This is a genomic window from Roseateles sp. YR242 (assembly GCF_900109745.1).
Lineage (GTDB): Bacteria > Pseudomonadota > Gammaproteobacteria > Burkholderiales > Burkholderiaceae_C > Roseateles.
In genome coordinates, this window is sequence record NZ_FOAV01000009.1 from 171,995 (window position 1) to 225,889 (window position 53,895).

At 66.4% G+C, this 53,895-nt stretch carries 41 protein-coding genes, 1 tRNA gene and 1 rRNA gene (1 of these 43 running past the window's edge); 26 read left to right on the top strand and 17 right to left on the bottom strand.

Features of this window, described 5'->3' with window-relative positions:
• Together BMY53_RS17325 and BMY53_RS17330 are read left to right on the top strand one after the other, a co-directional pair.
• Positions 1-287, top strand: the 3' portion of a protein-coding gene (locus BMY53_RS17325) for a flagellar protein FliT (RefSeq protein WP_092947796.1). It extends 13 nt beyond the left edge of the window; the window shows 287 of its 300 coding nt (coding positions 14-300); its start codon lies beyond the left edge, outside the window; its stop codon occupies positions 285-287.
• 98 nt (positions 288-385) lie between these two features.
• The gene (locus tag BMY53_RS17330) at positions 386-1,150 is read left to right on the top strand and encodes a flagellar brake protein (RefSeq protein WP_092947740.1); all 765 of its coding nucleotides are present in this window, start codon (positions 386-388) and stop codon (positions 1,148-1,150) included.
• A 174-nt stretch (positions 1,151-1,324) separates the two neighbouring features.
• Here BMY53_RS17330 and fliE read toward each other — a convergent pair whose 3' ends face one another.
• Complete coding sequence (fliE, locus tag BMY53_RS26475) at positions 1,325-1,642, bottom strand: flagellar hook-basal body complex protein FliE (protein WP_404947886.1); 318 nt, start codon at positions 1,640-1,642, stop codon at positions 1,325-1,327.
• Positions 1,643-1,808: 166 nt separating this feature from the next.
• On the opposite strand from fliE, the gene fliF reads away from it, so the two are divergent.
• The 13 genes from fliF to fliR all read left to right on the top strand — a co-directional run bounded on the left by fliF (position 1,809) and on the right by fliR (position 13,927).
• Complete coding sequence (gene fliF, locus BMY53_RS17340) at positions 1,809-3,554, top strand: flagellar basal-body MS-ring/collar protein FliF (RefSeq protein ID WP_092947742.1); 1,746 nt, start codon at positions 1,809-1,811, stop codon at positions 3,552-3,554.
• 72 nt (positions 3,555-3,626) lie between these two features.
• Positions 3,627-4,622 carry a flagellar motor switch protein FliG gene (gene fliG / locus BMY53_RS17345; protein WP_092947743.1) on the top strand — a complete coding sequence of 332 codons (996 nt, stop codon included), beginning with the start codon at positions 3,627-3,629 and terminating at the stop codon, positions 4,620-4,622.
• A 36-nt stretch (positions 4,623-4,658) separates the two neighbouring features.
• Positions 4,659-5,615, top strand: coding sequence for a FliH/SctL family protein (locus BMY53_RS17350; protein ID WP_092947744.1), 957 nt, complete (start codon positions 4,659-4,661; stop codon positions 5,613-5,615).
• A gap of 21 nt (positions 5,616-5,636) precedes the next feature.
• The gene (gene fliI, locus BMY53_RS17355) at positions 5,637-7,061 is read left to right on the top strand and encodes a flagellar protein export ATPase FliI (RefSeq protein ID WP_092947745.1); all 1,425 of its coding nucleotides are present in this window, start codon (positions 5,637-5,639) and stop codon (positions 7,059-7,061) included.
• A gap of 32 nt (positions 7,062-7,093) precedes the next feature.
• Positions 7,094-7,564, top strand: a complete 471-nt coding sequence (gene fliJ, locus BMY53_RS17360) for a flagellar export protein FliJ (protein WP_092947746.1) — start codon at positions 7,094-7,096, stop codon at positions 7,562-7,564.
• 11 nt (positions 7,565-7,575) lie between these two features.
• Positions 7,576-9,009, top strand: coding sequence for a flagellar hook-length control protein FliK (locus BMY53_RS17365; protein ID WP_092947747.1), 1,434 nt, complete (start codon positions 7,576-7,578; stop codon positions 9,007-9,009).
• A gap of 206 nt (positions 9,010-9,215) precedes the next feature.
• On the top strand, positions 9,216-9,797 hold the full coding sequence (gene fliL / locus BMY53_RS17370) for a flagellar basal body-associated FliL family protein (protein WP_092947748.1): 582 nt from the start codon (positions 9,216-9,218) through the stop codon (positions 9,795-9,797).
• 27 nt (positions 9,798-9,824) lie between these two features.
• Positions 9,825-10,826 (top strand): flagellar motor switch protein FliM, encoded by a 1,002-nt coding sequence (fliM, locus tag BMY53_RS17375; protein WP_092947749.1) that lies wholly within the window; start codon positions 9,825-9,827, stop codon positions 10,824-10,826.
• Entirely contained in the window at positions 10,819-11,271 is a 453-nt protein-coding gene (gene fliN / locus BMY53_RS17380) for a flagellar motor switch protein FliN (RefSeq protein ID WP_092947750.1), read from the top strand. The genes fliM and fliN overlap by 8 nt, the downstream gene beginning before the upstream one ends.
• A 317-nt stretch (positions 11,272-11,588) precedes the next feature.
• Entirely contained in the window at positions 11,589-11,942 is a 354-nt protein-coding gene (locus BMY53_RS17385) for a FliO/MopB family protein (RefSeq protein ID WP_092947751.1), read from the top strand.
• 166 nt (positions 11,943-12,108) lie between these two features.
• Positions 12,109-12,816: a flagellar type III secretion system pore protein FliP gene (gene fliP, locus BMY53_RS17390; protein WP_092947752.1), complete on the top strand. Its 708-nt coding sequence runs from the start codon at positions 12,109-12,111 to the stop codon at positions 12,814-12,816.
• A gap of 61 nt (positions 12,817-12,877) precedes the next feature.
• Positions 12,878-13,147 (top strand): flagellar biosynthesis protein FliQ, encoded by a 270-nt coding sequence (gene fliQ, locus BMY53_RS17395; RefSeq protein ID WP_092947753.1) that lies wholly within the window; start codon positions 12,878-12,880, stop codon positions 13,145-13,147.
• Positions 13,148-13,162: 15 nt separating this feature from the next.
• On the top strand, positions 13,163-13,927 hold the full coding sequence (gene fliR / locus BMY53_RS17400) for a flagellar biosynthetic protein FliR (RefSeq protein ID WP_092947754.1): 765 nt from the start codon (positions 13,163-13,165) through the stop codon (positions 13,925-13,927).
• Between the two features lie 321 nt (positions 13,928-14,248).
• Here the strand turns inward: fliR and BMY53_RS26735 are convergent, their stop codons facing one another.
• From BMY53_RS26735 to BMY53_RS17430, 6 genes are all read right to left on the bottom strand, one after another.
• Complete coding sequence (locus BMY53_RS26735) at positions 14,249-15,568, bottom strand: ABC transporter permease (protein WP_092947797.1); 1,320 nt, start codon at positions 15,566-15,568, stop codon at positions 14,249-14,251.
• A gap of 10 nt (positions 15,569-15,578) precedes the next feature.
• Positions 15,579-16,739 carry an ABC transporter permease gene (locus tag BMY53_RS17410; protein ID WP_092947755.1) on the bottom strand — a complete coding sequence of 387 codons (1,161 nt, stop codon included), beginning with the start codon at positions 16,737-16,739 and terminating at the stop codon, positions 15,579-15,581.
• Positions 16,740-16,749: 10 nt separating this feature from the next.
• Positions 16,750-17,436 (bottom strand): ABC transporter ATP-binding protein, encoded by a 687-nt coding sequence (locus BMY53_RS17415; RefSeq protein ID WP_092947756.1) that lies wholly within the window; start codon positions 17,434-17,436, stop codon positions 16,750-16,752.
• A gap of 63 nt (positions 17,437-17,499) precedes the next feature.
• On the bottom strand, positions 17,500-18,723 hold the full coding sequence (locus tag BMY53_RS17420) for an efflux RND transporter periplasmic adaptor subunit (RefSeq protein ID WP_218151254.1): 1,224 nt from the start codon (positions 18,721-18,723) through the stop codon (positions 17,500-17,502).
• 374 nt (positions 18,724-19,097) lie between these two features.
• Entirely contained in the window at positions 19,098-19,745 is a 648-nt protein-coding gene (locus tag BMY53_RS17425; protein ID WP_092947758.1) for a response regulator, read from the bottom strand.
• The gene (locus BMY53_RS17430) at positions 19,742-20,920 is read right to left on the bottom strand and encodes a hybrid sensor histidine kinase/response regulator (protein ID WP_092947759.1); all 1,179 of its coding nucleotides are present in this window, start codon (positions 20,918-20,920) and stop codon (positions 19,742-19,744) included. The genes BMY53_RS17425 and BMY53_RS17430 overlap by 4 nt, the downstream gene beginning before the upstream one ends.
• Positions 20,921-21,206: 286 nt before the next feature.
• Here BMY53_RS17430 and BMY53_RS17435 point away from each other — a divergent pair, with 286 nt between their 5' ends.
• The 5 genes from BMY53_RS17435 to BMY53_RS17455 all read left to right on the top strand — a co-directional run bounded on the left by BMY53_RS17435 (position 21,207) and on the right by BMY53_RS17455 (position 26,833).
• Entirely contained in the window at positions 21,207-21,662 is a 456-nt protein-coding gene (locus BMY53_RS17435) for a hypothetical protein (protein ID WP_092947760.1), read from the top strand.
• A 106-nt stretch (positions 21,663-21,768) separates the two neighbouring features.
• Complete coding sequence (locus tag BMY53_RS17440; RefSeq protein WP_058934514.1) at positions 21,769-22,131, top strand: response regulator; 363 nt, start codon at positions 21,769-21,771, stop codon at positions 22,129-22,131.
• 18 nt (positions 22,132-22,149) lie between these two features.
• Entirely contained in the window at positions 22,150-24,303 is a 2,154-nt protein-coding gene (locus BMY53_RS17445; RefSeq protein ID WP_092947761.1) for a chemotaxis protein CheA, read from the top strand.
• Positions 24,304-24,340: 37 nt separating this feature from the next.
• The gene (locus BMY53_RS17450) at positions 24,341-26,266 is read left to right on the top strand and encodes a methyl-accepting chemotaxis protein (RefSeq protein ID WP_092947762.1); all 1,926 of its coding nucleotides are present in this window, start codon (positions 24,341-24,343) and stop codon (positions 26,264-26,266) included.
• A gap of 21 nt (positions 26,267-26,287) precedes the next feature.
• Positions 26,288-26,833 carry a chemotaxis protein CheW gene (locus tag BMY53_RS17455; protein ID WP_092947763.1) on the top strand — a complete coding sequence of 182 codons (546 nt, stop codon included), beginning with the start codon at positions 26,288-26,290 and terminating at the stop codon, positions 26,831-26,833.
• 291 nt (positions 26,834-27,124) lie between these two features.
• Here BMY53_RS17455 and BMY53_RS17460 read toward each other — a convergent pair whose 3' ends face one another.
• A complete protein-coding gene (locus BMY53_RS17460) occupies positions 27,125-29,767 on the bottom strand; it encodes an ABC transporter permease (RefSeq protein WP_092947798.1) in 2,643 nt (880 codons plus the stop codon).
• A gap of 114 nt (positions 29,768-29,881) precedes the next feature.
• Between BMY53_RS17460 and BMY53_RS17465 the strand changes: the two genes are divergently transcribed.
• On the top strand, positions 29,882-30,733 hold the full coding sequence (locus BMY53_RS17465; protein ID WP_092947764.1) for a dioxygenase family protein: 852 nt from the start codon (positions 29,882-29,884) through the stop codon (positions 30,731-30,733).
• A gap of 66 nt (positions 30,734-30,799) precedes the next feature.
• Here the strand turns inward: BMY53_RS17465 and BMY53_RS17470 are convergent, their stop codons facing one another.
• Positions 30,800-31,729 carry an aspartyl/asparaginyl beta-hydroxylase domain-containing protein gene (locus BMY53_RS17470; RefSeq protein ID WP_255370259.1) on the bottom strand — a complete coding sequence of 310 codons (930 nt, stop codon included), beginning with the start codon at positions 31,727-31,729 and terminating at the stop codon, positions 30,800-30,802.
• 415 nt (positions 31,730-32,144) lie between these two features.
• A complete protein-coding gene (locus tag BMY53_RS17475) occupies positions 32,145-33,362 on the bottom strand; it encodes an MFS transporter (RefSeq protein ID WP_092947765.1) in 1,218 nt (405 codons plus the stop codon).
• 197 nt (positions 33,363-33,559) lie between these two features.
• On the opposite strand from BMY53_RS17475, the gene BMY53_RS17480 reads away from it, so the two are divergent.
• The 3 genes from BMY53_RS17480 to BMY53_RS25485 all read left to right on the top strand — a co-directional run bounded on the left by BMY53_RS17480 (position 33,560) and on the right by BMY53_RS25485 (position 35,551).
• A tRNA-Gly gene (locus BMY53_RS17480) sits at positions 33,560-33,633 on the top strand.
• 116 nt (positions 33,634-33,749) lie between these two features.
• The gene (locus BMY53_RS17485; RefSeq protein ID WP_143074118.1) at positions 33,750-35,012 is read left to right on the top strand and encodes a hypothetical protein; all 1,263 of its coding nucleotides are present in this window, start codon (positions 33,750-33,752) and stop codon (positions 35,010-35,012) included.
• A gap of 113 nt (positions 35,013-35,125) precedes the next feature.
• Positions 35,126-35,551: a hypothetical protein gene (locus tag BMY53_RS25485; RefSeq protein ID WP_143074119.1), complete on the top strand. Its 426-nt coding sequence runs from the start codon at positions 35,126-35,128 to the stop codon at positions 35,549-35,551.
• A 19-nt stretch (positions 35,552-35,570) separates the two neighbouring features.
• Here BMY53_RS25485 and BMY53_RS17495 read toward each other — a convergent pair whose 3' ends face one another.
• Positions 35,571-37,052 (bottom strand): NAD-dependent succinate-semialdehyde dehydrogenase, encoded by a 1,482-nt coding sequence (locus tag BMY53_RS17495; RefSeq protein ID WP_092947768.1) that lies wholly within the window; start codon positions 37,050-37,052, stop codon positions 35,571-35,573.
• A 381-nt stretch (positions 37,053-37,433) separates the two neighbouring features.
• Between BMY53_RS17495 and alaS the strand changes: the two genes are divergently transcribed.
• Together alaS and BMY53_RS17505 are read left to right on the top strand one after the other, a co-directional pair.
• Positions 37,434-40,067 carry an alanine--tRNA ligase gene (gene alaS, locus BMY53_RS17500; protein ID WP_092947769.1) on the top strand — a complete coding sequence of 878 codons (2,634 nt, stop codon included), beginning with the start codon at positions 37,434-37,436 and terminating at the stop codon, positions 40,065-40,067.
• 91 nt (positions 40,068-40,158) lie between these two features.
• Entirely contained in the window at positions 40,159-40,920 is a 762-nt protein-coding gene (locus BMY53_RS17505) for a UPF0149 family protein (protein WP_177200931.1), read from the top strand.
• 76 nt (positions 40,921-40,996) lie between these two features.
• On the opposite strand, the gene BMY53_RS17510 is transcribed toward BMY53_RS17505, so the two are convergent.
• From BMY53_RS17510 to rrf, 6 genes are all read right to left on the bottom strand, one after another.
• The gene (locus BMY53_RS17510) at positions 40,997-41,497 is read right to left on the bottom strand and encodes an SET domain-containing protein (RefSeq protein ID WP_092947771.1); all 501 of its coding nucleotides are present in this window, start codon (positions 41,495-41,497) and stop codon (positions 40,997-40,999) included.
• Positions 41,498-41,554: 57 nt separating this feature from the next.
• Positions 41,555-44,152 carry a chemotaxis protein CheW gene (locus tag BMY53_RS17515; protein WP_092947772.1) on the bottom strand — a complete coding sequence of 866 codons (2,598 nt, stop codon included), beginning with the start codon at positions 44,150-44,152 and terminating at the stop codon, positions 41,555-41,557.
• Between the two features lie 236 nt (positions 44,153-44,388).
• Entirely contained in the window at positions 44,389-44,703 is a 315-nt protein-coding gene (locus BMY53_RS17520; protein ID WP_092947773.1) for a hypothetical protein, read from the bottom strand.
• A gap of 86 nt (positions 44,704-44,789) precedes the next feature.
• Positions 44,790-47,000: a penicillin-binding protein 1C gene (pbpC, locus tag BMY53_RS17525; RefSeq protein WP_404947888.1), complete on the bottom strand. Its 2,211-nt coding sequence runs from the start codon at positions 46,998-47,000 to the stop codon at positions 44,790-44,792.
• A gap of 83 nt (positions 47,001-47,083) precedes the next feature.
• Positions 47,084-52,795, bottom strand: coding sequence for an alpha-2-macroglobulin family protein (locus tag BMY53_RS17530; RefSeq protein WP_218151255.1), 5,712 nt, complete (start codon positions 52,793-52,795; stop codon positions 47,084-47,086).
• 748 nt (positions 52,796-53,543) lie between these two features.
• Positions 53,544-53,656, bottom strand: a 5S ribosomal RNA gene (gene rrf, locus BMY53_RS17535).
• Positions 53,657-53,895: the final 239 nt, after the last annotated feature.

Consider the following 53,895-nt stretch of genomic DNA (forward strand, 5'->3'; position numbering starts at 1 on the left):
TCCTGAGCTACTACGAAGCCATCGAACAAGCCAGTGCTGACATGCTGAATGCCGCTCGCACCGGCAATTGGGATGAAGTGGTCAAGCTCGAAGGGGCCTGCGTGCTGCTGATCTCGCAACTCAAGCATGCCGCCACGCAGCAAAACCTGGGTGCGGAAGAAACGCAGCTCAAGAGCCGGATCATGCAACGCATCCTGCTGAACGACGCCGAGATCCGCCATCTGGCCGAACCCTGGCTGGAAGACCTGGACCACCTGATGCAGGGCAAGTCCAAGACGGTTCACTGATCCAAAGCGGTGGTGGCCCTGACGCTGGCCGGTGGCGTTTTGCCCTGGTGTGGAGATGCAAGGGCCGATCTCTCCGATGACGTCTTGAGCGCCCTTCCTTGAACGACCGATCTTCAGTCCCCACTGCAACGCCGGACGCCGCCGATGCCGATTTCCGGCTCGACGCGCCCGGCGAAATCATGAGTTGGCTGCGCGAATTGCTGCAGTCGCAATCCCGGGTGCAGCTCAGCACGCCGGACGGTGAGGCGGTGCACACGGTGCTGCGCGCCCTGGACACACCGCACGGCATGTTGACCTTTGAGGCCCCGCAGGACCGCACGGCGGCGGAGCCGGTGCTGGCCAGCACCGAGGTCATGGCCACGGCCTACCTGGACCGTATCAAGCTTCAGTTTGACCTCCCGGGCCTGGTGGGGGTGCGTGGCACCGGCACGGAAGTGCTGCGCGCGCCGCTTCCACAGCGGATCTATCGCTTCCAGCGCCGGCAGGCCTACCGGGTCCAATCCCAGGGCCAACTGTTTCCAGCGTTGCGCCTCTCCTCGGTCGAGGGTGTGCGTATTCGCGTTGTGAACGTGAGTGGGGGTGGCCTGGCGCTGCAATGGCCGGCCAGGGGCACCCCGGGCGTTGTGGCGACCTTGCCGCCACCGCCGGCGCAGGGTGAAGAGGTGATGGGCACCTTGGAGCTGGAACGGGAAGTGAATTTCTCGGTGCTGCTGCGTGTGCAGCATGTCACGCCTGGCGAGGGTGAGGCGCCCCACCATCTGGGATGCGCCTTTGTCTCCCTCTCCCCTTCGGCCGCCCGAGCGCTCCAGCTCTTCATCGACCAGGCCCAAAAGCGCGAACGCCTCATGAAACGCCCGGCCTGAGCAACGCCCGCCTATTGCTCCCATAGGCACCTAGTCGCGCCGAACGCGCGAAGCGCCGTTCAAGCGGGGCTCTGGTATGCGAAGAGGGTCACCGCCGGGCCGCCCCAAGGTGGCCCGCAGCCCCCTCGGGGGGCGGATGGGCGGGCCCCTAGGCCCGAACAGCCGGGGGCTCCCTCACACCTGCATGTTCATGATTTCTGAATAGGCGGAGACGAGGCGATTTCGGACTTGCAGGGTGGCCTGGAAGCCGATCTGGGCCTTCTGCATCGCCACCATGGTCTCTTCCAGGCTCACGGTGGGATTGTCCAGCTGGACTTCGCGCTGGAGGCGGGATGCCTCGTTCTGCTGCGTACTGACGGACTTCAACGCCGAACTCATCGCATCGGCGAAGTTCGCACCTGACGCGGGCTTGGCCACCGGCTGACCCTGGGGGGTCAATCCGGCACGGGCCACCGCGTTGGCGAAATTGAAGGGTTGAAGTTTCAGGTCCACGGAACGGACTGTAAGGAATTGCCGACCCGCACAAGGTTGAAACAAGGGGGCCTTCTTCGGCCTGTTTCCGGCATTCTTGAGCCTGGTCTTGAGAATAATTCGTCTGCGGCCTGGTATGACCCCGGCCGAGCGACCCCAGACCAACCAACGCCGACCACGCCGCCCCATGGACAACGCCCTGAGCAGCCCCGCCGCCGGACTCCCCGAGGTGAAGAACACCACCCCGACGAGCTTCCCGGCCCGACTGGCCGCGATGCCTGCCAAGAGCAAGATGATGCTCGGCGGTGGCGTCGCCGCCTTGTTGGCGGTGATCGTGGCCATGAGCCTGATGACCAGCAAGGGGGACTTCCGCCCGCTGTTCTCCGGCCTGTCCGACAAGGACGGCGGCGCCGTGATCGCGCAACTGGCCCAGATGAATGTGCCCTACCGCAACGAAGCGGGCGGCACCATCATGGTTCCGGCCAACCAGGTCTATGACCTGCGCATGAAGCTGGCCTCGCAAGGCCTGCCCAAGGGCGGCATCGTCGGCTTCGAGCTGATGGACAAGCAGTCCATCGGCCAGACCCAGTTCAACGAGCGCCTGAACTTCCAGCGCGGCCTGGAAGGCGAACTCGTGCGCACCATCACCGCCATGTCCGATGTGGCCGACGCCCGCGTGCACCTGGCCATGCCGCAACAAAACGGTTTCTTCCGCGAACAGCAAAAACCCAGCGCCTCGGTCATGCTGACCCTGCGCGGCGGCCGCACCCTGGACCGCAACCAGATCGCCGGCATCGTGCACCTGGTTTCCTCCTCGGTGCCGGAACTGAACCCCAAGGCCGTGAGCGTGCTCGACAGCACCGGCGCCCTGCTCTCCAACAACACCGACAACAACAACGGCACCGGCCTGGACAGCCAGCAGTTGCTGTACAAGCAGCAGGTCGAGAACAACCTGAACAAGCGCATTGCCGAGCTGCTGGAGCCGGTGGTGGGCCGCGAAAACCTGCGCTCCACCGTCACGGCCGACGTGGACTTCAGCCAGGTGGAATCCACCGCCGAAGAGTTCAAGCCCAACCAGGGCCCCAACACCCAAAGCTCGGTGCGCCGCATGAACTCGGAAGAGCAGACCGGCAGCTCGCCCGGCACGCCCACCGGTGTGCCCGGCGCCACCACCAACCAGGTGCCGCCCCAGTCCACCGCCCCGATCAACGGCCAGGCCCAGCAACTGCAGCCGGCCGGATCAACGGGTGGCTCGCAGAACGTCCGCCGTGTCAACGGCACCGAATTTGAAGTTGACCGCACCGTGCGGGTCACCCGCAATGCCATCGGCCAGGTCCGCCGCCTGAACGCCGCCGTGGTGGTCAACCAGAAGACCGTGACCGACCCCAAGGGCAAGACCACCAGCCAACCGCTGTCCGAAGAGGAACTGCAGAAGCTGGACGGCCTGGTCAAGGAAGCTCTGGGCTTCTCGCAGGACCGCGGGGATTCGGTGAAGGTGATCAGCGCACCGTTCGTGACCGAGAAGCTGGAACCGAACGACGTGCCGCTGTGGCGTCAACCGTGGCTGCGTGACATCGCCCGTGATGCCGCCATCCCTGCCGCCCTGGTGCTGGTGGCCTTGATCGCGGTGTTCGGCATGGTTCGCCCGGCCCTCAAGGCGGCCTTCCCGCCGCCGCCGGAAAAAGAGGCTGCTCCCAGCATCACCGAACTCAGCGAGATCGAAAACGAGCAGTTGGCGCTGGCCGGCGGCCGCGCAGGTGGCGCTGGCGGTGCGGGCGCAGGTGCGGCTGGCGGACTTCCTGCCCTGGAAGCCCCCATCTCCAACGACAAACTGATGCGCGCACGCCAATTGGCGAAGGAGAATCCGGTGGCAGTGGCCAACATCATGCGTGCCTGGGTGAACGGCGAAGAGCTGGAAACCGCCAAGCGCTGAATGCCATCGCCCTGAACCCTGCCCCGCCCCGACTCCCCCAGCAACCACCCCAGGACCCAAGCGAGACCCGACATGGACGACAAAGGCGTAGAAGACGCAGCCATCCTGCTCATGTCCCTGGGCGAGGAAGAGGCGTCCGAGGTCTTCAAGCACCTCGCGCCCAAAGAGGTGCAGAAGCTCGGTGAAACCATCGCCAAGATGAAGGTGGTGCCGCGCGAGCGCGTCGAAAAGGTGCTGGACAAATTCGATCTGGTGGCGGAGTCCCAGAGCACGCTGGTCTCCGACACCGACGAATATGTGCGCTCGGTGCTGCGCAAGGCGCTGGGCGAGGACAAGGCCAACCTGCTGCTGGACCGCATCCTGCAGGGTTCGGATGTCTCGTCCATCGAGAGCCTGAAGTGGATGGATCCGGGCTCGGTGGCCGAGCTGCTGCGCAATGAACACCCGCAGATCGTGGCGGCCATCCTCTCGCACCTGGACTTCGACCAGAGCAGCTCGGTGCTGCGGGTCTTCACCGAGCGCCAGCGCAACGAGGTGCTGATCCGCATCGCCACATTGGACGGTATCCAGCCAATGGCCCTGAAAGACCTCAACGAGGTGATGGGCCAGATCCTGGCGGGCGGCGAACGCATGAAGAAGTCCAACCTGGGCGGCGTCAAGACAGCGGCGGAAATCATCAACATGATGGGCTCCAGCGTCGAAGCCTCGGTGCTGGATTACATCCGCGAGGCCGATTCCGACCTGGCCCAGAAGATCATGGACAACATGTTCACCTTCGACGATCTCGAGAAGATCGACGACCGTGGCATCCAGGCCGTGCTCAAGGAAGTGCAGTCCGAATCCCTCATCGTGGCCCTCAAGGGCGCCGGGCCGGAACTGCGCGAGAAGGTCTTCCGCAACATGTCCAGCCGCGCGGCCGAGACCCTGCGCGAGGACCTGGAGTCCCGTGGGCCGGTGCGCCTGTCCGAGGTGGAAGCCGAGCAGAAGGAAATCCTCAAGGTGGTGCGCCGCCTGGTGGACGAGGGACAAATCGTCCTGGCGGGCGGCGGCGACGACCAATTCCTGTAATAGTCCCACCTATTGCAGTCAGGACACGCCCCACCGATGGTCACCCGCCCGCCCCGCCAAGTGCCACCGCCGACCCGCCCGGAGGGCGACCAGCCGCGCGGCAACACCTACAGCCGCATCATTCCGCGGGAAGAGCTGTCAGGCTTTGCGGCCTGGAACCCCGGCTCGCTGGACAACGGGCAGGCGCCACGCCGCCAGCCGGTCAGCGCGCCGCCGCCCGTGGAGCCACCGCCCCCGCCGCCCCCGCCTCAGCCCAGCATGGACGAGCTGCTGCATGCAGCCCGCCAGTCCGGCTACCAGGACGGCTACCGGGACGGCATGGCTGCGCTGGACGCCTTCAAGCAGAGTTTTGCCAAGCAGATCAGCACGCAAGTGGGTGCACTGGTGACCAGCTTCGATGCGGACCTGCAGAGCCTGGAAGGCGACATGGCCGAGTCCCTGGCCCGTACGGCCGTGGAACTGGCCCGGCAGGTAGTGCGCTCCGAACTCGCCACACGCCCCGAACTGATTGCCAAGGTGGCCCACGACGCGGTGGAAGCCCTGCTCATCAACGCCCGCCACGTGCGCATGCGCGTGCATCCGGATGACCTGCCGCTGGTGCTGGAAGGCGCCGGCGATGAACTGCGTGCCCGTGAGACGCAGGTGATTCCGGACCCCACCGTCGCCCGTGGGGGCTGCAAGGTGGATGCCGACATCTGCAGCGTGGACGCCACCCTGGCCGCCCGCTGGCAGGCCGCCGTCAGCACGCTGGGCCAGTCCTCCGTGTGGGAGGATCGACGCGGCGGCATGGAACCGGCGCCCAGCCGTTCGGGCTTCGACCCCCGAGAGGAACCTCGCGTTGAACGTCGGGCCGTGCCGCGGGATGGCCCCTCGGCGCCCCCGGCAGCGCCAGGGCCCGCCCCCTACGCGGCGTCCGGCGAGGCGCCACAGGAACCCCGCTGGGAACCCAGCCGCTTCGACCCCAGCCGCTTCGGCGACGACACCCCTGCCTGACCGCCCGACGGACACCGCGCCATGAGCACCCGTACCGACCGTTGGCAGCAGTACTTCCGTGACCTGCAGAACTTCTCCGGAAACGCCCCTTCGCTGGAGCCTCAGGGCAAGCTGGTGCGTGTGGCCGGGCTGGTGCTGGAAGCCACCGGCGTGAAGGTTCCCGTGGGGTCGGTCTGTGAAATCCACATGCCCTCCTCCGCGGCACAGCCCCGGCGCGGCCAGCGGCCGGTGCAGGCGGAGGTGGTCGGTTTCTCGGGCGACCGCGCCTACCTGATGCCCACGGACGAGATTCACGGCCTGGCCAGCGGCGCCATGGTGCTGCCCCGCCCGGCTGCCCTGCATGGCCCCGTGCTGGGCGAAGAACGCCACCCCTGGCGGCGGGACGAAGACCGGGGCCTGCACCTGCCCATGGGCGACGGGCTGCTGGGCCGGGTGGTGGACCCGCAGGGGCACCCGCTGGACCGTGGCGGCCCGCTGCTGAACGTGCGCGACGAGCCGATGGTGCGCCGCTCCATCAACGCCATGGACCGCGACCCGGTTCGCCGCCCGCTGGACACCGGCGTGCGCGCGATCAATTCCCTGCTCACGGTGGGGCGCGGCCAGCGCCTGGGCCTGTTTGCCGGCACCGGCGTGGGCAAGTCGGTGTTGCTGGGCATGATGGCCCGCTACACGCAGGCGGATGTCATCGTGGTGGGCCTGATCGGTGAACGCGGCCGGGAAGTGAAGGAATTCATCGAGGACATCCTGGGCGAGGAAGGCCTGCGCCGTTCGGTGGTGGTGGCCGCGCCTGCGGATGCGCCGCCGCTGTTGCGCATGCAGGGAGCCAGCTACTCCACCGCCATCGCCGAGCATTTTCGGGATCGGGGGCAACATGTGTTGCTGCTGATGGACTCGCTGACCCGTTACGCGATGGCTCAGCGCGAGATTGCCTTGGCGATTGGCGAACCACCCGCCACGAAGGGCTACCCGCCTTCGTGTTTTGCCAAGCTTCCGCAGTTGGTGGAGCGCAGCGGCAACGGTCTGGCGGGGGAAGGGTCGATCACGGCCTTCTACACCGTCCTCTCTGAAGGGGACGACCAGCAGGACCCGATTGCCGATGCGGCGCGAGGCATTCTCGACGGGCACATCGTGCTCAGCCGCGAACTGGCCGAAGGTGGCCATTACCCCGCCATCGATGTGGAGAAATCCATCTCCCGCGTCATGACGGCCGTAGCGGACCGCCGACATGTTGAACTCGCGCGGCGATTTCGGCAATTGCTCGCGAAATACAACAAGGCGCGTGATCTTATTCAACTCGGCGCCTACCAACCGGGGCACGATCCGGAGCTGGACGCCGCCGTTCGCCTGCATGCCGACATGGTCCGATTGCTTCAACAAGACATGCATTCACCCGCTTCATTAGCGGATTGCCTCTCTCAATTGGCGGCCACACTTAATTTCGCGTGAAAGACGTGGAAATCCGTGGATGAGGTATCCCAATGAGTAGTTCCAACCTGCAAGCGCTCACCGTGCTGCTGGAGCGTGCCGAAGCTGAACGTGATGAAGCCCTGCGCTTCCTGCAAGACGCCGAACGGCGTGCGCAGGCGGCGCGGATGCAGCACGACCAGCTCTCGCAATACCGCAACGACTACCAATCGCGGTGGAAGCAGGAATTCGCCCAACGTACGACGATCCAGATCCTGGGTTGCTATCAGAACTTTGGCGGACGCCTGGACCAGGCCATCGGACAGCAGTCGGGCATTGCCGACTTTGCGGATCAACGTCTGGACGCGGCGCGCAAGGTGCTGCAGGAGCGAGAGCTCCGTGTGGCTTCCGTGCGCAAGCTGATTGAACGCCGCCGTGCCGAGGCCCTGCGCACCCAGATGCGCCAGGATCAACGCACCACCGATGAGCAGGCGGCCCGAGCCGCCGCACGCGGCGGCAACCCGTTGAACCGCCTGGTCGCCTGAGGTCCCCGTCCATGTCCCATATTCCCCTTCATCAGAACACCACGAGCACCCACAGCGCCCTGAGTGCGTTGGGTGGCACGTCGGCCAATACCCGCAAGGACAGCGGCCGAGCCCAGGCTGCACAGTCCTCGCCGAGTGCCCAGCAGTCGTTTTCCCAGATGCTGAACCAGAGCAGCCAGCACCTGCAGGCCCAGGCACCGCAGCCTCAGGCTTTCACCCAGGCCGCCACCCAGACGGCATCGCAGCAAGCTTCCAAGACACCGGCCAAGGCGCCCGCGCCCCCGGCCAGCAACACGGCCAACGGTTCGGCCAACGGCATCAGCGGATCGGCGCAGGAAGAAAACAAGCTCAACGCCCGCAACGCGGCCAACCGCAGTGCGGCCAACCGCAGCGCCAACAAGCAGGCGGAAGCGCCCAAGGCACCAGCGACCCCGGCCCATGCGCAAACCGAGGCAGCTGACAAGGCCCACGGCAACAAGGCACAGGGCAAATCCGCCGACGGTGCGGACCCGGCAGCTGCTGGCGAGGGGACGGACAAGACCGCTGGCCAGGATGACGGCGCCACGGCAGCCCGGACGGACGGCACGGACCCCGCTGCCGCGGCCCAGCAGATGATGGCGATGCTGCGTGGCGAAGTGCCGCAGGATCCCAAGCTGGCCTTGAAGGACGGTGGCGTGGCTGATGGTGCCGCAGACGGCCATGGCGCTGTGGGTGGCCATGGCAAGGGCGGCCACCATGCCGGTGCCGCCGCGGACCATGACCCGTTGCAGCAGGATCTGCAGCAGGCGATGCGCGCGGCCCTGGACGGCAAGACCGAGGCCGGTGAAGGCGCCGAAGGCTTGCAGGCCCTGGCGGGCGGCTCCCAGGAGATGACGCTGGGCGCAAGCCATGAGGCGGGTGGCACGCACCAGAGTTTTGAAGCCATGCTGGCAGCCGCGCAGCAGGCCGATGCCGCCGGTGGCACCACCGGCACGGACCAGGCCGGCGCAGCCGATGCGCCTTCCGTCCCGCTGTCGCAGCCCCTGGACAGCCCTGAATTCGCACCCGAGCTGTCGGCCAGCGTCAGCCTCCTGATCCAGGACGGCGTGCACGAGGCACAGCTCCAGTTGAACCCGACGGACATGGGGCCGGTCTCCATCCAGATCCAGATGGACGGCCAACAGGCGCAGGTGAATTTCCACGCCGAACAGGCGGCCACCCGTGATGCGCTGATGCGCAGCATGCCCGACCTGGCGGCTGCGCTGCAAAGCCAGGGCCTGACCCTGAGCGGCGGCGGCGTGTTCGCCCAGGCGCAATCCGGCAGCGGCCAGAATGGCCGGGGCTCGGACAGTGACGAGGGTTCGCGCCGCGGTGGCCGAGGTGGACAGGGCGACGACGGCCTCACGGCGGTGGCCCGCCCCGAGCGCCGTTCCCAGCCGCGGGGCCTGGTTGATTTGTACGCCTGACGATCCTTTCAGGACCGTTGCAAGGCCAGACGCGACCCGGGAAGATCGGGTGGTGGCTGGCCTTGTGCGTTGATCGGCGGGGCGCAGTCCGACCGCCAAATGCGGTTTTCCCCGGCTTTTCGAGGCTTGACGTTGGCGCGACCGCCGCACAATGGACTTCGTGACGGGCCTGGTGTGCCCGCGTGTCTGATTACAGGAGCCCCTCCATGGCCACTGCCGCCGCAGGCAACGAGGCCGCCGCTCAAGGCGGTGGCAAGAAGAAGCTGATCATCATCATCGCCATCGTGCTGGTGCTGGTGCTCGCTGGCGTGGGTGCGTTGCTGATGATGAAGAAGAAGGCGGCCGCTGCGGCGGACGAGGAAGGCGCTGCGGAAGAGACGCACGCGCCGGCCGCGCATGCCAAGCCGGGCACGCCGCCCACCTTCGTCCCGCTGGATCCCTTCACCGTCAATCTGGCGGACAAGGAAGTCGACCGTTTTGCGCAGGTGGGTGTCACGCTGGAAGTGGCGGACGCGCACTTTGCTGACCAGCTCAAAGCTTATATGCCGGCCATCCGCAACAACGTCCTGATGGTGCTCTCGCACAAGACATCGGCGGAGTTGCTGACGGTGGAAGGCAAGGAAAAGCTGGCCAAGGAGATTCGTCGCGAGGCGGTGCGCCCGATGGGCATCGAGATCGACGATGAAGACGAGGACGAAGACGCCGCGCCGAAGAAAAAGAAGAAAAAGAAGAAGCAGGTGGAAAGCCCTGTCACGCAGGTCCTGTTCTCCACCTTCATCGTGCAATAAGCGCGGCTCCGTGCAAAGGTCCAGGCCATGAACCAGCAGATTCTTTCGCAAGACGAAGTTGATGCACTCTTGCAGGGCATCACCGGCGAGAGCCAGAAGCTCGAGGCTGAAGAAGTCCAGAGCGGTGGTATCCGCGAGTACAACCTGGCCAGCCAGGAGCGCATTGTCCGTGGGCGCATGCCCACGATGGAAATCATCAACGAGCGTTTTGCCCGGAACATCCGCATCGGCCTGTTCAACTTCATCCGCAAGAGCCCGGAAGTGGCCATTGGCGGCATCAAGGTCCAGAAGTACAGCGCCTTCCTGCGGGAAATCGTGGTGCCGACCAATTTCAACATCGTGTCGGTCAAACCCTTGCGGGGCAATGGGCTGATCGTCTGCGACCCGACGCTGGTCTTTGCGGTCATCGACTCGCTCTTTGGCGGCATTGGCAAGTTCCACACGCGCATCGAGGGCCGGGACTTCTCCGCCACTGAGCAGCGGGTGATCTTGCGGCTGGTGGAAGTCATCACGCAGGAATACCAGAAGGCCTGGAAGGGCATTTATCCGCTCGAGCTGGAATACCAGCGTTCGGAGATGCAGCCCCAGTTCGCCAACATCGCCACGCCCAGCGAGATCATCGTGTCCACCAGCTTCACGCTGGAGATCGGTGAGACCAGCGGCACGGTGTATTTCTGCATCCCCTACTCCACGCTGGAGCCCATCCGCGACGTGCTCTACAGCACCACGCAGGGGGATTCCAACGAGCCTGACCGCCGCTGGGTGAATCTGCTCAAGCACCAGATCCAGTCTGCCGAGGTGGAGCTGGTGGCGGAGCTGGCGAAGGCGCCTGCGACGGTTGAGCAACTCCTGGCCTTCAAGCCGGGGGACTTCATTGAACTGGACCTGGAGCAGATCATCCAGGCCAAGGTGGATGGTGTGCCGGTTTTTGATTGCCACTACGGCACATCGAACGGCAAATATTCGATCAAGATCGAGAAACTGCTGACCGGCCCGGATGCGGGCTGGCTGGGAGCTCGCAATGGCTGACACTCCGGACTCTATGGACGAACAGGACGCAATGGCCGCTGAATGGGCGGCGGCGCTGGCCGAAGCTGGCGGTGGTGGTGGAAGTGCTCAGGCGGTGGTGGAAGAGGTGCAGGCGGTCTCCGAGCAGGTGGCGCCGGCGACCTTCACCAACTTCAGCCCCACGCCGGGCAATATGCCGGGCAGCGACATCAACATGATTCTGGACATTCCCGTCCAGTTGACTGTGGAGTTGGGCCGCACCCGCATCCCCATCAAGAACATCCTCCAACTGGCCCAGGGCTCGGTGGTGGAACTGGACGCCCTGGCGGGCGAGCCGATGGATGTGCTGGTGAATGGCTACCTCATTGCCCAGGGCGAAGTGGTGGTGGTGAACGACAAGTTCGGCATTCGCCTCACCGACATCGTCACCCCATCCGAACGGATGCGGCGCCTCAGCAAGGCCTGACACCGGACGGGCCCCGCCCGCCCCCGCATCCCCAAGAGCCCCAGCACTGCTGGGGCTTCGCGTTACTGCACCGCTCTCTAGCAGGAGGACTTGCAACGCCGCGGACCGCCCGAAGCGGGGTCACATCGGCTAGCGGGTGTTGTGCAGAGGCCCCTTGAGTAAAGAAGGGAATGGGCGGCGGAGCTGGCCAGAAATGACATGGAGCAAACACCCACCGCCCCGGCCCTTTCTGGCGCATCCAAAGAAGGAAGCGCATTTGCAACGCCGCCGAAGCCAACCGGTGTGATCCATCGCTCCTCAGCGCCATAATTGCCCGCATGAACTCATCCCTGGTCCCGATCCTGTGGTTCCTGGCGATCATCGCCCTCATCCCTGTGGTGTTGTGGCTCCTCAAGCGCACCCCGCTGGGTGGGGCGGCGATGGGCGGCCACTTGCGGACTGTCGCGCAGTTGGTCATTGCGCCCAGCCAGCGCATCCTGATCGTGGAGGTCGGCCAGGGTGAGGACCGTCAGTGGCTGGTGCTCGGGATCACGGGTCAGCAGATCCGGACCTTGCATGTGATGCCGCCGCAGGCGGATGTGGCGGCTGCGCTGCAGTCGGCACAACCCAGTTTTTCCCAGATGCTCAAGCGCAGCTTGGGCGCCAGGAACGCCGATGGCCCCGTTGTCTGACATGACTGACATTGCCGCACCGGCCACGACGGACATGCCGACCGCTCCGGCACACCCCGCCCCCACCCGGTCCATCGCCAGGTCTATCACCCGGTCCATCACCGGGTCCTCCGCCGCCCGTCGCATAGCCCTCGCGCTCACCGCCCTCGCCCTCGGCGGCGTCGGCATGGCCGCCTACGCCCAGCAGACCGGGGGCTCGCCGGCGTCCGTGCCGCTGATCATCGGCCAGGGGGCGGGCGGCAACAGCTACTCCGTCCCCATCCAGACCCTGCTCTTCTTCACCGCCCTGGGCTTCCTGCCGGCGGTGCTGCTGATGATGACTGGCTTCACCCGCATCGTCATCGTGCTCTCCCTCATGCGCCAGGCGCTGGGCACCCAGGCCGCACCGCCCAATCAGGTCATCGTGGGGCTTTCCCTGTTCCTGACCTTCTTCGTCATGGGCCCGACGCTGGACCGTGTCTATGCCGACGCCTACCAGCCCTACTCCACCGGCCAGATCAGCTTCGAGGTGGCGCTCGAGCGGGCGCAGGTGCCCATGCGCGGCTTCATGCTCAAGCAAACCCGCCAATCCGATGTGGCGCTGTTCTCCCGGCTGGCCCGGCTCGACGCCAACACCACACCGGAGACGGTCCCGTTCCGGGTGCTGGTGCCGGCCTTTGTCACCAGCGAGCTGAAGTCTGCCTTCCAGATTGCCTTCCTGATCTTCATCCCCTTCCTGGTCATCGACATGATCGTCTCCAGCGTGCTGATGAGCCTGGGCATGATGATGTTGTCGCCAGTGCTGGTCTCCTTGCCCTTCAAGCTCATGCTGTTTGTGCTGGCGGATGGGTGGAACCTGCTGCTGGGCTCGCTGGCGGCGTCGTTCGCGCAGTAGCGGCGAAGCTCGCCAGCACCGACCGAATCCCACTGTTCCACGCACAGGCGCCGCCATCACCATGGATGCACAACAAGTCTTCACCATCGGCCAGCAGGGCCTGTATATCCTGCTGATGGTCGCCGCGCCCCTGTTGCTCACGGTGCTGGCTGTGGGGGTGCTGGTGTCGGTGTTCCAGGCCGCCACGCAGATCAACGAATCGACCCTGTCCTTCGTGCCCAAGATCTTGGCCGCCGTGCTGGTGCTCGCCGTGGCGGGTCCCTGGATGATCACCACGCTGGTGGAATACATCCAGCGCACGCTGCAGAGCATTCCTCAGGCGCTGGGTTGAGCCCGAGCTGCGACCATGCTGACCTTCAGTGAGGCGCAGATCATGGCCTGGATCAACCCGATCCTGTGGCCCTTCATCCGCACGCTGGCACTGTTTGCCGGCATGCCGGTGTTCAGCCAGCGCGCCGTGCCGCAGCGGGTGAAGATCGGGCTGGCGCTGTTCATCGCGGTGGCCGCGCAGCCGTCGCTGCCGGCGATGCCGGTGGTGCCGCTCGATTCCCTGCCCCAGTTGCTGATCGTGATTGCGCAGCAGGTGCTGATCGGCCTGTCCATGGGGTTTGCGGTGCGGCTGGTCTTTGCGTCGCTGGAGTTTGCGGGCGAGCTGATCGGGCTGCAGATGGGCCTGAACTTCGCCGGCTTCTTTGATCCGGCCACCGGCTCGCAGGGCACGTCGACCTCCCGCTTCCTGGGTTCGATGGTGGCGTTTCTCTTCATCGCCATCAACGGCCACCTGATGCTCATCAACTCGCTGGTGCAGAGCTTCCAGGCCTTCCCGGTGGGCGAGGAGCCATTTCGCTTTCTGCGCGTGGCGCAGCCCCAGGTGTGGGGCGCGGAGGTCTTCCGCATGGGCATGTGGATCGCGCTGCCCTTGGTCACCATGCTGCTGTTCGTCAACCTGGTGCTGGGCATCATCTCGCGCGTGGCGCCCCAGCTCAACGTGTTCTCGGTGGGGTTCCCGCTCACCGTCAGCATCGGCCTGGTGGGGCTGGTGGCGACGCTGCCGCTGATGCATCAGCCCTTCATGATCGCCTTGGAACGATTGCTCGCGGCTTTCACGTAAACGCGTGATGGTTCCCTCCGTGATGGGCGGGCGCCTGGTAGTTTGACGATGTCGGGGTCGAACGACTGATTTGAGTCGTTGGCAAGCGTGAGCTTCTGCAAATCAAGAGCAAGTCCGCTACCGTTCATGGCGATGCCTCTGCGGGCCTCAGAGATCGAGGTTTCCCCAAGCTCGCCGTACAGCTCGAATCTCTACGCAAACTCCGCAACACCGCCGACTATCGGCTCGCCCCCCGTTTGCGTCCCGACCAAGCCCGCCGTGCGGCCCAAGCGGCCAAGAGGTTCTTGGAACAGTTGAGCGCGCCGGACGTACGGCTTCGGCTCAAAGCTCCCGCAACGCGGTCGTCACCGGCACACTCGCGGCCCGCACCGCGGGGAAGAGCCCGCCGATGAAGCCGATGGCCAGGGCCCATTTGAGCCCCTCCCACAGCAGCTGACCGGAAACACGCAGCTCAAAGCTGAGCTTGCCCACCGAGCCCGCTGCCATCGTGGAGGCCGCGTGCCCGTTGAACAGCAGGTAGGCCACGGCGCCGCCCACCAGGCCGCCCAGCGCGGCGAGCAACATCGTCTCCAGCATCACCGCTACCACCACCGGCACGCCGGGGAAGCCGATGGCACGCAGTGTGGCGATCTCCCGGGCCCGTGTGGCCACCGCGGCGAACATGGTGTTGAGCGCTCCGAAGATCGCGCCCACCGCCATGATGGCGCCCACCACCGTTCCGATCCACCGCAGGACCTTGGTCATGCCCTCCGACTGCTTGGCGAAGAACGCCAGCGTGGTGGTGGCGTCCACCTTCAGTTGCGGATTGGCCGCCAGGCTGTCCTTGAAGGCGGTGAAGGCATCCGCCCCCGTCAGACGCACGGTCACTGAATTGCGGCTGCTGCCGCGGCGAAACGCGTCGGCCAGCACGGTGGCGTCTGCCCACAGTTCGGATTCCATCGCATCGCCGGTGGCAAACACCCCGGTGACGGTCCAGGTCTGATTGCCCAGGCGAATCTCCTTGCCCACGGTCAAGCCATTGAATTGGCGGGCAGCGCCCTTGCCCACGATCAGCTCACGCAGCCCCGGCTGGAACCGCCGCCCTTCAATGAGGCGGACCTGCGGGCGCACGAGAAACGCCTCATCGCCCACACCGCGAAACTGCACACTGCCCTCCTCGTCCTTCGCGCCGCCCTTGACCGGCAGGTTGGCCGCCACCACCGTCTCCGCCGAGACCAGCGGTTCGCCCTTGTCGCTGCGCGCCACACCAGCAGCCTGGCCGATCTGGGTGATGTCATCCCGGGAAAGCACCGAGGACACCTCCGCCGCGGACGCCCCGCGCAGCACGATGGCCGTATCCGGACCGCCTGACTTGCGCAGTGTCTCGGAGTAGCCCTCCGCCATCGCCAGCAAGGCCACCAGCACACCGACCACGCCGGCGATGCCCACCACGATCACCGCCGACGAGCCCAGCCGCTGCGGCAGCGTGCTGATGCCCACCCCCGCCACCGAGCGAGCCTGCCCGCCCCGGCGGGTCAGCCCCAGCCACAAGGCCAGCAGCACGGCCAGCGCCAGTGCGCCGACCCAGGGCAGGAATACCCAGGCAATCAGGGCGAGGAGCAGGAACAGCACCAGGCCCAATCGTTTCAGGAAAGTCTTCATCACCGCCCCCTCACCGCAACGCATCCACAATGTTCAGGCGCATCGCGTTCCAGGCCGGAAGCGCGCCCACGATGGCACCAAACACCAGCATCAGGCCCACGCCCGTGGCCCAGCTCGCCAGGCCCGCCGCCGGCAGGCGCAGGGTGCCGCCGCTGCCAGCACTCACCGCCGGCCCCACGATGCTGGCCAGCCCCAGGCCGATGACACCCCCGATGAGCAGCAGCAGGATGGACTCCGCCAGCACCATGCCCAGCACGCTGCGGCCGGAAAAGCCGATGGTCTTGAGCACAGCGATCTCGCTGGTGCGCTCTCGCACCGCCTGCATCATGGTGTTGCCCGCCAGCAGCAGCAGGGTGAAGAACACCGCCCCCATGATGGAGCTGACGATCAGGCCGATATCCGCCAGCTGCTTCACCCAGGACGCCATGGCCGCCTGCTCGGTCTGCGTGCGGGTTTCATGGTCCGAATTGGCTGACAAGGCATCGATGGCCTTGGCCACCCGGTCCGCCTGGTTGGCATCCGCCACGCGGGAGACATACCAGCCGACCGCCCCCTGGTTGTAGGGCGTGGTGTCGTCGAAGTATTTCCAGTTCAGCAGGAAGAGCTGGTCATACCAGCCACCGGCCTTCTTGTCAGCGGTCTGGATCAGGCCCACGATCTCGAACTCCCAGTTCTTGCTGCCGTTGCGGTCCGGGAAGATGTTGGACTGCAGCGGAATGCGGTCGCCCACCTTCCAGTTGAAACGCTTGGCCAGGCGCTCCCCCACGAGCGCGCCGGTGCGCGTGCTCACGAAGGCCTTGCGGGCATCGGCACTCACCAGCATCTCGGGATAGAGGTCGAGGTAGTTGGGCGCCACGGCAAAACTGAACACCGCGTTGTGCGGGTCCTGGTAGGCCCCGCCAAACCAGTTGGCGAAGGTGACGGCCTTGACGCCGTCCACCTGCGCAATCCGGTTGCCCAGGGCCATCGGCAGCGTCTGGATAAACGACAGCCGCGCGCCGGACTGCAGCCGCGAAGCACCGTTGGCGCTCTGCCCGGCCTGGTCAAAGGAGGTCCGGACGGCATCCAGCAGGCCGAAGAGCAGGAAGGCCGTGATGATGGACACCAGGGTCAGGAAGGTCCGGAGCTTGCGCCGAAACAGCGCCGCCCAGACAAGATGAAGGTATTTCATGGGCCGCTCCTCAGGCCGTGGCCTGTTCCACCAGGCTGCCCTTGTCCAGGTGCAGCACCTGGCCGGCGCGCTCCGCCGCACGCGGGTCGTGGGTGACCATCACGATGGTCTTGCCATGGTCCCGGTTGAGCGCCTGCAGCAGCCCCAGCACATCCTCGGCAGACTGGCGGTCCAGGTCGCCCGTCGGCTCGTCGCAGACCAGCAGGGTCGGGTCGGACACGATCGCCCGGGCGATGGAGACGCGCTGTTGCTGGCCACCGGAGAGTTCGGTCGGCTTGTGGCTGGCCCGTTCGGACAGCCCCACCAGCTGCAAGGCAATGGCCGCGCGTTTGCGCCGCTCCGCCGCCGAGAGCTTGGTGAGCAGCAGCGGCAGTTCCACATTGCGCTGTGCCGAGAGCATGGGCATCAGGTTGTAGAACTGGAAGACAAAACCCACCCGCGCCGCCCGCCAGCGCGAGAGCGCGGCAGAGCTCAGTTGGTCGATGCGTTCGCCACCGATGGTGATGCTGCCGCCGCTGGGCTGGTCCAGGCCCCCGATGAGGTTGAGCAGTGTGGTCTTGCCGGAGCCCGAAGGCCCCATCAGCGCGAGGAAGTCGCCCTGGTTCACATCCAGCTCGATGTGGTGGAGCACCTCGACCTGCTGCTTGCCACGGATATAGACCTTGGACAGGTCACGGATCTCGATCAGTTTGCTCACGGAAACTCCTCGCTTTGGGTCGGTCAGCGACCTGACCGCGTTGTTCAGTTCACACGAATGGGATCAGTGTTCGGCAGGTGCCACGCGCAGCGCGTCACCGTTCTTCAGGGTCTCCGGGGGATTGAGAACCACGGTCTCCCCGGCTTTGAGGCCTTCCAGCACCACGGCCTGGTCGCCCACCGGCGTGCCGGTGCGCAGCTTGCGCAGTTCGGCGTGGTCCTGGGCCACGACAAAGGCCACTGGCGCGTCTGCCCGGGTCACCACGGCCGCCCGGGGCGCCAGCACACCTGGCGGCGGGGCGGAATCGCCTTGTGCCTTGGCGGCCAGGAAGGAGACCCGCACCCCCATGTCCGGCACCACGCGCTGGTCCTTCTGCTCCAGGGCCACCCGCACCTTCACCGTGGCCTTGCCCCGGTCTGCCGAGGGCACCACGGCAATCACATGGGCAGGAATGCGCCAGTCCGGGTAGGCGTCCAGGACGGCCTGGGCAGGCATGTCCGCCTTGACTTGACCGATATAGGCCTCGTTCACGTCCACATCCACCTCCAGCGATTCCATGTCGACGATGGTGCCCACACCCGTCCGCGTGAAGCCGCCGCCGGCCGACAGCGGCGAGAGGATTTCGCCGACCTGGGCCGCCTTTGCCGTGATGACCCCGGAGAATGGCGCCCGGACCACGGTGTAGTCGTAATTAACCTGCGCCTGCACGGCCTGGGCGCGAGAGGCATCCGCTTCCCGGCGGCGCGCCTCCAGCTGTGCGGCGTAGCTGGTGACCGAGGTACGCGCCTGCTCGGCGGCCTGGCGGGTGGACATGCCGCTGGCGGCCAGTTCCTCCTGCCGACGCAGGTCGGACTGGGCCTGCAGCCACTGCGCATGGACGGCCGCCACATTGGCCTCGGCGCTCTTGACCGATGCGCGTGCCATGTCCAGAGAGGCCCGCAAGGCGTGGTCTTCCAGCCGGGCCAGCACCTGCCCCTTGGTGACGCGGTCACCTTCCTCGAAGAGCACCTCGGTCAGGGTGCCGGTGATCTGGGTGGAGACCGTGGCGGCACGCCGCGCGGTGACATAACCCGTGGCCTGCAGCACGGCGTTGCCGGCCGGGCCGGACCTTGCCTGCACCGCGGCCACCTGGACCTCCGGCACCTGCGCGCTGCGCCACCACCACCAGCCGGCGCCGGCCAGCAGGGCCAGCACCAGCAGCACGGCCAGCGTGATCCAGGCCCAGCCCGGAATGCCTGATCGATGTTCTTCGCGCTGCCCACCCTCGATGCGCAGCTCTTTCAACAATGCGGTGTCTATGACGATCCCCTCTTGTGTTCAGCCTCGGCCCCGGCACAGGGCCGGTCGTGATGACGGCCCCCGCCCGACGCCGTGCGCGGGATGGAGGCATGGCGGTCATTCTCATGAGTGCCCTGCCCGCTGGCACAGCGTCATGCGACGAACGACCGCCGGCCGTCGTGATTCGACAGCAGCCGGGGATGACAGGCAATCAGTGGCAATAGGGGGGTCGGAGACCAGCACCGCAAGCTGCCCGATGCCCACCACCACGCCGGGAGCACGGCGGGCCGGGGGATATTTGCGGAAGTCCTGGCGGGAAATGCCCCGGGCCCGTCGCTCTCGCAGCGGAGGCAGCACTCGCAGGGCAATCAGCGTCAGCAGCGTCAGCTCTCGACCAGACCGTTCCTGATGGCGTACACCGTCAGTTCCGAATTGTTGGACAACGCCAGCTTCTCCAGCACCCGTGCCCGGTACACGCTGACCGTCTTGGGGCTGAGCATCAGTTCCTCGGCGATGTCGGACAGGCGCTTGCCGGAAGCGATCATCACCAGCGTCTGCAGTTCCCGGTCCGACAGCTTCTGATGCGCCTGTTCCGGGGCGGGCGCGGTGAGGCTTTCCACCAGCATCTGGGCAATTTCGGGGGTGACGTACTTGCGCCCCTGGGCCACCGTACGCACGGCCTGCACCAGCAACTGCGGGTCTCCGCCCTTGTTGACATAGCCGAAGGCCCCGGCGCGCAAGGCCCGGATGGCGTACTGGTCTTCCGGGTACATGGAGACGATAAGTACGCGGGTGGTGGTGCCCTCATCCTTGAGCACATGCAGCACGTCCAGCCCGCTGCGGCCCGGCATGTTGATGTCCAGGACCAGCACGTCGCATTGCTTGTCCGCCGGCAGGCTGCGCATGAGGCTGCGCAGTTCGCCGTAGTCTCCGGCTTCGCCCACCACCTCGATATCGGGTGCGTCGGCCAGCGTATCCCGGATACCCCTGCGGATCAGCGCGTGGTCATCGCACAGAATCACTTTGATCATAGTTGGCCCCAGGTGGACGGATCATGCGCCGACTGGGCGCTCGTGGCGCTCCCACCCGGTCCGCCCTCGTCGGCGAAGTCCTCATCGAAAGCGTGCACCACGCCGCGCAGCGGCACCGACAGGATCAGGCTGGTGCCATGGACGCCGGAGCTCAGGTCCACCCAGCCGCCGACCGTGGCAGCCCGCTCGCGCAGGCCGCGAATGCCAAAGCTGCGGGCCTTGCTGAGGTCACCCGGCGCCAGGCCCTGGCCGTTGTCCTTGACTTCCAGCGTCAGCACGCCGCCGTCCATGCTGAGCTCCACATCGACGCGGCTGGCATTGGCGTGCTTGGATACATTGGTCAGGGCCTCCTGCGCGGTCCGGTACGCCACCAGCGGCACACCGGCGGGCAGTTGCAGCGTCTCGTTGCCGCTGCGCACGGCGGTGGGGATGCCGGTACGCCGCTCGAAGCGGGCCGCCAGCCACTGCACCGCAGCCAGCAATCCCTGTTCCAGGATGGCCGGGCGCAGGTTGTGCATGATGCGCTGGCTGGATTCGATGGCGCTGCTGACGGTTTCGAGCGCAGAATTGACGCGTTGCTGCACCGCTGCATCGTCGCAGTGGCGGGCGATCCAGGCCAGGTCGAATTTCAGGGCGGTCAGCGAGCCCCCCACATCGTCATGAATTTCACGGGCAATGGCGGCCCGCTCCATTTCCACGCTGGTCTGGAGATGCCCCGCCAGTTCATGCAACTGCTGCTTGGATTTGATGAGTTCCCGGTCGGATTCCAGCCGGGCCCGTTGCGCCTCGCAAGATTCAATGGCGTGCAAAAGTGCCGGCGCCAATCGCACCAGGTTGTTTTTGAGCAAATAGTCCGAGGCGCCGTTGCGCATGGCTGCCACCGCAGTGTCTTCCCCAATTTCTCCGGAAACCAACACAAAAGGGAGGACCAATTGCCGCTGCTTGAGCAGATCCAGCACCACCAGGCCCGAAAACCCTGGCAGGTTGTAGTCGGAAATGATGGCATCCCAGCCTTGATTCAGCGCGGTTTCTACGGCTGGAAGGCTGTCCAGCCGGCTGATCTCGAAAGACAGGCCGGCGCGTTGCAGCTGGGCCAGGATGAGTTGATGGTCCAGGTCGGAGTCTTCGATATGAAGCAAACGCAGACGGCGTTCGCCCAGGGGCAAGGCAGGCATGCCGCGAGTATGCCAAGTTTGTCGCGACTCCCTGGGCTATGACGGGACAACTCTTCGCCATTCACATCTGGAAACCTTAGAGTTCTGGGTTTACGCTGAAAGGGAAATCCAGGCCCAGGCCGGACGACGTTGGACGAAGCGAAATATTAGGGCCACTTTGGCCAATTAGTCCCGTCGACAGATCCGCGCTAAAAGCCGAAGATTCCTCCAGCCATGAAAGTCTCGCCGCACACCGAAGTTGGGTCGGTGTGAGCACGAAACGCAGACGCACGCATGTGGAGCCAAGATGCAAATCGATGAGACAGCGGTCGAGCCTGAAAGTGGCCTGATGCCGTTGCTGGCCGCCGCCGAGCTGCAGGACCATCTCATGACGGTCAACAACGATCTCGAGCGCCTGCAGCGCCTGCTGGATGACACCGGAGAGACCTTGTCCAGCCACTTCTTCGGCGCATCGGGCCTGGTCGACCAGTTGATGTCCCGGGCGAACAGCGACCAGGATCGCGACGCCTTGCAGCAGGTGATGCTGCACCTGGCCGGCGCCGTGACCGCGCTGCAGTTTCATGACATGTCCACGCAGCTGATCTGTCATACCAGCCAGCGACTGCGCAATTGTTCCGATCAACTCGCCCGCGATGCCTTCGGGGACGATGAAGAAGGGGCTGCTGTGGTGGAAACTGCCCCCCTGAGACCGAATCCGGTCACGCAGGACGAGATGGACGCCGGCTCGATCGAGCTGTTCTGACCGACCAGCTGCGTTACCACAAGTCCTATAAAGATTGAACTGCTGCTGAAGCCCTAAAGAATTTCAAGCTGCAACCGAAAACCGCTTGTCATCCGGAGAACCAAAAATGCCCTCGATCCTCGCCGTAGACGATTCGGCCTCCATGCGCCAGATGGTCTCGTTCACCCTCAAGAATGCGGGTTTCAACGTCGTGGAGGCGGTGGACGGGCAGGATGCCTGGGAAAAATCCACCCAGCGCGATTTTGATCTGGTCCTGACCGACCAGAACATGCCCCGGATGGACGGCATCAGCCTGACCAAGAAGCTGCGGGACAACCCGAAGTTCAAGACCACCCCCATCCTGATCCTGACCACCGAGTCCAGCGACCAGATGAAGCAGGCCGGCCGGGCCGCCGGTGCGACCGGTTGGCTGGTCAAGCCCTTTGACCCGGCCAAGCTGATCGAAGTGATCGGCAAGGTGATCCGCTGAAGCGGGCGGGAGATATAGATGGGAGATATGACCTCTGAAGGCGCCAACCTGGGTGCCGGCATCGACCTGAGTCAGTTCTATCAGGTCTTCTTTGAAGAAGCGGGTGAGAACCTCGACAACATGGAACAGCTGCTGCTGAACCTGGATATCGAGAATCCCGATGATGAGCAGATGAACGCCATCTTCCGCTGCGCCCACTCGATCAAGGGCGGCGCGGCGACGTTTGGCTTCAATGACGTGGCCGAGCTCACGCACCAGATGGAGACGCTGCTGGACAAGCTGCGCCGCCATGAACTGGCGCCGACCTCGCCGATGGTGGACGTGCTGCTGCAATCCGGTGACGCCCTGCGCGCGCAGCTGGCCCGCCATCAAGGCTCCGGGGCTGACGCCGTGGACACCAGCGCCCTGCTGAGCGACATCCGTACGCTGGTGGAAGGCCGCACCCTGGACGGCAACCGTGCCGCGCCCGCACCGGCCCCCGCCGCTGCGGCGCCCGCACCCGCACCGGCGGCTGCCGCCTCGGCCTCCCCCTCCCCGCTGACCTCGACCGTGCGTCAGCTGGAGCTGCTGGTGGGCCCGCTGAGCAATCCCACGCAGGCCGACAACCTGGTCGACCTGTTCAAGGAAATCACCGATCTGGGCACCATCGAGCCGCTGGACGGGGGTATTTCCGCCGACGGCATGCGCCGCTTCAAGGTGCTGACCAGCAGCACGGACAACGATCTGCTGGACCTGTTCACCTTCCACGTCTCCCGCGAGCAGGTCAAGATCCTGCCGCTGAGCGCCGGCTTCGGCTTCCATGACGGCGCGCCCGGTGCACCGAAGGAAGAAGCCAAGAAGGACGAGGACCCAGGCTACGGCTTCTTCGATGAAGCACCCGGCCTGCCCAGCGCAACCGCCGAAGAATCCAAGGCCGCCGCCGAGGCGCCCAAGGCCAGCGTGCCGGTGCCGGTCAAGCCGGCCGTGCCCGCCAAGGCCGAGGCCGCCCCGCGCGCGGGCGGCGCCAACATGGACTCCACCTTGCGTGTCTCGGTGGAGAAGGTCGACCAGCTAATCAACCTGGTGGGCGAGCTCGTCATCACCCAGGCCATGCTGGCCCAGAACAGCCACAACCTGGATCCGGGCCTCTATCAGCAACTGGCCTCCGGCCTGGCAGACCTGGAACGCAACACGCGGGATCTGCAGGAATCGGTCATGTCGATCCGCATGATTCCGATGTCCGTGGTGTTCAACCGCTTCCCCCGCATGCTGCGCGACCTCGCCGCCAAGCTGGGCAAGAAGGTGGAACTGGTGACCCAGGGTGAAGCCACCGAACTGGACAAGGGCCTGGTCGAGAAGATCACCGACCCGTTGACCCACCTGGTGCGCAACAGCTGCGACCACGGCATCGAGCTGCCCGCCGATCGTCTGGCCAAGGGCAAGCCCGAGCAGGGCACGATCACGCTGGTGGCCTCCCACCAGGGCGGGTCCATCGTCATTGAAGTGCGTGACGACGGCCGTGGCCTGAACCGCGAAAAGCTGATCAGGAAGGCCCGCGAAAAGGGCATCGACGCGCCCGACTCGATGAGCGACCAGGAAGTCTGGGGCCTGATCTTCGCACCGGGTTTCTCCACCGCCGACCAGGTGACGGACGTGTCCGGCCGCGGCGTGGGCATGGACGTGGTGAAGAAGAACATCACCTCGCTGGGTGGCACGGTGGAGATCGACTCTGCCGAGGGCTACGGCATGAAGGTCTCGGTGCGCCTGCCGCTGACGCTGGCCATCATGGACGGCATGAGCGTGGGTGTGGGCGAAGAGGTCTACATCCTGCCGCTGTCGTCGGTGGTCGAGTCCTTCCAGGTGCAGTCGGACACCATCAAGACCGTGGGCGGCTCCGGCCGTGTGGTCGAGGTGCGTGACGAATTCATGCCGGTGGTGGAACTGGAGCAGGTCTTCAATGTGCCGCGCTTCGATTTCGAGCACGTCAGCTCCATCATGGTGGTCGTGGAAGCCGAAGGGGGCCGTGTCGCCATGCTGGTCGATGAATTGCTGGGCCAGCAGCAGGTGGTGGTGAAGAACCTGGAAGCCAACTATCGCAAGGTGACGGACGTGTCCGGCGCCACGATCATGGGTGATGGCCGAGTGGCCCTGATCCTGGACGTGGGCAGCCTGGTGCGCCGCTCACGCCACTGAACAGACAACGCTCCGCCCGTTCTCGAGGTAAGCACATATGAATCTCAGCGCATTGCTGCGGCAATTCAGCATCAGGACCCGCATGATCGGCGCCATCGCCATCGTGCTGGTGCTGCTGCTGGTGGTCGGTAGTGTTGGTCTGTTCGGCATGCAATCCATGCGTGGACAGACCCAGGAATTCCTGGACAAGTCCTCCGATCGGAGCCGCCTCATCGCGGCGCTGACCGGCGCCGTGGGTCTGATGCGTGTCCATGAAAAGGACATGATCATCAACTACGAGAAGCCCGACGTGGTGAAGGAGCGGCATGCCAAGTGGGATGACGCCCGCAAGCAGGCCGCCGCCATGGTGGCCGACCTGAGCAAGCTGAGCGATGACGAGGACAAGGGCGCGCTGGCGAAGGTGCAAGCCTCCCTGGACGGTTATGCCGCCAAGGCAACCAACGTGGTCAACCAGCTGGAAGCAGGTGCCTATGACCACGCCGCCGTGGCGGACCGGCTGCTGCAGCCGGCCAAGGACCAGGTGAAGGCCGCGGAAACGCAGATTGCCGACCTGTCCAAGCGTTTGGATGAAGAATCCGCCGAGATGCGCAAGGGCATCGAAAGCACGCAGAAGACGGTGTTGTGGACCTTCGGCCTGGTGCTGGTGTTCGCTGCCGTGGTGGTGGTGCCGCTGACCCTGCTGAACATGCAGAGCATCTGCGCGCCGCTGGTGGAAGCCGAGGCGCTGGCGGGTGCCATTGCCGAAGGCGACCTCTCCCGCGTGATGAAGCCGGTGGAAGGCAACGACGAGGCCTCCAAGCTGCTGCGTTCGCTGCATCGCATGCAGGAAGCGCTGCAGACCATGGTGGGCCAGTTGCGCACCGCCGCCGACTCGATCCGCACCGCGTCGGTGGAGATCGCGACCGGCAACCAGGATCTGTCCAGCCGGACTGAGCAGACCGCCTCCAACCTGCAGGAAGCTGCCTCCTCCCTGGTGCAGTTGACCGGCACCGTCAAGCAGACGGCCGATTCGGCCCGCACCGCCAACCAGCTGGCCTCGTCCGCCTCGGGCGCGGCGGCCAAGGGCGGCACGGTGGTGAGCCAGGTGGTCTCGACGATGGACGAGATCAACACCAGCTCCAAGCGCATCAGCGACATCATCGGCACCATCGATGGCATCGCCTTCCAGACCAACATCCTGGCACTGAACGCCGCGGTGGAAGCGGCCCGTGCCGGTGAGCAGGGGCGTGGTTTTGCCGTGGTGGCCGGTGAGGTGCGTTCGCTGGCCCAGCGCAGCGCCGAGGCGGCCCGTGAGATCAAGACCCTGATCGGCGCCAGCGTCGAACGCGTCGAGACCGGTGCCCGCCTGGTGCAGGAAGCCGGCACGTCGATGAGCGATATCGTCTCCAGCGTGCAGCGTGTGACCGACATCATTGGCGAGATCACCGCCGCTTCCAGCGAACAGAGTGATGGCATCAGCCAGGTCACGACCGGCGTGAGCCAGCTGGACCAGATGACGCAGCAGAATGCCGCCCTGGTGGAGCAGAGTGCCGCCGCCGCGGAAAGCCTCAAGGATCAGGCCGAGCGCCTGGGTGCCGTGGTGGACCGCTTCCGGGTCAATGGCCATGCCGCTGTGACGACCTCGACGCTGTTCAGCCCGGCCAGCAAGCCGGCGAACGTGACGAAGAACTTCAGTGCCGTGCCGGTGGCCAAGGCCCACGCACCCGCACTCGCCCCCGCACCGGTCACGAAGGCTGCGGCCAAGCCGGTGTCCACCACCGTGTCCACGGCTGCCAAGTCAACCGCTGCCAAGCCGGTGGTGAAGGCCACGGCTGCCAAGCCGGCGTCCAAGCCCGTGGCCAAGCCGGCCACCACCCCGATCAAGCCGAAGGCGGCCAGCAGCCGCGCCGCCGCACCGTTCACCCCCGCGCCGGCGCAGCCGGCCACCACCGCCGTGAATGACGGCGACTGGGAAACCTTTTAATCAGCCGCACGAGGTCACCACATGGAAATCGTCCAACAAACAGGCACGCAAGTCGTGCAAGCAGGCTCCGGCGCGCTGGCTCTCCAGTCCGGCTCGGGCAATGTCGCTCCTTCGAGCGGTGAATACCTGACCTTCCGCCTGGGTCAGGAAGAGTACGGGATCGACATCCTGAAGGTTCAGGAAATTCGCTCCTATGAGCATCCGACCCGCATCGCCAACGCACCGGATTTCATCAAGGGCGTGGTCAACCTGCGTGGCGTGATCGTCCCCATCGTGGACCTGCGCCTGAAGCTGGGATGCGCCACGGCGGAATACAACAGCTTCACCGTGGTGATCGTGCTGAACGTGAAGAACCGCGTGGTCGGCGCCGTGGTGGACTCGGTCTCCGACGTGCTGGAACTGAATCGCGATGTCATCCGCCCTGCGCCGGAACTGAGCGCCAGCTCGGTGAACACCAGCTTCATCATGGGCATCGGCGCGGTCAGCGATCGCATGCTGATCCTGATTGATATCGAAGGCCTGATGAGCAGCGCCGACATGGGGTTGATGGATACGATCACTTCGTGATCGCCCCCCTACCGCCCGACGGCGGCCCCCCTTGGGGGCGAGCGCGATGGCCCGGCAAAGCCGGATCCACGCGCTCCGCTTGAAGGACGGCTTCGCTGTGCTCGCCTTTGGGTGGGGTGCAGGGACAAACGCCTGGCATCGCCAGGCGTTTTTGTTTGCTGCGACGGTGACCGGTGCGTCGCAGCGGGAATGACCGGTGCGTCGCAGCGGGAATGACCGGTGCGTCGCAGCGGGATGGCGGATGCGTCGCTGCGGCCGCTCGGGTGCCTGGTCCGCCGGCCGTGGCCAGGCTTACTCGGCGGCGTCGCGGAGAGTCTGGACCACCGGGCGTTGAAGGACGCCGCGCAGGGCCCACCAGCCGGCCAACTGGGCCAGCAAGGCGCCACCCACGGTAGTGCCGATCAGGACCCAGGGCTTGAACTGCCATTCGAAGTCAAAGGCGTAGTGGGTCAGTGCCCAGCCCATCGCTTGTGCTGCCGAACCGGCCAGCAGGCCGGCCAGCGCGCCCAGACCGAGCAGCTCGGCACGCTGGACAGCGGCCATCAGGGCACTGGAAGCGCCCATGGCGCGCATGAGGGCAAATTCGCGGGTGCGCGCCTCACGCGAGCCCACCGCCGCCACCAGCAGCACCACCACGCCCAGGGCCAGCGCCACCCCGAACAGCAGTTGCACCGCCGTGCTGACCTGCTCCAGCACCGCCTGGACCTGGTGCAGTTCGGCCGACACATCCACCAGCGTGAGATTGGGGAAGGCGCGCACCAGCGTGCGGTCCAGCGCCGCAGCCTGCCCGTCGGGCGCCCGGAAGGCGGAGATGAAGCTCATGGGGAGCTCCGGCATGTCCGCCTTGGGGTAGAGCACAAAGAAGTTGACCCGCATCGAGCCCCAGTCCACCTTGCGCAGGGTGGTGATGCGGGACTCCACCGTGGTGCCGGCGATGTCAAACGCGAGGCGGTCACCGAGCTTGAGACCCAGTTGATCGGCCAGGCCCTGCTCCACGCTCAGGCCATCCTTTTCCTCCGGCACCCAGCGGCCCTGGGTGAGCTGGTTGTGCGAAGGCAGCTCGGCACTGTGGCTGAGGTTGAACTCCCGCTCCACCAGGCGCTGGGCACGCTCTTCCTGGAACTGCCCGGCACGCACGGCCTGGCCATTGATGCTGACCAGGCGGCCCCGGATCATGGGATACCAGTCGTAGTCCTTGACCCCGGCCTTCTCCAGCTCGCTGCGAAAGCCCACGCCCTGCTCCGGCTGGATGTTGATGACAAACCGGTCCGGCGCATTGGCGGGCGTGGCCGCCCGCCAGCTGTCGATCAGGTCCGTGCGCATGAGCACGAGCAAGGCCAGCGCCAGCAGGCCGATGGAGAGGGCCCCCACCTGCAGCACCGCAAAACCCGGCCGCGCCGCCACCTGGCGGGTGGCCAGCAGCAGCCATCGGGGCGCGCCCGCCTGGGGCACCAGCTTGCGCAGCGCCAGCACGGCCAACCAGGCCAGCAACGCGAAGAGCGCCAGCGCCACCGCAAAGCCACCGGTGGCGATGAGGCCAAGGCGCCAGTCTGCCGACAAGGCGGTGAGCACGGTCGCAAAGCCCACCACCCCGGCCGCCAGCACCGCCAGGGACGTGGCCTTGGGCCGGCCGACATCGCGCCGGATGACCCGCAGGGGCGGCACCGAGGCCAGTTGCAGCACCGGTGGCAGGCCGAAGCCCAGCAGCAGGCTCATGCCCATACCCAGGCCCAGCAGCACCGGCCACAGACCCGGGGCGGGCAGGTCCACCGCAATGAGGCCGGCCAGCAGGCCAATGAAGATGTAGTGCAGCAGGAAGCCCAGCGCCACACCCGCCGCACTGGCCAGGCCTCCCACCATGGCGAACTCAAGCGTGAAGACCCAGGTCAGCCGGCGTTGCGGCTGGCCCAGCACCCGCAACATGGCGCAGTCGTTCAGATGGCGGTTGGCAAATTCCCGCGCGGCCAGCGCCACCGCAATGGCGGCCAGCAAGGCCGCCAGCAGCGCCACCAGGTTCAGGAACTTCGTGGCGCGGTCCAGGGTCTGGCGCATCTCGGGACGGCCGGAATCCAACGACTCCAGACGCACACCGCGCCAGTTCTGCTCCCGCATGGATTGACGGGCCTCGGCGGTGAAGGCGCGCACCGCCGGCTCATTGCCCACCACGCCAAACCGATAGGTCACCCGGCTGGCGGGCTGGATGAGGCCGGTGGCGGGCAAATCCGACTGCGCCACCATCACACGCGGCATGAGGTTCATGAAACCGGCCCCGCGGTCCGGCTCGTTGGCAATCTCGCCCGCAATGCGCAGCGTGGCGTCGCCCAGCAGCACGGCATCGCCGACCTTCACGCCCAGTGCGCTCAACACGCCGGGGTCGGCCCACACGCTGCCGGCCGCAGGTGCGCCGGCCTTGCGCCCGTCGCTCAGCGTGAGCGCGCCGCGCAAGGGGTAGGTGGGGCTGACGGCCTTGACCGCCACCAGGCGGCTGCCACCGCCCTGCGCATCCTCCGCCCGCGCCATGCTGGGAAAGCTCAGCGTGTCCACCGTGCGCATGCCATGCCGCTGGGCGAGTGCACGCACGGCCGCCGGCGTGGGCTGGTCGCTGGCCATCACGACATCGCCCCCCAGCAGCTGGGCCGCATCCCGGCGCAGGCCACGGTCCAGACGGTCGGAGAGAAAGGCCACAGCACAGACGGCCGCCACCGCCAGCATCAGGGCCAGGATGAGCAGATGGAGCTCGCCGGCACGTGCATCCCGCCAGGCCTGCAGGGCGGTCTGGCGCCATAACGAGGGCGGGCGTGAGGGCGGGCGCCGCGTGCCAACCGGGGAGCCGGCTGATGGGCCCGCGGATGGGCCCGCGGATGGGCCTGCCGAAGAGGATGAACCGGGCAGCGGTGCGGACGGGGCAGAGTTGGACGGGGATTGCGCGCTCATGCCCGCACTGTAGCGAAGGACGTGCCCGCGCGTGCTGCGGTCGTGCAAGCAGATTGAACAGACCGTGCAAGGGGTTTTGACGATAGGGCGCCCGGGGAGCGTTGCAATAGCAAGATGACCTCGCCCTTCCCTACCCTCTTTGTTTCGCACGGCTCCCCGATGATTGCGCTGGAACCCGGTGACACCGGGGCTTTCATGCGGCGGCTGGGCCAGACGCTGGACCGCGCCTGGGGCCGCCCCAGGGCAGTGCTGGCCGTCTCCGCGCACACCACGGCTCGTGCCCCGGTGCTGTTGGGTGGCGCACAGCATGAGGCGGTCTACGACTTCGGTGGTTTCCCCGAGGCGTTGTACGACCTTCGTTATGACGCACCGGGCGCGCCCGCGCTGGCCGCGTCAGTGGGCAAAGCACTGGGCGCCCCCGTACTCGACCGAGGCGGCCTGGACCACGGCATCTGGACGGCGTTGCGTTATCTCTATCCGGACGCGGACGTTCCCGTGCTGCCGCTGGCACTCACACCCATGGCCTCACCCGCAGAGCTGATGGTCCTCGGACAACAGCTGGTGGGGCTGCAGGAACAAGGCGTCCTGATCCTGGCCACCGGCAGCATCACGCACAACCTGCGCCTGTTGATGCGCAACCGGCCCTCGGGCGGTACCTCGGGCGAGGACGACGCGGAGATGCCAGAATCCGCAGCCTTTCGCACCTGGTTCGCGGATCGAAGCGCGGCCAGGGACTGGACGGCACTGGTGGACTATCGTGTCCAGGCCCCGCATGCGGCCCTGATGCACCCGACTGACGAGCATCTGCTGCCCTGGTATGTGGCCGCTGGCGCTGGCGGCCGCGAGGTGGCGCCATTGCGGTTGTTCGAGGGCGTGACCTTCGGCTGCCTGGGCATGGACGCTTATGCGTTCGGGCCGCAGGCGCGGGCGCTGGAAGAGGCCTTGAAGGAGACAGCGGCCGCATGAGCGGCCGTCTGGAGCGCAACAAGCCCGCCGCTCGGCGGGCTCAGTCCTGGCAGATGACGCTAGGGGTCAAATGAAAATCGCCGCCAGGATGCCGAGGATCAGGGCCCACTTCACGACGTAATAACCCAGCCGGCTGCGCTTCTTGAAGGCCTTGAAGAAGATGCGGACCTTGTAGGCGTGGAAGAAGAACTTGTTGAGCCCGCCGATCGGTTCGGACTCCAGGTTCTGTGTGGCTGCCGCCGTCATCACCACTTTGCCAAACCAGCGATTGAGCCAACGCATCGGCGCGAAGTGCAGCGGACGCTCCACGTCGCAGAAGAGAATGACGCGCTGGTGCTCGGTGGTGTTCTCGGCATAGTGGATGAAGGTCTCGTCGAACATCACCGCTTCACCATCGCGCCAGTGATAGCGCTCACCATCCACCTCGATGAAGCAGCCGGGGTCGTTGGGGGTGGTCAGGCCCAGGTGGTAGCGCAGCGAACCCGCATACGGGTCGCGGTGACGCACCAGGCGTGCGCCCGGCGGCAGCGACGCGAACATGGCCGCCTTGATGGTGGGGATGCGCTGCAGCAGTTCCACGGTCTTCGGGCAGAGCGACTGCGCAGAATCCATGTCACGGTCATACCACTTCAGGTAGAAGCGCTTCCAGCCGGTGCGAAAGAAGGAATTGAAGCCGATGTCGTTGTAGCCCGACGCGGCCTTGATGTAGCCCTCGTCGTTCAGGCGCAGGGCTTCGTCGCGGATGAGCTGCCAGTTGTCGCGCAGCAGATCCAGTTCCTTGAAGTCCTCGGTCTTGAGGTAGGGCGTTGCGGGCGGCCGCGAGAACAGGTACATCGCCGCATTGATGGGCGCCAGCAGCACCGTGAAATCGGTCAGCGCGCGGGCCAGCTTGAACCGCACACGGCCGCGAAAGTGGGCATAAAGCGCGGAGACGATGAAGATCGCCAGGACCCAATACCGCGTGGGCGGCAGCCATTCAGCCATGTGCACAGGCATGAGAACTCTCTTCAGCTTGGACAACCGATTCCCGGCGTAGCCGCAGCGGCAACTGCAAAGCGGACGTGCAAAGCAGACCTACACAGCAGACCTGCAAAGCCACACCTGCAAGGCGACACCTCCAGAGGGGCACCCGCCAAGCAACACCAGCCAAGCAACACCCGCCAGGCAACACCCGCCAGGCAACACCCGCCAGGCAACACCGGCAGATCAGTGCCAGCAGATCAGAACCGGCAGCGCCCAGGAAATCGGCAAAGGCGGGATTATCGCCGGACGCGTAGCCCTGTGCTCAAGGGCGGGGACATGCCTGCCGGCCATACGTGCGGCAATTGACTCTGGTCAGCGGTCTGGCCGCACCATGAACAGCCCGAGCCAGACCCACCGCGCCCTCGACGAACGCGACTCAACGCGCGACTCAACGCGGGGAGGCCAGGCGCCAGGCCGTGGCACGGCGCCGATCGTCCGCCAGAGACAGCCCCCAGATCAACAGGCCGCCGATGGCCAGGATGGCGCCCACCCAGCCGGTCGAGGTCCAACCGTAGCCGGCCGCGATGGCGATACCGCCCAGCCACGGTCCCAATGCGTTCGCCGCATTAAAGGCGGAATGGTTGAGTGCCGCGGCGAGGGTCTGGGCATCACCCGCCACGTCCATCAGCCGGGTCTGCAACACCGTACCCATGCCGCCGCTGCAGCCAATCATGAACACCACCGGCAGCAGCGTCCACAGGCTGCCGGCTGCGAACGGGTACAGCGCCAGCGCCACCACGCTCCAGAGCAGGATGCCGCCGACGGTGGGCATGAGTGCGCGGTCCGCCGCCCAGGCGCAGACCAGGGTGCCGACGGTCATGCCCACCCCGAAGACGCTGAAGACCAGCGGCAGCGTGGCCGGGCTGGCACCTGTGACCTCCAGCAGCGTGGAGGCGAGATAGGTATAGACGGCAAACATACCGCCGAAACCGACGGCGCCGATGCCCAGGGTCAACCAGACCTGGCGGCGTGCCAGGGCACCGAGCTCCCGCATGGCGCTGGCGCCGGGCTGGACCTCGTCCTTGGGCACATGCGCGGCCACCAGCGCAGCGGTGCTCAGCGCCAGCACGGCCACCACACCGAAACCCCAGCGCCAGCCCACCCATTGCCCCAGCGCGTTGGCCAGGGGCACGCCGATGATGGTGGCGACCGTGAGCCCCAGCATCATCATGCTGACGGCCTGCGCACGCCGCTCGGGCGCCACCAGGGAGGCGGCCACCAGCGCGCCGACACCAAAGTAGGCGCCATGCGGCAGGCCACTCAGGAAGCGGAACAGCAGCATCGAGTGGTAGCCGGGGGCCAGTGCACTCAAGCCGTTGCCCAGCGCAAAGGCCAGCATCAGCAGGATCAGCAGCGTGCGACGCGGCAGCCGGGCACCCAAGGTGGCCAACACCGGGGCGCCAACCACCACCCCGAGGGCATAGGCGCTGATGACACGGCCGGCGGTGGGCACGTCGATGCCCAGGTCCGGCGAGAAGAAAGGCACCAGCGTCATCGCCGCGAATTCGGTGGTGCCGATGGAGAAGCCGCCCAGCGACAGCGCCAGCAGGGCCCAGACCAGGTGAGGATTGCGGGCAGGGTTGGGCGTGGTGTCCGGCGGGTTCATGTCAAGGTGCTGCAAGCTGACGTTCAGAATTCGTTCAGCATTGCAACATGGATTGGGCGACCTTGAGGCAGGCAAGGTCGCCAGTCGCCCAGCCAGTCGCCCAAACAGTCTCCCAACAAACCGCCGAGCAAGCTGCCCATTCCCCGGCCGCCATCCCGCCAGAAATCGCCCGGAGCTCAGCTACAATCGCTGGCGATGCGGGTGTAGTTCAATGGTAGAACGCTAGCTTCCCAAGCTCGATACGTGGGTTCGATTCCCATCACCCGCTCCAGTAGCGCCTAGACGCGTGCGTTCGCGCTTCCCTGATGCTCGCGTTCGCGCTTCCGACTGATTGAACCTGGTGGTGCCCCCTCGCACTGATGGCTTCATTCACTCGCGCACCGCACCATGGGACCTCAGTCAGTCGGCGCCAGCCACACCTCGCCCTGGGCACTCGCAGCGGAGGACGCTGAGGGCGTAACGCCCTCCGGCATCCGCGCCGCGCAGACAGCAGATGCCCGGACCGCACACACGGCACACACGGAAGCGGAAGACGCCACCGTGATGGATCAGCCCGCTGGCGCGATGGCACAGACACCGCCGCCCCGGTCCCACATGCCGATCTTCCGCACCGGGGGCCGGCATGAACAACTGGCACAACAGCGCCGTGACGCCATGAACACCGCCGCAGCCGGCAGGGCCACTGGCAACCGCCAGGCGCATCAAGCCCTGTCCCGCAGCAACGCCCTGCCCTTGAACCGCACCGACCCGCCAGCGCAGATCCGCAGCCATCCACCCCTCACCCGCAGCCTTGCGGCGCCTTGGCGGCAACAGCTGCCGCCAGTGGCACTGGCGCAGGCGCCCACACGACCGGCACTGACGCGGACCTTGGGCATTGGTGGCGGGCCCCATGCCCCGGCATCGGCGCAAGCCTCGACGGCTTCCGTCTCTTCCACGATCTCGACGGCATCCACAGCGTCCCACAGCACCGTGCATTCCGATCTCCAGTTCAGTGTGTTTGACCCGGATGAGCCGCCTTCCACCCTGGATGACGAGTTGGCGCAAGGCCCGTCTGCTGCGGAGAAACGCACGCGGTCATTGCAGAACATGTCGCCGAGGATCCGCCAGATATTTGAGAGCCTGCAGCCATCCAGCGCCTCCGACGCCCTGGATGTCGCCCTGGGCAAGAGCACATCGAATCTGGACAAGCTGTTTGGCATTCCGCTGGCCACCTTGGCGGACGAAGAGTTGATGCGCAGCTTCAATGTCATGCGCCCGGACATTACCGAGCAAGGCGACATGTTGCTGGACCTGCTGCAATCTGATGGCGGCGACGCCTGTTTGCAGCAATTGCGTCAATTGCCTGAAGCCCAGCGGGCGCAGGCGCTGGCCGCGCTCATTTGGGCCTGTGGCAGCGACCCGTACATGTCGGAGGACGACGTTGCCCTGCAGCGCTCGCTGACGCTCGGCGGCGAAAACCTGCACCTGGCCCACCAAGTGGACGCGTATGTGCAGCGGCTGGAGTGCCGCAGCGAGGGGCACGCACTCATGCGGGGCATGAAAGTCCATATGAGCCGGACGGCCCCCGAATATCGCCTGACCGCGGGCATGGAACAGATGCTCAGAAAACTGGGCATCCGGGACGCCCACTTCAGCAGTGCTCCGAAGTGACACCCCAGCGAGGGCTTCGAACAGCCCCCTCCCTCAGGAGGAGCTTGGCGATTACAGGAACCTGCGCCATGGCGCCCGCACTGACAGGTTTACAGCCACTTCGGAGCGTCACCATGATTAATGACCGCATTGGCGTGCATGCCTATGAGTTCACGCCAGCGCAGGAGTATTCAGCCCCCGGCGGCCCGCCCCTGCAAGCATCGAGACCGGCACCGCAGCCCATCCAGGAACCGGCGCCCCCCCTCGGCAGGCCCTATGCGCCTGCTACGTCCGGTGACCCACCAGGCGCGCCCCGGCCGTCCTATCCCTACCCAGGAGTGGCTGAGCCCGCCGGCACCCAGCAGCGCTATCTCCTGCTGACCCGGCGCCCCATCCAGGCCCACCTGGAGCGCCAGCGCGATGCGGCACCCCGCCATGGACAGGCACAGATGCCCCGTGCGCTGCATCCGCCACAGGATCGGGGCGTCGGCCTCAACCTGCTGCTGGAGGCAGCCGAGCAAGAGCCGGGCATTCATCGCGCCCATCGCAGCGCCGAGTGAGCCGCAGGACGGCGCAGTCTCAGCGCTGCAGATCCCCCAGGCACAGATATTTGCTCTCGACATATTCGTCGATGCCCTGATGCCCGCCTTCGCGGCCCAGGCCGGACTGCTTGACGCCGCCGAAGGGCACTTCGGCGGTGGAGATCAAACCGGTGTTGACCCCCACCATGCCGGACTCCAGGGCTTCACCCACGCGGAAGATGCGCCCGATGTCCCGGGTATAGAAGTAGCTGGCGAGGCCGAATTCGGTGGCATTGGCCATCTGGATGACCTCGGCCTCGGTCTGGAAGCGGAACACCGGGGCTACGGGCCCGAAGGTCTCCTCGCGGGCACACAACATGTCCGAGGTGACGTCGGCCAGTACCGTCGGTTCGAAGAAGCGGTCATGCAGCCGCTTGCCGCCCGTGACCACACGGGCGCCCTTGTCGGTGGCGTCCGCCACATGGCGCTCGACCTTGTCCATGGCGGCGTTATCGATCAGCGGCCCCTGCGTCACGCCGGGCTCGAAGCCCCCACCCACCTTGAGGGCCGCGACCTTCTCCGCCAGCTTGGCGACAAAGGCGTCATAGACGCCGTCCTGCACATACAGCCGGTTGGCGCAGACGCAGGTCTGGCCCGCATTGCGGTATTTGCTGGCCATCGCGCCTTCCACTGCGCTGTCCAGGTCCGCATCGTCAAACACCAGGAAAGGGGCGTTGCCACCCAACTCCAGCGAGAGCTTCTTCAGGGTGGGCGCACACTGCGCCATGAGGATGCGGCCGACCTCGGTGGAACCGGTGAACGACAGGTGCCGCACCGCCCCCCGCTCGCACAGCACCTTGCCGATCGCCACCGAGTGTTCGCCGTCGCCGGTGACCACGTTGAGCACGCCCGCCGGCATGCCGGCGCGCTGGGCCAACTCGGCGGCGGCAAGCGCCGTCAACGGGGTCTGCTCGGCGGGTTTGATCACCACGGGGCACCCCGCCGCCAGGGCAGGCGCCACCTTGCGCGTGATCATGGCCAGCGGGAAGTTCCAGGGCGTGATGGCCGCGCACACGCCGATGGGCTGCTGGAGGATCAGGTAGCGCTTGGTCGCGTCGGTGGTGGGCACGGTTTCGCCGTAAACGCGCTTGGCCTGCTCCGCAAACCACTCCAGAAAGCTGGCGCCGTAGACGATTTCGCCCCGCGCCTCGGCCAGCGGCTTGCCCTGCTCGGCCGTGAGGATGCGGGCCAGATCATCCGCATGCTGGATCAGCAGGTGATACCAGCGCATGAGAATGGCGGCGCGCTCCTTGGCGGTCTTGGCGCGCCAGGCCGGCCAGGCGGCCTCGGCGGCGGTGACGGCGGCGTCCGCCTCGGACGCGCCGAGGTTGGCCACGTGCGTGAGCAACTCACCGCTGGCCGGGTCCTGCACATCGAAGCGGGCCGAACCGCCCACCCATTCACCATTGATCAGGGCATCGGTCTTGAGGAGGCTGGGATCCTTCAGTGAGGCCAGCGGGGAAGTCAGGGGCGTGTCCATCGTCGGTGCTCCGGCAGAAGTTCTCGAGAGTGGCTCTCTGTTTAAAAGATCCTAGCGGGTTTGGCATGGGCGCCACGTCACAGAGGTGCCGCGCACCGCAGGGAGCAAGGCCCGCTCCTATAATCGAAAGCTTCGCGAAATCAAGGCATTGCGGGCAATCCGGGCGGTGCACGGTGACGATATCGGTTCACCCCCGTTGACATTTGTTTGCAAAGCCGGCTCGTAAAGAATTCTTGAGTGGCGCTGAAGTAGCGCTGAAGTAGTGCTGAACTGCCGCAAGTCGCACCCCGGAGTGCTCTCCGGATGCGGATGCGGCGTGACATCACCGCCATGGGGTAACTGCCATGGGTAACTGCCCTGGGGCAACAGCAAAGGACTGGCATGAAAGCCGCTGAGATCCGCAATACGTTTCTGAAGTTTTTCGAATCCAAGGGCCACCAGATCGTCGCCTCCAGCCCGGTGGTGCCTGGTGACGACCCGACGCTGCTGTTCACCAACGCGGGCATGAACCAGTTCAAGGATGTGTTCCTGGGCTTCGACAAGCGCGCCTACAGCCGCGCCACCACCGCCCAGAAGTGCATCCGCGCCGGCGGCAAGCACAACGACCTGGACAACGTCGGCTACACCGCGCGCCACCACACCTTCTTCGAGATGCTGGGCAACTTCAGCTTCGGCGACTACTTCAAGAAGGACGCCATCAGCTTTGCCTGGGAGCTGCTCACCGAGCACTTCAAGCTGCCCAAGGACAAGCTGTGGGTGACCGTCTACCAGGAAGACGACGAAGCCTACGAGATCTGGAACCAGCAGGTCGGCGTGCCCGCCGAGCGCATCGTGCGCATCGGCGACAACAAGGGCGGCCGCTACATGTCCGACAACTTCTGGATGATGGGCGACACCGGCCCCTGCGGCCCCTGCACCGAGATCTTCTATGACCACGGCCCCGATGTGGCCGGCGGCCCGCCGGGCAGCCCCAATGAGGATGGCGACCGCTACATCGAGATCTGGAACAACGTCTTCATGCAGTTCAACCGCACGGAAGACGGCGTGATGCACAAGCTGCCCAAGCCCAGCGTCGACACTGGCATGGGGCTGGAGCGCCTGGCGGCCGTGCTGCAGCATGTGCACTCGAACTATGAGATCGACCTGTTCGTGAACCTGCTGGCGGCTGCCAAGCGGGAAGTCGATGCAGCGACGCCGCAGGGCGGGGACTGCGACAAGGCATCTCCGTCGCTGAAGGTGATCGCCGATCACATCCGCGCCTGCGCCTTCACGGTGGTTGATGGCGTGATCCCCGGCAATGCCGGCCGTGGCTATGTGCTGCGCCGCATCGCCCGCCGCGCCATCCGCCACGGCTACAAGCTGGGCGCCCGCACGCCGTTCTTCCACAAGCTGGTCACCGCACTGGCCAAGGAAATGGGCGATGCCTATCCCGAGCTGCGCCGTGACGAAGCCCGGGTGACCGAAGTGCTCAAGCAGGAAGAAGAACGCTTCTTCAAGACCATCGCCACCGGCATGGAGCTGCTGGAGTCGGCACTGGCCGGCGGCGCCACGCAGATCGACGGCGAGACCGCCTTCAAACTGCACGACACCTATGGCTTCCCGGTCGACCTGACCGCCGACGTCTGCCGCGAGCGTGGCGTGACGGTGGACGAGCCCGGCTTCAACCGGCTGCTGGAAGAACAGAAGCAGCGCGGCCGCCAGGCGGGCAAGTTCAAGATGGCGCAGGGCCTGGAGTACAGCGGTGCCGCCACCGCTTTCCATGGCTATGAGCATCTCTCGCGCGAAGACGTGAAGATCGTGGGCCTGTATGTGGACGGCAGCGCGGTGCCCAGTGCCACCGCTGGCGACGACGTCGTGGTGGTGCTGGACCACACGCCGTTTTATGCCGAGAGCGGCGGCCAGGTGGGCGATGCCGGTGAACTGCGCAACGCCACCACCCGCCTGGTGGTGGACGACACGCTGAAGATCCAGGCCGACGTGTTCGGCCATCATGCCCAGGTCGTCGAAGGCGCGGTCAAGGTGGGCGACGTGTTCGCCGCCCGCGTGGACGCCGAGCGCCGTGGCCGCACCGTGCGCAACCACAGCGCCACCCACCTGATGCACAAGGCCCTGCGTGAGGTGCTGGGCGCCCATGTGCAACAGAAGGGTTCGCTGGTGAATGCGGAGCGCACCCGCTTCGACTTCGCACACAACGCGCCGATGACGGCGGACGAGATCCGCAAGGTGGAAGCCATCGTCAACGCGGAGATCCTGACCAACCACGACACCAACGCGGAAGTCATGGCGCTGGACGACGCGCAAAAGAGCGGCGCGATGATGCTGTTCGGCGAGAAGTACGGCGACACCGTGCGGGTGCTGAGCATCGGCTCCTCCAAGGAACTCTGCGGCGGCACCCATGTGCGCCGCACGGGTGACATCGGCCTGTTCAAGATCGTCTCGGAAAGTGGCGTGGCTGCCGGCATCCGCCGCGTGGAAGCCGTGACAGGCGAAAACGCCCTGCACTACCTGCAATCGCTGGAATCCACCGTCGCTGCGGTGGCTGGCACGCTGAAGGCGGCACCGACCGAACTGGAGCCGCGCGTGCAGGCCGTGCTGGATCAGGTCCGCGCGCTGGAGAAGGAACTGGCCGCCGCCAAGAGCAAGCTGGCCTCGGCGCAGGGCGATGAACTTCTGGGCAAGGCGGTGGACGTCAAGGGCATCAAGGTGCTGGCCGCCACGCTGGCAGGCGCCGATGCCAAGACGCTGCGTGAAACCATGGACCAGCTCAAGAACAAGCTCAAGACCGCCGCCATCGTGCTGGCGGCCGTGGACGGCGACAAGGTGCAGATCGCCGCTGGCGTCACCGCCGACAGCATCGGCAAGGTCAAGGCCGGTGAACTGGTGAACTTTGTCGCCCAGCAGGTGGGCGGCAAGGGCGGCGGCAAGCCGGACATGGCCATGGCCGGGGGCACGGATGCCAAGGGCCTGCCCGCTGCACTGGCCAGCGTGCAGGGCTGGGTGGGCGAACGGGTCTGACGCTTCAACACACGTCAAAGGGCCCCACCCGGGCCCTTTGTTTTTTCAGCGCGCCTGGCCATCCAGACCGGGCGCCTTTACGGAGTTCTTCATGACCGACCAGACGACTGATCACGGCGCCGACCAGGGCGACCATCCCATCGACGTCGAAAACGCCCAGCAACTGGGTGAATACGTGGCCTTGCTGGCGGGTGCCGCCGACCCGGATGCACCGGCCATCACGCTGGACACGCTGGACGGCTACATGACCGCCCTGCTGGTCGGCCCGCCGCCGTCCGCCCCCATCCAGGCCATGGATGCGTTGTTTGGCGAGGACTGGCCCGCCGCGCTGGAAGCGCAGGAACAGACCGATGCCTTCATGGACGTGCTGCACCTGCGTTGGAACGAGATCGCCGACAGCCTGGACCCGCAGCAACTGGTGGAAGCACCGGAAGAGATGCAGCTGGTGCCGCTGATTTCCGAGTTCGACGACGAGACCAAGGCCCAGTTGCTGGCCGATGGCTCGTTGACCGAAGAGTTGCTGGAACGGCTGCCCTCTGCTGGCGCCATGTGGGCCCAGGGCTTCCTGCAAGCCGTGGAAGATGCGGGCACGTGGGAGCTGCCGGAAGGTGACGCTGCGCGCGACCTGTCGCTGATGCTGGAAGCCCTTGAGGCGGTGACGCTGGCTGAAGGCTCGTCGGAGCGCCAGGCCTACATCGATGAAGCCTATGAGGAACCGGAAGGCGTGGACCAGAACGCCCTGATCGACGACATGCTGTTCACCGTTCAGGACATGCGCCTGTTCTGGCTGCAGCAGGCGGCGCTGAAGGACGCATTCAGTGAAGAGGGTGGCAGCCCGTCCGAGCTGAACTGAACGGGGGCACGGGCGGCTTTACAGCCGCTCGACGCCAAGGCCGGCTTTACAGCCGCTCGACGCCAAAAGGGCGGCTTTACAGCCGCCCTTTGCAATTCGGCGCCCCACACCGGCAACGCAGCCGGCCCTCGTGGTGGCTCTCGCCGTAGTCGCAGCTGATTTCCTCACCCGACGCGATGTCCCGGATGGCGTAGAACTCGGCGCGCCCCTGGCGGATGCGCAGCACGGCGTTCGGTGCGCAGCTGTGGTTGATGTGGCGCATCACGCCCTTGTCATGGGTGGCATCTATGGCGGTGCGGTCGGAGACCTCCACCACGTGGATGCGGCGCTTGCCTTCGATGCGACGCCGCGCCTCACGCACCGACACCACCTCCCCGCGCATCTCGCCGATCTTGCGGCGGGCCGGGATGGATTCGTCGGCGAAGACGCCCAGGCCATCGATCGCGCTGGGCGCCACGTGCAGGGCAAAACGCTCGGCCGGCAGCGGCTCACCCTTGACGCCGGGGGCTGCTTGGGCGCGAACCGGCGCCGTGGGCGCGGGCGCGGGGGCTGGAGCGACAGAACTCAGACGCGGCATGGCGGGCAAGGATCAACAACAGGAATGCCGCCATTGTCGCGCGTTGGCCGGCAGGCTTCAGTCAGCCGCCAGCAGCGGCACATCGTCGGCCTGTTGCGCCGCCACGCCACTGACAAGGCGCCACAGGTCGTCCCCGTCGAGCAGCGTCAGCATTTCCGCCCCCTGCCCCTTCAACAGGCGCACCTGCGCCTGCGCGGCCCAGCCGGGGCGCGTCGGGCTGGCCTGCAACTGATCGGTGCTGGCCTGGAAGACCTGGCCGAGCTGTTGCACCGCCAGTACCAGCCTTTGGCCGGCACTGGTGCGGCACACCAGCAAGGCCGCCTCATCACCGCAGGGGCGATGGAACAGCAATTGGCCCAGGTCCAGCACCGGCAGCATGCGGCCTTCAAAGCCCAGCATGCCGCGCACGGCGGCGGGCGCCTGGGGCCAGGCGGTGATGCGCTGACGCTCCAGCGCCGCCAGCACCTGGATGGCGGGCAGGCCCAGCCACTGGTGGTCCACCAGGAAACTGGCCAGGTCCAGTTGCTGCTTGCCGGTGGGTGCCAGCGGCGCAAATGCTGCCGGTGCATGGCCCGCCTGCGCCGCTTCCAGCCGAGGGCCCAGGGGCAGCAGCACCACGGCGGCGAGATCCTGCGCGTCCGGCGGCGTGTGGCGACGGTACTCGCGATAACCACCGGACATGGCCAGGCCGTAGGCCTGCACACGGCCGTCCAGCATGATCTCCCCCGTCACGTGCTGGTCGGCGGGCAGCGTTGCCAGTTCCTTCAGCGGGATGGGCAGCGACTGGCCAGCGGTCCAGCGGTCGTCGCTGCTGGCCACGACCTCACCCGCGCGCGTGACCAGCAAGGCGGCGGAGCCTGGCTGACCGGGTAGCGCGGCACGCAGCATCGCGCGGAATTGCGGCTGGCCGTCGAACACGACGGCAATGCCGCCCGCGGCGTGCACGCCACCGGCCGGGTGCGGCACGGCGGCCGCATAGACCAGGCAGGGCGCGTCACCCGACTCGCCGTACAAACCACAGGCTTCGTGCGCGGAGACCACGTATTGGCTGGCATCGCGCAGGCCCAGGGCCCCGCGTACCCAGTCGCCCTGGAGAGAGCGGCCAACATGGTGGGCCTGCGAGGGGTCGGAGACCGCGACCACCCGCCCCTGCGTGTCAAACACCAGCAGCAATGAATACACGGTGTAGAGCGCATGGATGCTGGCCAGCACCTCGGCAGCCTGCGCCGCATGGCCATCGGCCAATGCACGTTGCAGACGGGCATCCAGGGCCCACCAGCGGCAGTCATTGGCCCGCTCGTAGAGGTTGCGGTTGACGATGGAGATGGCCAGCTCGGACTGGAAGCCGACGCTGTCGAAGATCGCGCCCAGGGCACTGTCTTCCAGCTGCGCAATGGCTCGTTCGAACACCTGGCGCAGTTGGTCACCGGTGCGCTCGACCTCGTTGAGCAGGGTCACGGCGAAATCACCGTTGCCCGAAGGTTGGCCCTGGGCCAACGACTGACCCGCCGCCTGCGCCTGCAGCCCGACCTGGGCGTGCGCACGACTCTTGAGCTTGCCGTTCCACAGGGACCGCGACAGCTCACGCTGGATTCGGCGGGCTTCGAGCGGAATGCTGCGCAGTTCCTCGTCAAAGAGCGCGCGGGTATCCACGTCCCGGGCACGCGCCTCGGAACGCTCCGGCGGCGCATCGGCAAAGGCATGTTGCAAGGGCTGCAGCATCTGGGCCGACCAGCCGGGGCCGAAGTAGCCTTCGTAGCCGCTGGCGGCGGCGCTGCTGGAGAGATAGTCACGCCCCGCGAAATCCACCCGGAAACCCTGCGCCTGCCCGGCCGCTGGCACGGGTGCCCCCAGCGGGATCTGCCAGGGGTCCGATGTGAGCAGGACCTGGCCTTCAGCGTTCTTGAGGACCAGCACCGAACGCGGCACGCCCGCGCACAGCGCGCGGAACAGGCCCAGCATTTCGTCTTCGAGCTTGAAGGACAGGCAGAGCACCCCTTGGGCGCCACTGTCTGACGTCACGGCGGCCGCATAGATCAGGCCGTTGGCACCGTTGAGCAAGGCACTGGGCCCGTGGACCTCCACAAACGCCTGGTCAGGCGCCAGGGCGCGCATGAGGCGCTCGTCCTGGACCCGATCCGCACAACGGGCCGGGTCCAGGGCCGCCAGGCGGCGACCGTCAGCCGCCAGCAGGACGACCTGGTTGTAAACCGAATATTTGGCCACGTAGTCGGCAAAGCGGTGGCGCAGCGCGTCCTGATCGGCTTCGTCAACGCCGCCCTGGGCATCCGCCTGCAGCAGGTCGCGCAGCGGACCGTCGGCAGCGAGGAAGCCGACATCGGCCGTGCGTTCAAAGAGGTTGCGCACCAGGATGTCGATGGCGACCTGCGCTCGCCCCTGCAACTGCTGAACCGCATTGCCGAACTGCCGGCGCGCCAGACTGTCGAGCAGCCGGCCGGTGAGCGCTTCAAAGGCGCTGCGCGTGTCCGCCATATCGGTGGCGGCGCCACTCATCTGGCCCAGCAGGGCCAGGCTGTCCCAGGCGCCTTGCAGGCGCATCAGGGGCTCTCGATATTCATCCAGCAGCGGCATAGCTGCCAGCAAGGGTGCCACTTCCGTGCTGAAGGGCAGGCCTTTTCTCCAGACCTTGGTCATTCCCGGATCCTCACCTCGTGCCCTCGTGGGGCTTAAGCGCGGCAGTGTGACGTTGCAAACTGTTGCTGTCAGGAGGGGAAGACCGAGGATTTCGTGCCTCTCAGCGACTTACCGCACACGCTTGGCTGCATGAGCACGGACACTGTGCCTGGATGCCACAAGTCGGGGCCGAATGCCCGTCGTTGGTGCGTGGCGGCGCAGGGCAACAATTCGCGGCGGCGCCCGCAAGCGGCCGCTCAGTCGACCATCGACATGGTGGCCGTGGACTCGGATGTGCCGCGCCGTTCGGTCGCGACGTGGGTCTGCTGGAGGAGCGCGTCGGGATCGGTGAGCTTGCTCTGCGGCCCCGGGGCGTCGGTGGAGCCGCCGCGGTCCGTCGGGTTGGGCTGGGGCGCGCTGGGCGGCTTGCTGGGCTGGCGTTTGCCAGTGATGAGCAGCCGAGCCAGCTTGACCACTTCACTGGCCTGCGCAGGTGCGGTGCCCGCGAGCAAGGACAGGCCCAGCACGGCGGTGCCCAGGAGGCGGATAGCTGGAATGCGGTGGTGACTCATGATCTCCCTCTCGCCTATGGTAGCGGCGAACGGGAGTATCGAAAGTCAGGGATTCACATGCTAGCCATCCGCGACGAACTGCGTGTTCAAAGGCCTGACCTGCGGCCGGCACGGACCGAGGCCCCCCGGACCTCGAAACGCACGCGCTGCAGTTCCCGGCCGTTGGCGTCCAGCAGCGCCAGCTCATGGGTGCCAGGCATCGGGAGCCAATCGACGGTGACGCCCCTGCCCAACGGGCGGCCGTCCAGGCGCCACTGGGCCGGTCCGTCGCGGCCCAGCGCCCCGGCATGCTCGAAGCGCAGCCGCTGGTGGGCGGGGGGGATGTCCGGATCCAAGGCGTAGATGGCGCCTTGGGCGGGGTTGCTGATGGCCACGGCCGTGGCCGCCAGGCGCAGCACCGCCTGCTCGGTGCCGGCCACAAAATACTCCTGCCGGGCGGGTTCCTGGTTGGCGTCGAAGCGGACCGGCTGATGGACCAGTCCTGGTGGCGGTTTGAATGCCTGGCCTGGTGCGCCGGCGTGCAGGGCCAGCATGAGCTCGCGCCAGATCGGCGCGGCGCCGCTCACCCCGGACACCTGCTGCATGGCGGCGCCGTCGGAGTTGCCGACCCACACGCCCACGGTGTAGCGGGAGGACCAACCGAGACACCAGTTGTCCCGCATGTCCTTGCTGGTGCCGGTCTTGACTGCCGCCGGGAATGGGAGGGCCAGCGCGCTGGTGAGGCCGAACGTGATGGCGCGGGCATTGTTGTCGGCCAGGATGTCCGCCACGATGAAGGTGGCACGAGGGTCGGTGATGGGAGCGGCGGGTGTGGTGCTTGCGGCGGTTGTGGCGGTTGCGGTGGTTGTGGTGGTGGTTGAGGTGGACGAAGCGGCTTTGCGGGAGGACGGCAGCAGCACCTCGCTGTATCGCCCCCCGTTGGCCAGCGCCCGATAGGCGTTGGTCAATCCGAGCAGGGTGACGTCCGCACTGCCCAGCGCCAGTGACGGCCCGTAGAAGCCGCCGGTCTCCGGCAGTTGCAGCCCAAGCGCGTTCAGCCGTTCAAAGACGGCCTCCGGTGTCAGCATGAGCCCCAGGCGAACCGCCGGCACGTTGAGACTGTTGCCCAGCGCGGCGCGAGCACTGATCCAGCCACGGTAGTGCTTGTCGTAGTTCTGCGGCAGGTAGACGCCCGCTGCGGTGGGAATCTGCGCCGGGGTGTCGTCCAGCAGGCTGGCGGCGGTGATCAGGCGCCGCTCAAGCGCGAGTTCATAAACAAAGGGCTTGAGGGCGGAGCCTGGCTGGCGCCGGGAGACCACATGGTCCACCTGCGCCGCCTCGGAGCGCTGGCCGCTGGAGCCCACCCAGGCCACGACCTCCCCGCTGGCGTTGTCCAGGACCAGGATGGCGCCATCTTCCACCGCCCTGCCCTGCAGCTCGCCCAGTTGCCGACCCAGGGATTCCACCGCCAGGCGCTGGATACGGCCGTCCAGCGTGCTGCGCTGCGCGGCAGGCCCGTCAGGCCGCAGTGCCAGCCGTGCGAAGTGCGGCGCCCACTGCGGCGCGTCCGCCCATTGCAACGGCTTGCGGGTGAACACGGCGGCGGCTTCGTCCTCCAGGCCGTCACACGGCTCGGACATGCCGCGCAGGAGGGCACAGGCCCGGCTGGCGGTACGCGTCGCTGTCGTGTTGGGCGCACGCAGCATGGCGGCCAGCAAGGCCGATTCACGATGGTCCAGGCCGGAGGGACGTTTGCCAAACAGCGTTTGAGCGGCTGCCGGCACGCCGATCAATTCTCCCCGCAGCGGGACGAGGTTGAGATAGGCCTCAAGAATCTGCGCCTTGGTCCAACGCTGCTCCAGGCGGCCGGCAACCCAGGCCTGGCCCAGCTTCTGGGACAGGCTGCGTCCGCCACGCTGGGCCAGATCGTCGTCCAGCAGGCCGGCGAGCTGCATGGTGACGGTGGAGGCGCCTCGGGTGCGGGTGTTCCAGAGGTTGGCCCAGGCACTGGCTGCGACGGCCGACCAGTCCACGCCGCTGTGTTCGTAAAAGCGTTGATCTTCGGACAGCAGCATGGCGCGCAGCAGCGCTGGCGACATGTCCTGCAGCGGCACCCAGGCGAGGGCCCGGCGGCGCGGGTCCAGGCGCAGCACCTGCAGCGGCACACCGCGGCGATCCAGCAGCGTGAAGTCGGAAACACGATGCTGGCTGCGTACCTCGGAGAAGGTGGGCAGACTCTGGGCATGGGCCGAGGCGACCAGCAGCACCGACGCGACAGGGGTGATCCAGGTCGTCAGGACCCACCGCAGGCCCGGCACCGCCCGCGGGCCCACCGCGGCCGGGAGCGCCAGGAGCGACACCACGGCGGCCCGGGCCCTCGCCCAGGCCTGCCTGCGCAGGGTCACGGCTTAACCTCCAGCACCGCATTGGGCGACTCACCAAAACGGTCCGGCGCGTACATGGCCTCCACCCGTGTGGACGGCAGCTGGAAGCGGCCGGCATTGTTCAGACGCACCGTGTACTCATAGACGTGGTGGCCCTTGGGCAGGTAGGCGAAGTAGGCCCGCCAGGCGGAGAAGCTGCGCTCGATGTAGCTCGGCCAGCTCTCGCCTTCACTGCGTTCGCCCTCGGACTCCAAGGTGTCGTTGACCACCGCAGCCCCGGTGGGCAGCGGGTCGCTGATGACCACCCAAGACATGTCGGCGATGGCATCCACCTCCACCCGTACTCGCAGCACATCCCCACGGGTCCACGCCGGCGCAGCCTTCTGCGACACGGCCGTCACGCTGCGCTTGACGCTGTAGCCCGAAGACAGGGGCGCCTTCAGTGGCACAGCGGCCAGGGCCTGCACGGTGACCCAGGGGCGCCCTTCACCGGCCTGGTTCACTGTCACGTTCCCGGTGCCGTTGGGCGTCCATGGCAGCGCCAGCGATCCACCCTGGGGCTGTGCGGACCAGTCCAGCGTGGCGCGCTGCGACGCCAGGGCCGCCTCGGTGCGGCCCTTGACCGGGACCGATTCGAAGGTGGCCGAGAAGCGCTCCAGCGCCAGAGCGCCCCAGAGGTTGGCCGTGGTGTTGTACCAGGCGCCACGCTCCTGCCTCGCCAGGGCACCCGTGACGATGCGCGGCAATTCTTCGCGCCAGGACGGTTCGTTCACCAGGGCCAGCAAGAGGCGCGAAGCATTGCTGTCACCGCTGTCCATCAACCACCACCAGGCGTCGGTGTCCTCGTTCACGAAGCGCAAGGTGCTGCCGGCATAACTCAACCGCGCCCGCAGTTGGGTCTGGGCCGCCGCCAACTGGGCATCCCGCTGGGGCGATGCCGGCTGGCGCTGCTGGATCACCAGCCAGTCGATGACCGTGGCCGTCGGCCAGGTGGGCAGATGGCTGGCATCCACGGTGGCGAGCTGGCGAGGCGTGGCCCGGCCATAACGGGCCAGCGCCGCCAGCGCGCCCACACGGCGCGGTTCGTCGTCCGGCCGCGGCGACCAGTGGCGCCGGGCGATACGGCCCTCCACAAAGGCGGACAGCCCGTCCAGGGCCTTGGCCAGCGGCGCCTCGGCGATGCCGCGGCCCGCCTCCTTGGCCACCGTCAGCACATAGGCGGTGAGCACATCGCTGCCTTGGTTGTAGCCCGCCGAGAGCGGGTAGTAGCCGAACAGGCCGTCCCGGTCCTGGTAGGTGGGCAATTGCCCCATCAGCGTGGTCCAGGCGGCATCGTCGTGCAGGGCGATGTATTTGGACGTCTGTTGCTCCAGGCAACTGAAGGGATAGGTCGCGAAAAAGCGCTGGATGCCGGGCAAGGCACTGGACAACTTCGGCTGCAGGCCGACCTGGATGCCACCCCGCTTGGCACCTTGCGCTGGCAAGGCATCCGCCGGGGCCGCCACGGGGATGGACAGCGGACCGTCCAGCTGACGGAGCGTGGCCTGCAGGACGCGGATCGGCACGGCAGGCTCGACGCGCTGGGTGGCTTTCATGGCGTCCTTCGCGCCGGCACCGCCCTGCTCTTGCGCCTGAGCCTCCCAGACGATGCGCTGGGCACCATCGGGCACCAGCACGGGCCAACTGACGACCTCGGCACCACCGGCCGCCAACTGGAGCTGGCGCGATTGCGCGGGAATGGGCTGGTCCGCGCCGCCGTCCAGGCTGGCCACGCCCTTGAGCGTCAGGGCCAGCGTCATGGCGCGGTTGGTGGTGTTGCGCACCGTGAGCATGGCCTCCATGCGGTCGCCCTCACGGGCCAGTGGCGGCAGGCCAGGCAGCAGCTGCAGGTCCTGGCCGACGGTGATGCTGTTCTCGCCGGTGCCGAAACGCTGGCCGGGGGCGTCCGCGATCGCCACGAGACGGAAGCGGGTCAGCGAGTCATTGAGCGGGACGGTCACCACGGCTTCCCCCTGCGCATTCAACGCGACCGCCGGCTGCCAGGTGAGCAAGGTGTCGAAGAGCTCGCGGGTGGCGAAGCCGCCGCCCCCGCCCGCCGCAAACGCCTTGCGGCCGTAATGCCGCCGGCCAATGATTTCGCTGTGGGCGGTGGCCGTGGCCACGGACCAGGGGCGCTGCTGGATCAAGTGGTCCATCAGGCGCCAACTGGCGTTGGGCGACAACGACAGCAGACCTTCATCCACCGCGGCAAAGGTCAGTTGGGCATCGGGCACCGGGCGGCCATCCTGGGTCACCCGAAGCCGCACCTGGGCGGATTGGCGCACGCCGTATTGCGCCTGCTGCGGCAGCACCTCCACCTTCAACTCGTGCTTGGCGCGGCCGATCTCGATGCTGGCAACGCCCATCTTGAAGGAAGGCTTGGCGAGGTCCACCATGGCCGTGGGCGGCTGGTATTCGCCGGAGGCACGCCAGGCCTTCCACCAGTTGCCGGGCTCGCGCCAGCCCCAGGTGAAGAAGGAGTACCACGGCACGTCGCGCAAGCGGCCACGCACCACCGTGACGCCAATGAAGGCGTTCGGGGCCCAGTCCTTGTCGATCTTCACTTCCACCCAAGGATCGCGACCGGAGAGGCGCTGGACGCGGGTGTAGAGCAGGCCTTCCCGTTCAACCGTCACCAGCGCGGTGGCGTCACGGTAGGGCATGCGGACCTGGAAGCGGGCCGTTTCGCCGGGCTCCCATTGATGGCGGTCGGGGATGACGTCGATGCGGTCGTCGTTCTCCTGGGCAAACCAGAGCTCACCGGCGCGGGTGACCCAGACGGAGCGCGCGGCGCGAGCGGTATGGCCCCCCGGGTCGGTGGCGGCGGCAATGAGCTCGACCTGGCCGGACTGCTCGACACGGATGTCGCAGCGGGCCAGCCCCTGGGCGTCGGAGGTGGCGCGGCACAGTTCGCCGAGTTCCTTGACGTTTCGTTTCTGCTCGTAGGCGTAGAAGCCGCCAACCAGGCGCTTGCGGGTGCTGAGGGTCTGGACCTGGCGAGCGGTGATGGTCACGGCACGGCCGGCCAACGGCTTGCCGGCGGTGTCCAGCACCACCGTCTGCACCGCCAGGGTCTGGCCGTTGGCGACCCATGTCGCCGCGCGGATGCCTACCTGCACGTCGGCAGGCCAGAGCACCTGGGAGGCGGAGCGGGTGTGGGTCTGGCCATCAGGATCGCGGTAGCTCAGTTCCACCCGCACTTCCGAGGGTTGGGTCACCGCAGTGCGCAGAGGGACGCGGAACTGGGCGGCCCCCTGCTTGTCGGTCTGCAGCGCAAGCTTGTCCAGCAGCAACTGGCGTTCGGCCGAGGGGGTCGGGTGGTCTTCAGCGTCAGCATCCAAGCCACCATCGGCATCGTCATCGCGGGTCTGGACGGTGCCGGTGCTGCGGTCCGCCGGGGGCTCGAAGGCGAAGTCGGTGTAGGCGGGGTAAGACGTCCAACGGGGCTGCAGCACCGCACTGATCTGAACCGGTGACTGCGCCATCGGGCCACCGGACATGTAGTTGAGCTGCGCACCCCAGTGGAACTCCTTCACGCCGACGGCGGTGGCCTTGGGGGGAATCAGTCGCGCATCCACCAACGGCACGCGGATCTCGTCCACCTTGACGCTGCCGCTGTCCCATTGGCGCACGCCATGCTTCTTGTCCGCCGCACGTTGGAGGATGAGCCGGTAACTGCCCAGCTTGGCGCCAGGGGGCACCTGCCAGGTACTCAAGGCGTATCGGGTGGATTGCCATTGCAACCCCTCCTTGAACACTTCTTCACCGGTCGCCTCGAAGACCACGCGGAGCTGATCTGGCAACTGCTCCGGTGCGGCATCGTTCAATCCCTGCAGCGTCTCCAGGCGGAAGAAGTGCTTCATCGACAGGGTTTCACCCGGGCGAAGGAGCGGACGGTCCGTCACGGTATGAGCCCGGGCTGGCGTGTCGCTGCCGGCGTAGCTGGTCGGCAGGTTGAAGCGCCATTGCTCGATGCCGCGATTCCAGTTGGAGAAGAGGAAACTGAAGTCCGGCGCCCGGCCTGGCGCCTCGAGGCGTGCGGTGACGTAGAGGCCGTATTCCGCTACGCATTGCTGGTAAGCGCCGACTGAAAGATTGGGGCGGTCAATGTGGGCCACGCCTGCGTCGTCGGTCTTGCCGCTCCACAGGGCCTTGCCGGTGCAGTCGTAGACGGCCACCTTGGCGCCAGGCACCGGCCGACCTTCATCCAGCGTGGTCACCCACGCGGCGCTGTTCTCGCGCCCCAACTTGAAATGGATGCCGAGGTTGGTCACCAGCACCCCGGTGCGCACAAACATGGTGTTGGGCGGCTCAAGCAGGCTGTTGCCCAGGCGCGGTGATGCGATCTCCAGGACGTGATACCCCGGCTGGCGCAGCGGTATGCCCACGACCTCCATTTCATGGGTCGGATTGCTGGATTTGGGCAACTCCAGCGACTGCGCCGTGGTGTCGCCCCGCAGCATCTCCACTTCGCGGGACGTCCACTCCTCGTTGTAGCCCTTGCGTACCCTGCCCACCCAGCGCAGGACATCCAGATCATCAGCCACACGTTTGATGAGCACGCGCCCAGGGCCACCGGCTTGAAGTTCCGGCTGAACATGGCGCAACGTCAAGGGCACCAGGCTGGGCTCACGCGCATCCCATTCAACGATGCCAAACGGAGCGGCCGCAAACTTCGCCAAAGGCGGCGCGGCGCTGGTCTGGATAGTCATCGGAAAACTGGCCGCGTTGGACAGTGAGCGACCGCTCGCATCCTTGATGCCCTTGGGAAGCTCCAGCTGGAAGGAAGCCGATTCGGGCAGCGGGTACGGGAAGCTGACCCGACTCAGGGTGCTGCTGTCTTCTTCGTTGTGCTCTTCGCCCTTGGGGCTCACCGGCGCGTAGAGTTTGTTGTCCTGCCCACGAAGCCGCACGGCCAGGGCCTGGTCCTTGGGCACCGGTTCGGAGAACGATACGGTCACGGGGCGGATCGGCACGCAGGGCGCATTGGCGCGCTCCCGCTCGCAGCTGAATTCGGCGGTCAGGGGGCTGCGGACGGAGAACTTGATGCGACGTTCACCACGGGTGGTGACGGTGCTGTCCACGGAAGAGGCAATGCCTGCCCCCCAGACCAGTGTGGCCTGACTGCCAGCAGGGAGTGGGCGCTGACAACCGACCAGAAGCCAGGTCTCGGGGCCGCCGTTCTTTCCGCCGCGCCGACCATTGTTGAGCCCTTGAGCCTTGAGCAGTGCATCACGCTCGGCGGCCGGTGCCAGGATGACCGGGATCCGCTCGCCGAGCGCCTTGGATTCGCACCACATGCCCGCCGCAACGCTGCTTTCCTGCACCGCAGAAGACAGGTGGATGAGGAAACGCTGGTCCTCCTCGATCGTGCTGCCCTCCCAGGGGTAGGTCCGGTCGACAGTAGGGGCCCCAATGAAGAACTTGAACTCGCGTTTCCCGCTCCAGACGGCTGACACGCCGGGTGCGTTGGGCACAAATGCCTCATTGGCCAGCACCTGGCAGCGGGCGCCGGAAGGGAGCGGGCGTTGGAACTCGAACACCCACTCCTTGTCGTTGGTCCAGCGGCCCGTGCCGGTGGGCGTTACGCCGGAAGCACAGCGCAGCGTCACGGGTGCTTCGCCGCGAAGATCACCGAGCGTCTTGACGGACTCCGTGAACTGCACCACCACGTTGGTGAGTTGGCTCACCTCGCCTTCCGGCACCACCCGGGCCAACTGCATCGCGTGGAGGGAAGGGGCCGCAAGGGCCAGCAATACTGAGGTGAGCAGGCCTAGGCCTCGTGTCCGGCGGCGGTTGAGCTGATATCGCGGCTGCTGTGGCCGCTGCGGGCGCATGTAGCAGCCGACAGCGTTGAAGACACCCTGAAGCGTTGGTCGTTGAGGCAGGCGCGAGAACGCATGCGATAACCCTCGCGAGAAAACAGCGGGTGAAGTGATCCGCCCTGGGGAAGATGCCTCGATAGAACCAACAGATGAGATCTGCATGAGCAATCCGGCGGAGTCAGCGACCGCGCAGTCTAGCCCCGCCTCCATACGAAAGCAGTCCCTCCTGGGAGGGCTTTGGTCATATGGAGCGCCGAATAACAAACCGTGGTCGTTTGTGGCCATTGGGGTTGGTCTGGGGTGGTTGACAGCCCGTTGATACTCAAAGGTAGCGAGAGCACTCCGGTTCAACCCAGCGGCCAAGGGGTAATCCTGCTTCGAGCGATCTGCTGCCTTGCAAACCCTTGTCATGGCGCCGGTCGTGGTGGTAACTAACCCCGTAATCTTGCCCCCGCACGCTCCTTCCCAAAACGGAGCCCCCCGTTACGAGCGTTATGAAGAGATTTCTCGACTCAATACCCCTCGGCCAGAATCTCATTAACGGATCATTTACGATTCGCCAAAAGCAAAACCCCCTGAACTGCTGGAGTTCAGGGGGTTTGCAGGGTTATTAGCCTGACGATGACCTACTTTCACACGGGAATCCGCACTATCATCGGCGCTGAGTCGTTTCACGGTCCTGTTCGGGATGGGAAGGGGTGGGACCGACTCGCTATGGTCATCAGGCTTGACTGGTTGGCCAGTTGCAGCTCCGGCGTCACACGACACCGAATGAGCAACTCGCCCAATTCGTAGAGTTGTTTCGAATCAGCTGTATTTGATTGCGTCCTCAGTTGAGGAACGACTTCGATCGACTTGTTATCGATCTGCGTGACCACTCAGCTTCGACGTAATCGTCAAAGTTATAGGGTCAAGCCTCACGGGCAATTAGTACTGGTTAGCTTAACGCATTACTGCGCTTCCAC

Bases quoted from the DNA above. Each gene is read 5' to 3' on its own strand.
- BMY53_RS17365 (WP_092947747.1), top strand. From the start codon at position 7,576: ATGTCCCATATTCCCCTTCATCAGAACACCACGAGCACCCACAGCGCC.
- BMY53_RS17515 (WP_092947772.1), bottom strand. From the start codon at position 44,152: ATGACCAAGGTCTGGAGAAAAGGCCTGCCCTTCAGCACGGAAGTGGCA.
- BMY53_RS17435 (WP_092947760.1), top strand. From the start codon at position 21,207: ATGCAAATCGATGAGACAGCGGTCGAGCCTGAAAGTGGCCTGATGCCG.
- BMY53_RS25485 (WP_143074119.1), top strand. From the start codon at position 35,126: ATGATTAATGACCGCATTGGCGTGCATGCCTATGAGTTCACGCCAGCG.
- BMY53_RS17460 (WP_092947798.1), bottom strand. From the start codon at position 29,767: ATGAGCGCGCAATCCCCGTCCAACTCTGCCCCGTCCGCACCGCTGCCC.
- fliR (WP_092947754.1), top strand. From the start codon at position 13,163: ATGCTGACCTTCAGTGAGGCGCAGATCATGGCCTGGATCAACCCGATC.
- BMY53_RS17385 (WP_092947751.1), top strand. From the start codon at position 11,589: ATGAACTCATCCCTGGTCCCGATCCTGTGGTTCCTGGCGATCATCGCC.
- alaS (WP_092947769.1), top strand. From the start codon at position 37,434: ATGAAAGCCGCTGAGATCCGCAATACGTTTCTGAAGTTTTTCGAATCC.
- fliM (WP_092947749.1), top strand. From the start codon at position 9,825: ATGAACCAGCAGATTCTTTCGCAAGACGAAGTTGATGCACTCTTGCAG.
- BMY53_RS17485 (WP_143074118.1), top strand. From the start codon at position 33,750: ATGGGACCTCAGTCAGTCGGCGCCAGCCACACCTCGCCCTGGGCACTC.
- BMY53_RS17470 (WP_255370259.1), bottom strand. From the start codon at position 31,729: ATGCCTGTGCACATGGCTGAATGGCTGCCGCCCACGCGGTATTGGGTC.
- BMY53_RS17510 (WP_092947771.1), bottom strand. From the start codon at position 41,497: ATGCCGCGTCTGAGTTCTGTCGCTCCAGCCCCCGCGCCCGCGCCCACG.
- BMY53_RS17410 (WP_092947755.1), bottom strand. From the start codon at position 16,739: ATGAAATACCTTCATCTTGTCTGGGCGGCGCTGTTTCGGCGCAAGCTC.
- fliQ (WP_092947753.1), top strand. From the start codon at position 12,878: ATGGATGCACAACAAGTCTTCACCATCGGCCAGCAGGGCCTGTATATC.
- fliL (WP_092947748.1), top strand. From the start codon at position 9,216: ATGGCCACTGCCGCCGCAGGCAACGAGGCCGCCGCTCAAGGCGGTGGC.
- fliF (WP_092947742.1), top strand. From the start codon at position 1,809: ATGGACAACGCCCTGAGCAGCCCCGCCGCCGGACTCCCCGAGGTGAAG.
- fliI (WP_092947745.1), top strand. From the start codon at position 5,637: ATGAGCACCCGTACCGACCGTTGGCAGCAGTACTTCCGTGACCTGCAG.
- fliN (WP_092947750.1), top strand. From the start codon at position 10,819: ATGGCTGACACTCCGGACTCTATGGACGAACAGGACGCAATGGCCGCT.
- BMY53_RS17495 (WP_092947768.1), bottom strand. From the start codon at position 37,052: ATGGACACGCCCCTGACTTCCCCGCTGGCCTCACTGAAGGATCCCAGC.
- BMY53_RS17430 (WP_092947759.1), bottom strand. From the start codon at position 20,920: ATGCCTGCCTTGCCCCTGGGCGAACGCCGTCTGCGTTTGCTTCATATC.
- fliJ (WP_092947746.1), top strand. From the start codon at position 7,094: ATGAGTAGTTCCAACCTGCAAGCGCTCACCGTGCTGCTGGAGCGTGCC.
- BMY53_RS17425 (WP_092947758.1), bottom strand. From the start codon at position 19,745: ATGATCAAAGTGATTCTGTGCGATGACCACGCGCTGATCCGCAGGGGT.
- BMY53_RS17450 (WP_092947762.1), top strand. From the start codon at position 24,341: ATGAATCTCAGCGCATTGCTGCGGCAATTCAGCATCAGGACCCGCATG.
- BMY53_RS17350 (WP_092947744.1), top strand. From the start codon at position 4,659: ATGGTCACCCGCCCGCCCCGCCAAGTGCCACCGCCGACCCGCCCGGAG.
- BMY53_RS17455 (WP_092947763.1), top strand. From the start codon at position 26,288: ATGGAAATCGTCCAACAAACAGGCACGCAAGTCGTGCAAGCAGGCTCC.
- BMY53_RS26735 (WP_092947797.1), bottom strand. From the start codon at position 15,568: ATGAAGACTTTCCTGAAACGATTGGGCCTGGTGCTGTTCCTGCTCCTC.
- fliP (WP_092947752.1), top strand. From the start codon at position 12,109: ATGGCCGCCTACGCCCAGCAGACCGGGGGCTCGCCGGCGTCCGTGCCG.
- BMY53_RS17445 (WP_092947761.1), top strand. From the start codon at position 22,150: ATGGGAGATATGACCTCTGAAGGCGCCAACCTGGGTGCCGGCATCGAC.
- BMY53_RS17520 (WP_092947773.1), bottom strand. From the start codon at position 44,703: ATGAGTCACCACCGCATTCCAGCTATCCGCCTCCTGGGCACCGCCGTG.
- BMY53_RS17440 (WP_058934514.1), top strand. From the start codon at position 21,769: ATGCCCTCGATCCTCGCCGTAGACGATTCGGCCTCCATGCGCCAGATG.
- BMY53_RS17505 (WP_177200931.1), top strand. From the start codon at position 40,159: ATGACCGACCAGACGACTGATCACGGCGCCGACCAGGGCGACCATCCC.
- BMY53_RS17465 (WP_092947764.1), top strand. From the start codon at position 29,882: ATGACCTCGCCCTTCCCTACCCTCTTTGTTTCGCACGGCTCCCCGATG.
- BMY53_RS17475 (WP_092947765.1), bottom strand. From the start codon at position 33,362: ATGAACCCGCCGGACACCACGCCCAACCCTGCCCGCAATCCTCACCTG.
- fliG (WP_092947743.1), top strand. From the start codon at position 3,627: ATGGACGACAAAGGCGTAGAAGACGCAGCCATCCTGCTCATGTCCCTG.